Source organism: Psychromonas algarum (assembly GCF_004376845.1).
Classification (GTDB): Bacteria; Pseudomonadota; Gammaproteobacteria; order Enterobacterales; family Psychromonadaceae; genus Psychromonas.
The window spans coordinates 115343-173013 of the sequence record NZ_SNUW01000004.1 but is presented as its reverse complement, the minus strand read 5'-3'; the positions used below and the strand labels follow the sequence as shown (position 1 = coordinate 173013).

The window sequence follows — 57671 nt, the reverse complement described above, 5'->3', positions numbered from 1 at the left end:
CGTATTTCTGCCATTATTCAAAATGGTCATTCCAACTACGACATTGATTTATTTCAAGCACTAATCAAAAAAGTAGCTGACGTTACTGGTGCGAAAGACTTAGAAGATAAATCATTACGCGTAGTCGCGGATCATATTCGCTCATGTGGTTTCTTAATTTGTGATGGTGTAATGCCTTCAAATGAAGGCCGTGGTTATGTTTTACGTCGTATTATCCGTCGTGCTGTTCGTCATGGGCATAAATTAGGTGCTAAAGATGTTTTCTTTTATCGTATCTATGACGAGTTGGTTAAACAGATGGGTGAAGCTTACCCTGAACTTATTCAGCAACGTTCATTTGTTGAAAAAATATTACGTTTAGAAGAAGAGCAATTTGGTAAAACACTTGAACGTGGTTTACAGATCCTTGATAACGAGTTAGAAGTTTTAGAAGGCAATATCCTTCCTGGTGATGTGGTATTTAAGCTTTACGATACTTATGGTTTCCCTGCGGATTTAACTGCTGATGTTGCTCGTGAACGTGAACTTACTATTGACCAAGATGGTTTTGATAGTGCGATGGCAGAGCAACGTGCTCGTGCACAGCAAGCGAACAACTTTGGTCGAGATTATAACGACGTATTAAAAATTGAAGGTACAACTGAGTTTATTGGTTATGAAACGTTAACCGGTAGTGCAAATGTTACTAACTTGATTAAAGAAGGTAACTTTGTTGATACGTTAGTTGAAGGTGATAATGCACAGGTTATTTTAGATAAAACCCCGTTTTATGCAGAATCAGGTGGCCAAGTCGGCGATACCGGTATTCTTAAATTTAACCAAGGTATCTTTGTTGTAACGGATACTAAAAAAGCAGGTAATGCTTTTTTACACATTGGTTATGTTAGTTCAGGCTCACTTGCATTAAATGATCTTGTTGATGCAGAAGTAGAAGTTGATCAGCGTAAATCAATTGCTCTGCACCATTCAGCGACTCATTTGTTGCATGCGGCACTACGTCAGACTTTAGGTGAGCATGTTACCCAGAAAGGTTCATTATGTGATGCTGAAAAATTACGTTTTGATTTCTCTCATTTTGAAGCGTTATCTGCCGGTGCACTGAATCAAGTTACTTATTTAGTAAACCAAGCTATTCGTAATAACTTTGAAGTTGTGACTAAGTTGATGGATATCGAAGAAGCTAAAGCAAACGGTGCGATGGCTTTATTTGGTGAAAAATACGACGAAATGGTGCGTGTTGTACAAATGGGCGACTTTTCTGTTGAATTATGTGGTGGTACACATACTCAACGTACTGGTGATATGGGATTATTTCTCATTACATCAGAATCAGGGATCGCAGCAGGTGTGCGTCGTATCGAAGCGTCAGTAGGCGAAGCGGCTGGACGTGCATTACAAAGTTTACGTGAACAATTCATGAAAGCATGTGATTTAGTTAAAGGTGATACTTTCACATTAGGTGAAAAAGTATTGCAAACATTAGATCGTAACAAGGCATTAGAAAAAGAATTAGCACAGCTTAAAGCTAAAATCGCAAGTGAAGCGGGTTCAAACCTTACCGGTCAAGCTGTTGATATTAATGGTGTCAAAGTTGTTGTTGCTTACATTGAAGGGATCGATCCTAAAACACTGCGTGATAGTGTTGATGAAATGAAAAATAAGCTACAAACAGGTATCGTTGTATTAGCAACTACGGTTGGCGATGATAAAGTAAGTTTAATTGCTGGCGTCACTAAAGATTTAACAAAAAAAGTAAAAGCAGGCGAACTTGTTAATTTAGTAGCAATCCCTGTTGGTGGTAAAGGTGGCGGTCGTCCTGATATGGCGATGGCTGGAGGTAATAACCCTGCTGCATTAAAAGATGCATTAGCATTGGTAGAACCTTGGTTAGCGGAACGTTTGTAAGATTTAAGGGTCTATACAGAATCTGTATAGAGAGGAATGAAAATGGCACTAATAGTTCAAAAATACGGCGGCACTTCAGTAGGCAATGTTGAACGTATTAAAGCGGTTGCTGACAAAGTTAAAGCAACTAAAGAAGCTGGTAATGATGTTGTTGTCGTTTTGTCAGCAATGTCTGGCGAAACAAATCGATTAATCGCATTAGCAAAGGAGTTTAATAGTACTCCAAGTGCGCGTGAAATGGATGTTTTGTTAACAACAGGCGAACAAACAACAATTGCATTATTATCTATGGCATTACATCACTTGGATGTTGATGCTGTTTCAATGACGGGTGACCAAATCCAGCTTAAAACAGATGGTAGTCACTCTAAAGCACGTATTTTAGATGTAGAGACAGATAATCTTAAGAAGCATTTAAAAGCTGGACGTGTTGTTGTTGTTGCTGGTTTTCAAGGCCGCTGTGAAAATAACAATATTACCACGTTAGGTCGTGGAGGAAGTGATACTTCAGCCGTTGCTATTGCTGCAGCGTTGAAAGCCGATGAATGTCAAATCTACACGGATGTGGATGGTGTTTACACTACAGATCCTCGTGTTGAGCCTAATGCTCGTCGCCTTGATAGCATCACCTTTGAAGAGATGTTAGAAATGGCGAGTTTAGGTGCAAAAGTATTACAAATTCGTTCTGTAGAATTTGCAGGGAAATACAATGTGCCACTACGTGTACTTTCAAGCTTTAAAGATGGTGGTGGTACGTTAATTAGTTATGAGGAAAACAAAATGGAATCTCCTGTCATCTCTGGTATCGCGTTTAATCGTGACGAAGGTCGTTTAACTTTATCAGGTGTGCCTGACCAACCAACAGTTGCAGCACAAATTCTTTCTCCTATTGGTGCGGCAAATATCGATGTTGATATGATCGTACAAAATACATTAGGTGATGGTAAAACTGATTTTACATTTACTGTACATCGTGATGATTACGAAGAAGCGAGTAAATTACTAAATACTGTTTGTACTAAATTAAAAGCAGACTCAGTTCAAGGTAACAATGAAATTGCTAAAGTTTCAATCGTAGGTGTAGGGATGTGGAACCACCCTGGTGTTGCACAAAAAATGTTTGAAACGTTAGGTGAAGAAGGGATTAATATCCATCAGATCGCAACCTCTGAAATTAAAATTTCTGTGTTAGTTGATAGCAAGTATTTAGAGCTAGCTGTACGCGCTTTACACAAAGCATTTGATTTAGAGTCTGAACCTACACAAGAAAAATAAAATTTGTGATATAGCACTATAAATAAGTGATGAATTTATTGTGCATTAAGTCATACTGAAGTGAATAAAAATAAAATAATTTAGGAGCATAAAATGCTAATTTTAACTCGTCGTGTTGGCGAAACTTTAATGATTGGTGACAACGTCACTGTTACTGTTCTAGGTGTAAAGGGTAATCAAGTACGTGTAGGCGTAAATGCTCCAAAAGATGTGTCTGTACATCGCGAAGAGATCTACATGCGTATCCAAGCTGAAAAAAACGCAACTAGCTAATTTTAGTTGTAATAAAAAGAAGAGCTTAATTGCTCTTTTTTTATGTCTGAAATTCATTCAAATTAGATGAAAAGTAATCAGGTTGTTCGATTAGTAAGCATGCAGAAAGTTTTCTATTAAAAAGTGTTTGACTTGTTTTCATAAGACAGTAATATGTGCGCCACAAGACGACGGTGGGGTGGCCGAGTGGCCGAAGGCGCTCCCCTGCTAAGGGAGTAACGGGTTTATAGCCTGTTCGAGGGTTCGAATCCCTCCTCCACCGCCATTCTTGTAGATTCTTAAAGCGGGTGTAGCTCAGCTGGATAGAGTACCTGGCTACGAACCAGGCGGTCAGGGGTTCGAATCCCTTCACCCGCACCATCTTTCTATTTGCACGAAAAGATGGTGAGCTTAAGAATTGAATAAAAACAAAAGAATATCGCGGCGGGTGTAGCTCAGCTGGATAGAGTACCTGGCTACGAACCAGGCGGTCAGGGGTTCGAATCCCTTCACCCGCACCATTCTTTAGAACTTACGCAAGTAAGTTTTTTTGTTTTTAGAGCTTATTAATATTATTCCCAATAATATTAAACACCATGCGGGTGTAGCTCAGCTGGATAGAGTACCTGGCTACGAACCAGGCGGTCAGGGGTTCGAATCCCTTCACCCGCACCATTTCTATATTTCTTATCTCAATAAAATTAACTTCTCATTATTTTTTTAAGTTATTTGCATGTTTAATCAATTTAAATGATTAATAATTCATTTTTTCCACTTTTTAATTTTTTAATTACTCCATTATGCATAATTAATCATTTGTTTTGGATATTTTCATGATTAATTTAATTATCTTTTTAACTTATGCCGAAAAAATATAAGTTGAAATATGATACTCGTCGATAGAATCAACTTCCTTGCTTTCATTTCAAGGGGCAAAACAGTACAATCTTAACTCTCGAGAATGGCCTTTTTAAATAATTCTATGATTTAAATAGGTATTAAGTGAAATAACTTGCTGATTAATATTTATTATTAATATGGTTTCTAGTAGTGACACGTATTTAATCGTCATTGTTTACAACATATTAAAAATAAGTTTATTTGAATAAATATTCACTTTTGATCATGTGAAAACATTATCAACGGGTATATTTAGGGAAAAAGGATAGGATTTTATGGATATTACTGAGTCATTAGTTACCGCATTAACATTACTTGGTTTAGGGATGGCATTTGTTTACGTATTTTTAGGCTTATTATTTGTTTTTATTAGCCTAATGGCAAAATATGTACCAGCTGACCAACCAAGCACACCTAAACAAAAAAAATCTGTAACACCTAAATCAGAGCCTCAAGCACAAATGAGTCCTCAAGTTATTGCTGCAATTACTAGTGCAGTGAAACAATACCGTAAACAACCAGTAGCATAATGGATAAAGAATTAATCAAGGAGCCAGTGAATATGTCTAAGCCTCTAGCAATCACAGAAGTTGTTTTACGTGATGCACACCAATCATTATTTGCAACGCGCATGCGTCTTGACGATATGCTGCCTATCGCAGAGAAACTAGATAAAGTAGGGTACTGGTCTTTAGAGACTTGGGGTGGTGCTACTTTTGACTCATGTATTCGTTATTTGGGGGAAGATCCTTGGGATCGCATTCGAGCTTTAAAAGCTGCAATGCCTAATACCCCGCAACAAATGCTATTACGAGCACAAAATTTATTAGGTTACCGTCATTATGCTGACGATGTTGTACAAAAATTTATTGAACGAGCTCATACTAACGGTGTTGATGTGTTCCGTATTTTTGACGCAATGAATGATGTTCGTAACTTTGAAACCGCTATTAAAGCCGCTGTTGATGTAGGTGCGCATGCGCAAGGTACAATTTCTTATACAACTAGCCCTGTGCATACCATCGATGGTTGGGTTGATATGGCTAAGCGTATGGAAGACATGGGCTCACATTCTATTTGTATCAAAGATATGGCCGGCCTATTAAAACCCTATGTGGCTGAAGAATTAGTTACTAAAATTAAAGCCTGCACTAATATTCCATTAGCATTGCACTGCCATGCGACAACAGGACTAAGCGTTGCAACACAGCAAAAAGCCATTGATGCAGGTGTTGATATTATCGATACTGCTATTTCTTCAATGAGTATGACTTACGGTCATTCACCAACAGAAACTTTAGTGTCGATTGTTGAAGGAACACCACGTGACACTGGTTTAGATCTACATAAATTAGAAGAGATCTCTTCTTACTTCAGAGAAGTTCGCAAAAAATATGTAAAATTTGAAGGTGAATTAAAAGGTGTTGATCCGCGTATCTTGTTAGCACAAGTACCTGGTGGCATGTTAACGAATATGGAAAGCCAACTTAAACAGCAAGGTGCTGCAGATAAGATGGATGAAGTATTAAAAGAGATCCCTCGTGTTCGCGAAGATCTTGGTTTTATTCCTTTAGTTACGCCTACTTCGCAAATTGTTGGTACGCAAGCCGTCATCAATGTATTAATGGGCGAACGTTACAAAAATATCACTAAAGAAACTGCTGGTGTCTTAAAAGGTGAGTATGGTTCTGCCCCTGCTCCTGTAAATGCTGAGTTACAAGCTAAAGTGCTAGATGGTGCTGAAGCGATTACTTGTCGCCCTGCAGATAATATTGCACCTGAAATGGCTTCAATTGAAGCTGAATTTAAAAAATTAGCGTCAGAAAAAGGCATTAAAGTTGCTGAAAATGAAATCGATGATGCATTAATTTATGCATTATTCCCTGAAATTGGCCTTAAATTTTTAGAAAATCGCAATAATCCTGCTGCTTTTGAACCAGTACCAAGTGCCGATGATTTGGTTGTTACTGCTGCAAATCAAGATCCTGAAGCTTACTCTGTTTCTGTTGATGGACAGTTATTCCATGTTCAAGTAGGACCTGAAGGTAGCATTGATGGTATTACACCTGTTAAAACCAGTGGAGAACAAGTTGAAGCTACTGTTACAGCTAATAAAGCAGCTGCAGCAACAAGTGAAGGGGAAGATGTTCCAGCTCCTTTAGCGGGTAATATTTTTAAAATATTAGTTAACGTTAATGACCATGTAGATGAAGGCGATGTGTTAGTTATCATGGAAGCGATGAAAATGGAGACTGAAATTCGTGCTCCTAAATCGGGTACAGTACAAGCCATTAATATTAAAGAAGGTGATGCTGTTGCCGTTGCTGAATCTCTATTTGTAATAGGTTAAGGAAGATAACGTGGATGGATTAATTACACTCTGGGCTGATACCGGAATTGCAAATTTTCAGTGGTCTGAATTAGTGATGATGGCGGTTGGCGCTCTTTTATTATATCTAGCAATTGTACGTAAATTTGAGCCTTTATTATTATTACCCATTGGCTTTGGTGCTATTTTGGCTAATATTCCTAATGCTGGTTTTAATGATGAAGGAGGCATGCTTTATTATATCTACCATATTGGTATCGAAACGGGCATTTTCCCTTTGATCATCTTTATGGGAGTGGGGGCATTAACTGACTTTGGGGCTTTAATTGCTAATCCTAAAACCTTATTTTTAGGTGCTGCTGCTCAATTTGGTATTTTTGCTACATTATTTGGTGCAATCTTATTAAATCTAGTGCCAGGTTTTGATTTTAGTTTGGCGGATGCTTCTGCCATTGCGATTATTGGTGGAGCTGATGGTCCTACGGCTATTTTCTTAGCTTCAAAGTTAGCACCTGATCTTTTAGGAGCTATCGCAGTTGCTGCTTATTCTTACATGGCATTAGTTCCTATTATTCAACCGCCAATTATGCGAGCGTTAACAACGCAAGCTGAGCGTGAGATTAAAATGGAGCAATTGCGTCCAGTAAGCAAAAAAGAAAAGATTATCTTTCCGCTAGCTGTTTTATTTATGACAATCTTATTTTTACCTGCCGCAACGCCATTAGTTGGTATGTTTTGTTTAGGTAATTTAATGCGAGAGTCTGGGGTTGTTGATCGTTTAAGTTCAACGGCTCAAAATGAATTAATTAATATTGTTACTATTTTCTTAGGCTTAGGTGTTGGTTCTAAATTATCAGCAGACAAGTTCCTAAACTTAGAAACATTAGGTATTTTAGGGTTAGGTGCAATTGCCTTTTCTATTGGTACGGCTTCAGGTGTACTAATGGCTAAAGCAATGGGTAAATTCTCTAAAACACCTATTAATCCATTAATTGGTGCGGCAGGGGTATCGGCTGTACCGATGGCTGCTCGAGTGGCCAACAAAGTTGGATTAGAAGCGAATCCACATAACTTCTTATTAATGCATGCAATGGGCCCTAATGTTGCGGGTGTATTAGGAAGTGCAGTTGCTGCTGGTGTGCTATTAGCATTAGTCGGGTAATGTATTTAAATTAATCATATTCTGATTATCAAAAAGACCACTTTTGTGGTCTTTTTTTATTTTATGTAAAGCGTGAAATCAATGAATGATTATTGGCTATTGTTTACTAGTGGTTTTATCTCTTCGACCTTGTTTCCAGGTGGATCTGAGGTATTGTTTGTTTATTATTTAGCGCAAGAACCAACATTAAAATGGGGATTCTTCTTAGCGGTAACTCTTGGGAATAGTTTAGGGGCGATTGTGACTTATTTAATGGGTTATTATATTCAGTTTGGGCAACAAAAGGCTGCTGAAAAATATCCTAAAACACTTATATTTTGTAAGAAGTGGGGAAATACTGCATTGTTGTTAAGCTGGTTGCCCATTATTGGAGATGTTATTTGTTTATTTGCAGGCTGGCTTAAATTACCTAAATATACTGCTTTTATTAATATTGTAATCGGAAAAGGTCTGCGTTATTTATTGTTAATGTTGATCTTTTTTCTATAGTTTATAAGCATAAATTCATTACTTGTATCTAATTACTGCTTTCACTGGCTTCTTTCTACCAAATGCTTATTTAGTTCGATGAATTAAGGTGGTAAAGTTAGCGCACTCAAAAATCATCCTTAAGGGCTTACTTTTGGCTAAAAACTTTCAACAGCGTATTCATTTCCTTAGCGAACACCCACAGTGTTTTATTGCATTTGGCCGAGGTATCGAGCGTGAAACGTTACGTGTCCACGGAGATGGGCAATTATCACAGTCTGCCCACCCTAGTGCTTATGGCTGTGCTCTGACGCATAGTTCGATTACGACTGACTTTGCTGAAAGTTTACTGGAATTTATTACTCCTGTTGCAACTAATGTTGATGAACTATTCCATTACCTTAATGATATCCATCATCATGTTGTTTTAAATTTACCTAGTGATCAATATCTATGGCCTATGAGTATGCCGTGTTATGTGAAAAGCGAAGATAATGTTCAATTAGCTCAGTTTGGAACTTCCAATATTGGCACCATGAAAACAACTTATCGCCAAGGTTTAAAAAACCGTTATGGCAGCATGATGCAAATTATTTCAGGTGTGCATTATAACTTTTCTTTACCGGCGGCTTTTTGGGATCATTGGGGGGAATTACATAATTCACCATTAACTGGACAAGATGCTCAGTCTGCCGGTTATATGGGATTAGTTAGAAATTACTTACGTTATGGTTGGGTTATCCCTTATCTATTTGGTGCTTCACCTGCTATTTGTAAGTCATTTTTACAAGGTAAAGAAACAGATCTTCCTTTTGAATCAACTGGTAAAGGGACTATCTATCTACCTTATGCTACCTCATTACGTTTGAGTGATTTAGGTTATACCAATAGCTCTCAATCTGATTTGAATATTTGTTATAACAGTTTAGATTCGTATCTTGGTAGTGTACGCAAAGCTTTATATAAAAAAGTACCTGAATTCACTGAAATGGGCGTTGTTAAAGACGGACAATATGTTCAACTAAATGATAATGTTTTACAGATAGAAAATGAATTGTACGCATCAATTAGGGCTAAACGTGTTCAAAAAAGCAATGAAACACCTTCTCAAGCTTTAAAAGCTCGTGGCATTGAATATATTGAAATTCGCTCTCTTGATGTTAATCCATTTTGTAAATTAGGTATTACAGAAGAACAGGTTAACTTTTTAGATTTATTTTTAACTTGGTGTGCAAGTGTAGAGTCTCCATCCTTATCAAAGTCAGAGTATCAAGCATGTTCTGATAATTTTTCTGAGGTTGTGACTCGTGGGCGAGATCCTAAATTAATGCTGACTATTGCTGAACAGACGCTAAATGTAGCAGGTTGGGGAAAATGGTTAAATGAACAACTTTCTGACATGGCTATCTTATTAGATAAAGACAGGGTAGATAATCGTTACCAAAATGCGATGTTGCATATTAGCCCTCGATTTGAGTTTCCTGAGCAGACTAGCTCAGCTCGTATTTTAAAACGCATTAAAGATTCGCAAGGTGATAATGGTTCATTAGCTTTAGACTTAGCAAAGCAATATAAAATGCAGTTACAAGAGCAACCCTATTACCTTTGGTCAGATAATGATTTTGCACTACAAAAACAACAATCTATTGATAAGCAAAAGCAAATTGAAGCTGCAGATACATTATCTTTTCCTGATTTTTTAGATGATTACTTTAATAATGCAAAAAAAGAATAAGCTGATGAATGTATTTAAAAAAGTAATTTTTTTACTACTTCCTCTGATTTTAATTGGTTGTGCAACGCCACCACCTAAAAATCCAGATAATATTTGTGAAATATTTTTTGAAAATAGAGATTGGTATACAGCCTCTAAAGAAATGAATGAGCGCTGGGGAACACCTATTCATGTTCCGCTTGCAATGATGTATCAAGAAAGTAGTTTTAAACATGATGCTGCGCCACCAATGCAATACTTTTGGTTTATTCCTATTGGTCGAGCAAGTGATGCTTATGGGTATGCACAAGCAAAAACGATGACTTGGAGTGATTATCAACGCGAAACCGGCAATACTTGGTCTTCTCGTGATGATTTTGCCGATGCGGTTGATTTTATGGGGTGGTTTACTAGTAAAACACATAAAATAAACGGTGTTTCTAAATGGGATGCTTATAGCCAATACCTTAACTACCACGAAGGATGGGGTGGGTTTAGGAAGAAAAGTTATAATAAAAAACCGTGGTTAATAAAAGTTTCTCATCGTGTAGATAAGCGTGCGAAACAATATGCGCAACAATTAAAAGGCTGCCAAGAAAACCTAGATTCAAGCTGGTTATGGCGTCTATTTTTTACATAATAATTTGTTACTGATATCTTATTAAAAATAATGACTTGTTAGTACATGTCACCCATTTAGTTAAAAGGAATAAAAATGCCATTATTAGATAGTTTTACGGTTGATCATACAATTATGAAAGCTCCTGCAGTACGTATTGCTAAAACGATGCAAACGCCAAGTAAAGATACGATCACAGTATTTGATTTACGTTTTACTGCGCCTAATAAAGACATCTTATCTGAGAAAGGTATTCATACATTAGAGCATTTATATGCAGGTTTTATGCGTGATCATTTAAATGGTGAGAATGTAGAAATTATTGATATTTCACCAATGGGGTGCCGTACAGGTTTTTATATGAGTTTGATTGGCGCACCTACAGAACAAGAAGTAGGTCAAGCTTGGTTAGCTTCAATGCAAGATGTATTAAACGTTGAAAATCAAAATCAGATCCCTGAATTAAATGAATACCAATGTGGTACTTATGAAATGCATTCGTTAGGCGAAGCAAAACAAATTGCACAAGCTATTATTGATGCTGGTATCGGTGTTAATAAAAATGATGATATTTCATTATCAGAAACACAATTACAACAGTTATAAAAATTATTGTTTGTGGTTTAAACTATTATTGAATGAACATTAAGGCTGCCTTTGCAGCCTTTTTTATAAGCTTAAATAAATACTCTCTTATGTAATATCAATCACAATAAATAGCTTATCAATTTTACTGTTAAAACAGCTCACTGTCTGGTGGTTAATTTGCTAAAGGTAACTGCCATTTACGCCTTGAATTAAACTGTTTTTTAAGCGCAAAATTTAGATAATATATTTAATGCGATCAGTATAAAATTTTATAAAAGGGATCAATGGAAAACTATGAAGTACACACTTAAACAACTACTTGTCTTTAATGCTATTGCTAGCCATGAAAGTGTTAGCCGTGCGGCTGCTGAGTTATGTATGACTCAATCTGCTGTGAGTATGTCGTTAGCACAATTAGAAAATTTACTTGATAGACCTTTGTTTATCCGCCACGGTAATCGTCTAACACTAAGTTATTGGGGACGTTGGTTAAAACCACAGGCTCGCAAATTAATTAAAAGTGCAGAATTGATAGATCAAGGATTTAAGGATCAAAATTTGATAAGTGGCTCACTATCGGTTTGTGCGAGTCAAACCGCTGCAGAGCATCTTATCCCAAAATTAATCAGTCATATTGATAGTGATTACCCTGAATTACGTATTGATCTTAGTATCAGAAATAGTGATGAAGTTATTCGAGGTTTATTAAACCATGAGTTTGAATTGGGCATTATTGAAGGTCGTATCGATGATAGCCGTATCGTACAAGAAGATATTGTTGATGATCGCTTAGTTATCTTTACTAATACTCAGCATCTTTATGCCAATGAAGAAAACGTTAACTTAATACAGTTAGAGAAAGCTAAATGGATCTTGCGTGAACATGGTGCAGGAACTAGACGTATATTTGAAACGGCAGTTAAGGGGCTAATAAAAGATCTAGATGTCTGGAAAGAATATGAAAGCGTGGCGGTGATTAAAGAGTTAGTTAAAAATGGAAACTATTTAGGCTGTTTACCTTTGTTAGATATAAAGCAAGAGATGGAGCGTGGTGAATTGGTTTTATTAAATACACCTGAACTAAATATGGATCGTAGTTTGTCTTTTGTCTGGTTAAATGGACAAGGTCTTAATCCGTTAAAAGATTGTGTGATGGCTGAAACTAAGCGTTTAGTGGATAAAATGAAAAAAAATAAACCTAATCACTTTTATGAGTAGGTTTATTTAGTTTTAGTCTTTTAACGTTTCATTAAGCTGCGCTATCTTGATCTTCTTGAGAGGTTAACTGTAATAACAAACGTTCTGTAATATGTTGACGAGTGATAGTACCGACTACAATACCTTTATCTACTACAGGGTAAATTGATGGGTGTTTTGCCGCTGCTTTTTTAAGGCGTTGGTTATAACTTAAATGTTGATTTGATAAAAGAACACCTGAGTCACTTACAGGGAATAAAACACTTTTATCAACACTCATAAACTCAATTAATTCAGCAATGTTTTGAGTTGGAGTCACGCTTAATACTTCTGTTTGCATAACATCATTAACAGTTAATTCGTTATCTAATTCAAAGCTATTTGACCACCATGCACGTAGTAGATCTTGCTCTGAAATGAAACCAACCATTTTATGTTGTTCATCAATAACCACTGCACCAGCTACTTTTTGTGATGATAATTTTAAGAATGCTGATGTTGCACTTTGCTGCGCAGTTAGGGTGATAGCCTTTGTGTCCATCAATTGTGCTGCAGTTAATCCAGTTAAAGATGAATCATTCATGATTGAATCAATTCTTTGACCTAAAGTTGCCGCTTCTACTTGTGTATTACTGACAGCAGCTGTTTCTACTGTTTCATTTTTAACAGGTTGTTTAACTGTTGGTTTTGGACCTTCACGGTAAATAAACCAATATCCTAAACCTACAATCACACCACCACCAACAATGTTACCTAATGTTACTGGGATAAGATTATGGAAAATAAAATTATGAATTGTTAAGTCTGCAAAAGTATTTGCGTTATAACCAAATGAAGCAAGAGTCTCTGGTGAGATTGTATTTTGTGTAAGAATACCTAAAGGCACCATGAATAAGTTTGCAATACTATGCTCAAAACCATTACTTACAAACATTGAAACAGGTAGTATCAGTAAGATTGCTTTTGTTAATACGTCTTTTGTTGTGAATGTCATCCAAACACCTAAACATACTAATAAGTTACATAACACACCTAATGTAAAAGCTTGTATCCAAGTGTGGTGTAATTTATGTTGTGCCACTTTTAGTACATTGATGCCCCAACTTCCGCCATCTAATAGGTACATTTTTGCGCCATAAATAAGCAATACCATTATCATCGCACCAACAAAGTTACCGACATAAACACGTCCCCAGCAACTAAGTAATTGCTTTGTGCTAATTCTTTTTTGTGCCCAAGCAACACTTGTTAACACTGTACTTGTAAATAACTCTGCGCCACATATTACTACTAAGATAAGACCAAGGCTGAAGACTGTACCACCAACTAATTTTGAAAATCCCCAAGCGACGTCATCAGCACCAGTTGTTACTGTGATATAAAAAACAAAAGCAATTGATATGAAGATACCGGCAAAAATAGCTGAACCGAAAGACTGTAATACACTTTTTGTTGCTTTTTTAAGACCGTATTCGCTAACCACAACGATTGGTTCTAAAGTATCTGCGGGTTTGCTTGTATTCTTTTTAATATTGTTAATGACATTATTCATATTAAGTCACTAGCCTCTAAATTGAGTGAAGTAAGGTATCTCATCACTATGTTTAATAATGACTTGATATTATGCGTTATGAAAATAGTACGATGATTCTAAGCAAAATAATATTTGATAGTTTTTATAGTACATATCAATAAAGCTGATACTGATTTTTTTGATAGAGAAAAAGGAAGGATATTTAAAAGAAAATTATTTGAAATAATCGAATGTACAACACAAATTTAGTGTTTAATCTTTTTCTTTTCAAGTGCTTACTGCTGCCTTTTAATTAACTTTAAGTATGTAATTTAAAATTGTTATATTTTTGCAATTAATACATCTTCTTAACCGAATACCCAGATGGGGTACTTATTGAAATAAAGTTATTAAAGGAGTGATATGCATAAACATAAGGGTTTTACATTAATTGAATTGGTCATTGTTATTATTATATTGGGGGTTCTTGCTGCAGTTGCTCTACCTAAGTTTGTTAGCTTACAAAGTGATGCAAAATCAGCGTCATTAAAAGGGTTGAGTGGTGCGATTAATTCCGCCTCTAATATTGTTTATGCTAAATCTGCAATTCAAGGTGTCGAGAAAGCGGTAAGTGGTTCTGTCGAGAACATTGCTGTGACTTATGGCTACCCAAATGCAAGCTCTGCTAATTTATATCTATTTGTAGATGGGGTAGAAAGTGCCGTTGCAGATGGTACGTGGGAAGTTTATTTAGAATCTCCTCAATGTACTAATCCAGACTGTGTAGTTATTGGATATCCTGGAGAAGATATTTCATCTGAGGATGGTTTTCTTGCTTCGTGTTTCGTTGGATACTTTAGTGCTACAGAAGATTTGCCTGCTAAAAGTTATTTAATGGGTGAGTCTTGTGGTGGTCTTCATATTAATGATATTCCACATATTGGATCGTAGGTTTCTAATCATACAAGCTATATTTAAAGATCAATTAAGCTCCTAATTCATTGAAGGCGCTTAATTGATAACCCTTTTTCAGAATATAAGATTAATCTTCCTCTGTATATAACTGAGGAATAATCTTAACTAACTTAACCATATTATTTTCTACTTCTAATATCTCCATTGGATAACCACAAATACGTGTGCTTACCATAGAAGTTGGAATTGTTTCTAAATGCTCTAGAATCAAGCCATTTAAGGTTCGAGGACCATCGGTTGGTAAATTCCATCCCATTTCTTTGTTTAGGTCTCTGATCCCTAAGCTACCTTCGATGATATAGCTGTCGTCATGTTGTTTGTGTATCTCCTCTGAGCTGTGTGGTTCATGAGATGTTGTAAAGTCGCCGACGATCTCTTCTAATATATCTGCTAACGTCACTAACCCCTGAATATCTCCGTATTCATCAACAACCAACCCCATACGTTGTTTGTTTTGTTGGAATTTAATAAGTTGTGTATTAAGTGGAGTACCTTCAGGAATAAAATACAGCTCACGTACACTGCGTAATAACGTTGTTTTGCTAAAGTCTTCTTTTAATAAACTTAATAACGCATCACGGGCATGTAAAAAACCAATCGCATCATCAATCGTATCTCGATATAAAAGTGTCATAGTATGCGTACGGTGTTTTAATTGTTTTAAAATAGTATCCCAATCTTGATTGATGTCGATCGCCGCTATTTCATTTCGTGGCACCATGATTTCATCTACTGTTACTTTCTCTAACTCTAAGATACTTAATAACATTTGTTGATGGTGTTCAGGGATCATCGAGCCTGCTTCATTTACAACAGAGCGTAATTCATCACTTGATAATGCATCATCACTCTGTTCATTAACATTGATACCAAATATTTTTAAAAGTGTATTAGAAATACCATTAATACACCAAACGAGTGGGCTGAGTATTTTTTGCAAAGGAGTGAGTAATATAGAGCTTGGGAAAGCAATTTTTTCTGGGTATAAAACGGCTAATGTTTTAGGTGTTACTTCTGCAAAAATTAAAATAACCAGTGTAAGCGCACCCGTTGCAATAGCTATCCCTGCATCTCCAAATAAACGTTGCCCAATAATAGTTGCAATCGCTGAGGCAATAATATTAACCAGATTATTACCAATCAGAATTAAACCAATTAATTTATCTGGTTTATTTAATAATTTTTCAACGCGGATGGCTGCCTTATTTTTATCTGTCGCTAGGTGTCGTAAACGATAGCGGTTCAATGTCATCATGCTAGTTTCTGAGCTTGAAAAATAAGCAGAGATAAAAATCAAAATGACTAAAGTAATAAATAATGCACTAGTGGGTATGTCGCTCAAAAGTTCTCTCGATTGTTATGTTAAAAAATTAAATATTAATAAGTCGATACTAACGAAGAAAAACCAATTTAACAAAGTAGATCCGTTAAAAATTATTATAAATATTTTTTTTGAAAGGAATATAGGATCTTATTTCACCCAAATATAAAACAAGATATAAATCATGACACTTTTATTATATTAAAATTACTTGTTAGTTGCTTTATGAATAAAGGATAATATTTCTTTTTTATATTAGGCTAATCACTATTAAATCTTTCCTATCTCTACTGTTATTGTGCTTACCATTATTCTGTTATGCGAAAAATACACAGATACAATCATTTTCTAGTTCAAAGCATAAACTTGAGAAACAAGTTTATGCAGATCAAAAAGAGCGCTTAACAATCTATTGCCAAGCCCATTTTGATGCTAAAAAAAATATTATTCCAGAACCAGGTTTTGAAAGTAAAAAATTTGCAAAAAGGGCTAAACGCGTTGAATGGGAACACGTTGTTCCAGCAGAAAACTTTGGGCGTAATTTTAAAGAGTGGCGAAATGGTGCAAAGTCTTGTGTTAATAGTAAAGGCAAGCATTACAAAGGTCGCCGCTGTGCTAATAAAGCAAGTGAAGATTATCGTTATATGCAAGCTGATATGTATAACCTATATCCTTCAATAGGTTCAGTGAATGCAAGCCGTAGTAACTATAATTTTACTATGTTAGGTAATATTAAAAGTGATTTTGGTAGTTGCCCGATGAAAATAGAAAATCATAAAGTAGAGCCGCCTGCTGCTAGCCGAGGAATGATTGCTCGTTCTTATCTTTATATGGATAGTACATATTCAAGTTATAAAATGAGTAGTCAACAGCGTCAATTAATGAATGCGTGGAACAATAGTTATCCTATTACTCAATGGGAATGTGAGCGAGCAAAGCGGATCCAAAAAGTTCAAGGAAACGTTAATGAAGTAGTACAAAAAGCTTGCCAAATAGCAGGCTTTTAATAACAGGTATATTTTTAATATAGAATAATTTCTCGTACAAAGCGGCTACCAAAATAGGCTAAAGTTAAGAAGGATGCGCCGAAAATAGTAATATAAATAACTAAACGGCCACGCCATCCTTTTTTGTAGCGCCCCCATAATAAGACTGCATAGATAATCCAAGCAATAATAGATAGCACTGTTTTATGTGCAGAACCTTGAGCAAACATATCCTCTAAAAAAATAAATCCTGTTAATAAAGTACAACTTAATAATGCAAATCCAACCAAAATAAACTGGAATAATGTTTTTTCTAAAGTCATTAATGGAGGCAGCTTTAGTGTTGTAATAGGGGATTTGTGATTTTTTAATCGGTGATCTACATAAGCAAGTTGTAATGCAAACAAGCTTGCAATCACCATGACTGCATAAGCTAATAAAGCAAATAGAATATGTGAGCCTATTCCTGGATTATGTTCTAAATGTGTGACGTAATGGCTTGGCAAATAAACAACGGCAATAAAGTTAATTATGTTAAAGCCAAAGACTATCGGCAATAATACACCTGTATTGATGTTTTTGCTGATTGCTAACGATAATGCTGCAATTAAAAAGCTGACCAAAGAAAGTACGTTTAAAATGGGTAAGTTTTGGCCACTGATTAAAATAATATTTTGATATAACCAGATTGCATGCGTCAATAATGCAACACTTGCTAAAGCAATAATCGGGTAATCTGACTTTGCATTAGGTGAAAATAATAGTCGGCTCGCCAGTAAACCGCTTAATAAATAAAACACACTACTAATAAATGCTAAATAATCCATAAAACTTAATACCTATAATTGAGAAAGGCTCTTTATCCCCCATATTATCAGCTTTATTGGATGGATGAGAAGTTAATACTATTTTGAAAAAGCATAAATGCGTATAATGCACAAAATCCTAATTAATTAACGCGATGAGACTTAAGCATGTTTGAGAATTTAACGGACAGATTGTCGAAATCCCTGAAAAATATCAGTGGTAAAGGCCGAATAACAGAAGACAACATTAAAGGTACATTACGCGAAGTGCGTATGGCGCTACTAGAAGCCGATGTAGCATTACCTGTTGTTCGTGATTTTATTAAAGCGATCAAAAAACGTTCAATTGGCCAAGAAGTTGCTAAAAGCTTAAATCCAGGTCAAGCGTTCATTAAAGTTGTACAAAATGAACTTGAATTGGCAATGGGTGAAGTTAATGAAAATTTAAACTTAGCAACTCAACCGCCGGCTGTATTATTAATGGCAGGTTTGCAAGGTGCGGGTAAAACCACTTCCGTTGCTAAATTATCATTATTATTAAAAAACAAAGAAAAGAAATCAGTGCTTGTAGTGAGTGCCGATATTTATCGTCCTGCTGCGATCAAACAATTGGAAACATTAGCTGCTGAGGTTGATGTTGAGTTTTTCCCAAGTGATATTTCACAAAATCCAATTGATATTGCAAATGCCGCTATTGCACATGCGAAAAAGAAATTTATTGATGTTGTCATTGTCGATACAGCTGGTCGTTTACATGTAGACGGCGAAATGATGGATGAAATCAAAGATCTTCATCAAGCAATTAACCCCGTTGAGACATTATTTGTTGTTGATGCAATGACTGGTCAAGATGCGGCGAATACAGCACAAGCATTTAATGAAGCTTTACCTTTAACGGGTGTTATTTTAACAAAAGCGGATGGTGATGCGCGTGGTGGTGCTGCACTTTCAATTCGTCACATTACTGGTAAACCAATTAAATTTATCGGTATGGGGGAAAAGATTGATGCATTAGAACCTTTCTACCCAGATCGTATCGCTTCTCGTATTTTAGGTATGGGTGATGTTCTTTCATTAATTGAAGAACTTGAAAATAAAGTTGATAAAAAGAAAGCTGAAAAGTTAGCGAAAAAAGTACAGAAAGGTAAAGGGTTTGATTTAGAAGATTTTCGTGAGCAGTTAGTGCAAATGAAAAGCATGGGCGGCATGATGGGCATGATGGATAAATTACCTGGCATGACGAATGTACCTGATGCAATGAAAAATCAAGTTAATGATAAAGCAACCAACCAAATGGAAGCTATTATCAATTCGATGAATAAAAAAGAGCGTGCAAAACCTGAAATCATCAAAGGTGGACGTAAACGTCGTATTGCAGCGGGCTCTGGTACTCAAATTCAAGATGTAAATAGACTGCTTAAGCAATTTACGCAAATGCAAAAAATGATGAAAAAAATGTCTGGTAAAGGCGGCATGCGTAAAATGATGGGTGGAATGCAAGGTATGATGGGCGGCATGGGCGGTGGAATGCCTGGTGCTGGCGGTGCCGGATTACCTCCTGGTTTGGGCGGTTTCCGTAAAAAATAAAACTCAGTTAATTCGTATTATGAAATAACATTAAAGCCCTGTGAGATTATATCTTACGGGGTTTTTTGTTTTTTTATGGATTTCAATCGTGGTCAAACTGTGATTTTGATTGTTCTTTTCCCAAATAAGAGTATAATTTTGCGGCTTTCTACAGAAGCAGGTGGTCAGAATTCACTGACTTTCGACGTTTAATAATATATAGAGGACGATATGGTAACTATTCGTTTAGCTCGTGGTGGCGCTAAAAAACGCCCATTCTACCAAGTGGTAGTAACTGATAGCCGTAGCCCACGTGACGGTCGTTTCCTTGAAAAAGTTGGTTTCTTTAACCCAACTGCACAAGGTCAATCAGAAAAATTACGTTTAGATACAGATCGCATCAACCATTGGGTTGGTCTTGGCGCACAGCTAAGTGATCGTGTAGCTAAATTAGTAAAAGACAACGCTGTAGCTGCTTAATTGCAGTTAGGTGAAGGGGATAACTCGGTGAGCGATAAAGCACAACCAATAGAGATAGGCAAATTTGGTGCAGTATATGGCATCAAAGGCTGGTTAAAAGTCCACTCCTACACCGATGATCCAGAAAGTATTTTTAAATATAAGCCATTGTTAATGAAATCTAATGGGGCTCTTCTTGAAGTGAATATCACTGAATGGAAACGTCACAATAAAGGTTTTGTTGCAAAAGTAGCTGGTTATGATGTTCGCGAAGAAGTACAAGCCTTAGTAGGCATTGAGCTTCTTGTTGATCCTTCTACTCTTCCTGAATTGGAAGCAGACTACTACTGGCGAGATTTAGTCGGGTGTCAGGTTAATACTGACAAAGGTTATCATCTTGGTGTTGTCACTGATTTGATGGAAACAGGCTCAAAAGATGTGCTTGTTGTAAAAGCCAACTCGAATGATGCTTTCGGTCAAAAAGAACGATTAATTCCGTTCATCGAAGAGCAGGTAGTGTTGAATGTTGATACTGCGGGCCAAATAATTACAGTTAATTGGGAACCTGATTTCTAATTACCCTAGGAGAAAAGTTATGTGGTTAGGGGTTATTAGCCTCTTCCCGGACATGTTTCGGGCCATTAGCGAGAATGGGGTAACAGGTCGAGCGATTAAAAATAACTTGCTCTCTATCGAATGTTGGAATCCTCGTGATTTTACTTTAGATAAGCATAGAACGGTCGATGATCGTCCTTATGGTGGTGGGCCTGGGATGCTGATGATGGTGCAACCTTTACGGGATGCTATCAATGCAGCTAAACAGACCGCGCGAGAAGCAGGGCATGAGGCAAAGGTGATTTACCTTTCTCCTCAAGGTCGACGTTTAGACCATCAAGGCGCACAGTCTTTATCAAGCTCTAAAGCTTTGATATTAGTTGCTGGACGTTATGAAGGAATAGACGAACGCATAATCGAAAGCTTAATAGACGAAGAATGGTCTGTTGGTGATTATGTGTTAAGTGGTGGTGAGTTGCCGGCAATGATTTTAATGGATGCTGTGGTACGTTTTGTACCGGGTGTACTAGGTCATAGTCAGTCAGCAGAGCAAGATTCCTTTGCGGATGGTTTGCTTGATTGCCCTCACTATACAAGACCTGAGGTGTTAGATGGAAAGCAAGTGCCGAGTGTTTTATTAAGTGGTGATCATGAGAAAATTCGTCAATGGCGATTAACTCAATCATTACTGCGCACGAAACAAAGAAGACCCGATTTATTACAAAACCTAGCTCTGACTGACGAGCAAGCAAAATTGCTTGCTGCTCTGGAAAGTAGCTCCGACTAGACAGCGATGTTATTAGTTAACTAGGCATAATAAGGTATTAAAATGAGCAAGATTATAGAAGCAATTGAAAACGAACAACTTCGTACAGATATCCCTGAGTTCTCTCAAGGTGATACAGTTGTTGTACGTGTTCGCGTAAAAGAAGGTGAAAAAGAGCGTCTTCAAGCATTTGAAGGTGTTGTTATTGCTAAGCGTAACCGTGGTTTACATTCAGCATTCACAGTTCGTAAAATCTCGAGCGGTGAAGGTGTTGAGCGTGTATTCCAAACTCACAGCCCACTTGTAGGAAGCGTTGAAGTTAAACGTCGCGGTCTGGTTCGCCAAGCTAAACTTTACTACTTACGTGAACTTACTGGTAAAGCTGCTCGTATTAAAGAGAAGCTAGGTAAGTAATTGTTTTGTTATCCATTCACTTGGATAACAAAAATTGCTAAGTAGCTAATAGCTGCTAATAAAAAGGCTCACCTAGGTGAGCCTTTTTTGTTTGTATTCGTTTTTCATTTTAATCCAAATTTTATCTATTCGACTTTGCTAAAAGTGAAAGTTCCGATGGTTTTTGCTGTTGAATAATGTACGCCATCTTGAAAGTCTGTATCTGTTCGCGCACTTGATAATAAGCTTACTTTCTCTACAGGTGTTGTACTGGAATTTCCTGCAGTGAATGTTTTGCCGCTATCACTACCTGCATCATAAACCTTTAATTCAACAACTAATTTATCAACCCATGCTCCATTACTGTCTTGTAATGATTGGCTATCAACTCCAACAAACCAATCTGGGCTAGGTGCTACCATAGTGACTAAAGTGACGAGAGGAAATTCAGGTGAGACGTATAACGTAGCTTCAACGCTGTCAACACTCTCATTTAATTCAGGCCCGTTAATTAAAACTTCAGCATATCCAACATTTTGCATTAAGTTTATGTCTGCTGCTAATCTGCTGGTTGAGCCAGTTTCTGCCATCGAAACAATACCGCTAGATGCAGCTTCTCCTACTCTAAATAATTTATCTTTATCGTTATGATTAACACCAATTAAACGAGAAAAATGTCTATTATTTGGGAAGTTGGTAGGGAAATTAGTTGCATCCCAGTCAGTTGAGAATGTGAGGCGATAAGTGACTGATTCAGCTCCTGGAACGAATGATGATGAATCACTTCCACAGCCTATCAACATAAAGCTTAATAAAGTGGGTAGGGTATAACGTTTAAATCCTTTCATGTGTATCTCCTAATTGTGGTTAATCCTCATATCTAAAAGACCTGATAAATTAACTATAAATTTCTTTATTTGTTTTTTATTTAACAGTTTGTGAGTGAAGATATTAAAGCCTACTCTATAAAGTTTGCTAAAATAGCAAGCTTAGTGAATTAATCTTAGACGATATATTAGGGATCACATGCGTAATTTTTTTTATAGATACCTACTTATCTTTATGGGATGTATTTTAGTTGTATTAGGGATTGTGGGTCTTATTTTACCTATTATGCCAACCACGCCTTTTTTGATTTTAGCATTGGCTTGTTTTTCTCGTAGCTCACCAAAATTTCATCAATGGTTACTTCAAGCACCTTATGTTGGAGATGTTTTACAGGACTGGGAAAAAGAGAAAAAAATTGATAAGAAGAAAAAGAAGCAGATTTATTTAATTATTATTGCCACTTTTTCCATCTCTATTTTACTGTTATATGGACAGTTAATACTGCAGTTAATGTTACTTGCTTTGTTAGCTATTTTATTATTTTTCATCTATAGAATTGATGAAAAATAAATACAGTCTATAACCAAGCATTTTTATTTCTTTGTTACTATTTTATTAAAGTTTACGTTCAGTAACAGAATTCTTAATTGGCAAAGTAATGATAAATTTAGCACCACCTTGGCTACCATCTTTAATTGTTATGTTACCTCTATGACGTTTAATAATTTGCGAGCTAATATTTAAACCTATGCCTAAGCCAAAGTTGCCTTCTCGCTTGGTGGTATAATTCAACTCAAATACTTTTGCTTTAATGCTGTCTGGGATCCCTGGACCATTATCTTCAATAGAAATTTCTATGTATGGAAAGTCTTGTTCAGTAAAGTGGGTGGTAGATAAAGTTAATGCCCCGAATTCTCCCATCGCATCAATTGCGTTAGCAATAATATTTGTCCATACCTGCTCTAGTGCAATAGGATGACACTCAATATGAGGAAGCTCTTGGTAGTTTTTAACTATATTGTAATTTTTTAAGCGGCTTTCAAAAATAACGAGTGTTTCTTCTAAGCCTTCGTGTACATCAATCATTGAGACTTCTTTACTATCGTGCCCTGCATAATGCTTTAAGCTTTTGACCAAGCTAGCTATGCGGTTTGCACAAGCATTGCTATTGCGTAAGATTGTGCCTGCCTGATGGAATTTGTCTAATAGTTGAATACTTTCATTTAAATCACGACCATTTTCTAAAGGTATTTGTTGTTGATCTAATTGCATATTGACTAATTTCTTTGCTAAATTTTTATCGTTGACTTGATCTTGTATTGCACGTGTACGCTTTCTCACTTCTGCTGTTGATAATGCACTAATTGAAAGACCGTTGTGTAGTGTATCTTGAGCAAGGTCTAAAAATGGGCTGCTTTTATTATCTGATTGTAAATTATCTGAAAATAGGTGAGGCATTAGTGAAATTAATGTTTCTGAGCCTCTTAAAATAGCTGCTACAGGATTATTTAATTCATGTGCGACACCTGAGACTAATTCACCCAAGACCACCATTTTTTCGCTATCAAGTAATTGCTGATAGGCGATATCCAGAGACTTTAAAGATTCTTGTAGAGCTAATTCGGTTGAAATGCTGTGTTGTAGTCGACGATTAAAGTTACGAAGCAATAAATTGGTAAAAGGAGAGAGCAAATCAGAATTCGATTGTAGAATTTTAGAGAATAAATGATTATCTACTTTAATCACTTCGGTATTTGTTAATGTGATTGCAGTACTGAATGCGGTTTCTGTTGTTAAAAATGACATTCCACCTACGATAGAGCCAGCTTCCATAGTGGTCATGCTTTGTGTTATTCCATGTGCATTACGTTTTTTTAATAAAACTTTGCCTTTGGTAATAAACCATAAAAAATAATTTCGTTCTCCTTCACGAGTCAATACATGATCAGCACTATAGTGTAATTTTACTCCGAGTAAGTGTTTTTCTTCGAGTATTTTATTAAGTGAATTAATGACAAGTTGCGATAATTTTTGATCTGAATAAAGTGAAAAATCTAATAGAGTATCTTGGGAGGTTACAGGTGAATTAGGTGATTGAGTTACTTTGTTGTCTGGTATCGAAGCTTGTAATTTTTGTTGTAATCGAGCCTGCGTTATATATTCATGGATTTGTTGTTTAATCGTGCTAATGAGTTGTGATTTTTCATAAGGAGAAGTGAGTACATAATCAATATCACCTTGATTAATACAGGTAATTAGTTGTTCTACATTAGGTATTTTCCCGTAAATTATTTTGCGTATTAAATCGGGATCTGAATGAGAAAATAATGTACTGGCATTTCCGTCATTTAATATTTGTGCTGAAATAATAATCGCTATTTCATTACTTGTATTTGCTAATAGGGCAAGTGCTTGTTGTTGCGATGTTGCTTGCAGAATAGTAATACGATGATTTAATTCAGCTAAATCTTGGGTTAATTTATCAAGCTGATCAGTATCGCTATCAACACATAACATGGCTAACATTTACTTTCTCCTATAGTGAGTACTGTACTCGTTATGCATCATATATATAATAAATCAGTTACGTAAACCCCTGTTATTTAGGCTTATGATCTTTATCAAACGGATAAAAGAATAGCTATTGAAAATGTGATTTTGCGACGTCTGTGATAACCTTAGATCATCAACTGTCTAGAGAGATATAAAATGAAAATAACCTTACCTGAATATGAACAAGCAAATGTGTTAGTTGTAGGTGATGTCATGTTAGATAGATATTGGCATGGACCGGCTGCACGTATCTCTCCTGAAGCTCCGGTTCCCGTTGTTAATGTTAAACAAGTTGAAGAACGCCCTGGTGGCGCAGCTAATGTAGCATTAAATATTGCAGCTTTAGGCGCAAAATCTACCATTGTAGGATTGGTTGGAGATGATGAAGCTGCACAAGCTATTAGTGATAGTTTACATTCAGTGCGCATTGATACTGACTTTGTGACTGTGCCTGGTGCGCCAACGATTACTAAATTACGTGTACTAAGTCGTCATCAACAATTGATCCGTCTTGATTTTGAAGAATCATTTTTTGAAGTCGATAGTAGTGCAATGATGCAGAATATGGATAAAGCATTGAATCATTCTGCTAATGTGGTGGTGTTATCTGATTACAATAAAGGCTCGTTGGCAGATGTACAAAAAATGATCCAACTTGCTAAACAGCATGGTGCAAAAGTTTTAGTAGATCCTAAAGGATCTGATTTTGAAAAATATCGAGGAGCAACACTGTTAACACCTAATTTATCTGAATTTGAAGGTGTTGTTGGTCATTGTAAAAATGATAAAGAGTTATTTGAACGTGCTACACAACTTGTCAAAGACCTACATTTAGAAGCATTATTAGTAACTCGAAGTGAGCATGGTATGACCTTGATCCGTGAGCATGCTGAACCATTCCATTTACCTACACAAGCACAAGAAGTGTTTGATGTAACGGGTGCGGGAGATACGGTTATTGCTGTCTTAGCTGCTTCTATAGCTGCAGGTAGCAGTTTTGAAGATGCATGTGCTTTAGCTAATGCTGGTGCTGGAGTGGTTGTTGGTAAAATAGGTACTTCTACTGTGAATACCATTGAGTTAGCAAATGCAGTCTATAGTCAGCAAGAAATTGGTTTTGGTGTACTAACTGAAGCACAGTTACAACTGGCTGTTAAATTAGCACAACATCGTGGTGAGAAAGTGGTAATGACCAATGGTTGCTTTGATATTCTACATGCAGGACATGTTTCTTATCTTAATACAGCAAGAGAGCAAGGCGATCGTTTGATTGTTGCAGTTAACAGCGATCAATCTGTAAGAGGATTAAAGGGAGAAGGTCGTCCTGTTAATCCAGTTGATCGCAGAATGGCGGTATTAGCAGCTCTTGGTGCTGTAGATTGGGTTATTGAGTTTAGTGAAGATACTCCACAACGTTTAATTTCAGAAATTCTGCCTGATTTATTAGTGAAAGGTGGAGATTATAAACCTGAGCAGATAGCCGGTGGTAAAGAAGTGATTGCTAATGGTGGTGAAGTTCGAGTGTTGCAATTTAAGGATGGCTGCTCTACATCTGAAATAATTAAAACCATTCGTAATGAAAAGTAATCTTTTAGCAAAAAACTTAACTAAACATATTTAATTTAACCGTTATAAAAAAGGGAAGCATTAGCTTCCCTTTCTGATGTTTTGCATTTAAATATTATTAATGCAAATTAATTAAGATTGTTCATCATTAACTTTCTTCTTCGCATCTTCAATTTCTTTATCAGCAGAAGCATCTGATACTTCAGTTAAACTTGCTGATATATCAAAGATATCTTGCTCAGTTAATGTACCTGCAGAGAATTTTAATTGGATCATATTCATAATGTAATCATAGCGAGCATTAGCTAACTGATTTTGAGATGCATATAAACTACGTGTTGCATCTAATACATCAACAATAGTACGAGTACCAACTTCAAAACTTGCTTCAGCCGCATCTAATGCACTTTGCGATGAAACTACTGTTTGTTCATAAGCTTTAATTGAGCTTAAAGAAGCCTGTACGTTATTATAACCACTATTAACTTGTGCTTCAGTTGTACGGAAGTCCTGTACTAAATCTTCACTTGCCATGATGTAACTGTATTGTGCTTGTTTTACACGAGAGGTAATAGAGCCACCTGAATATATCGGAACATGCAAGTTAACACCAAACGTTGCCGATGTTGCATCACCTTGATTAGAGTTTGGTGCAATATCATAGTCGTAATTACGGTAACCTAGACCAGCAGTAAAATCGATAGTTGGACCATGACCTGTTTTTGCAAGTTCGATATTCATTTGTGCAAGTTCTTTAGCAATACGTTTACTATGTAAGCTTAAGTTATGCTCTAAAGCTTTATTACGCCAATAAGTTATATCGCCTTCAAGTGGTTGTGGCGCAAATGTTTCTGTATCTAAGTAAGATACTTCTTTTACGTCTTCCCCTGTTAGCTCTCTCAGTGAGTAATAGTTATTTGCTAATGTGTTTTTTGCCACAATTAAATCTGCAACACTTCTATCGTATGCTGCTTGTGCTTCATGTACATCAGTGATGGCAATTAAACCTACATCAAAACGTTGTTTAGTTTGTTCTAATTGACGTTCTACTGCGCGCTTATTTGCTTCAATTGATTTAACTTCTTCGTTTGCACGTAAAATATCAAAATAAGCAGTGGCAACTCGTACTAATAAATCTTGTGCTGCATAACCATAAATAGCGGCATATTCAGTTGCTTGTTTCTCGGAGATATCTGCTTGCTGCCAGTACGAACCATTATAAATAGATTGTGTTAAACCAAGACTCGCACCGTAATTGGTATTATCTGCAGGAGCTCGACTTGAGTCGACTCTGTTGGCGTCTAAATCAAAACCAATTTGAGGTAATAGAGCTGCTCTTGATTCACTGATTTTTTCAGCAAATACGTTGTATTGCGCTTTACTTTTTAAGATGACTGGATCTTTGTACTTAGCAGTTTCATAAACTTGCTGCAGCGTATCAGCATTAACGCTAATACTTGAAAGCCCTAAAAAAGTAACAATGTAAAGGCGTTTTAAAGTCATGATAAAGAGATCCTATTAAAGAGTGTTTTTACTTATATATAGTGAGGCTAACACAGATTAATATCATAGTATTATAAAAATAATGAATATTCATTCTTGTTTGGTATGTAAAGTACAATAAAAATAAATAAATTCAATTATAAGTTAGGGAAAATACGATGTATGACAAAAATGATGTTGAAGTATTAGCTTGCGAGCCTCTCTATAAAGGTTTTTTTAAATGTAATAAGTATACCTTAAAGCATAGGTTGTTTTCAGGTGAATGGAGTGTGCCCATTCAACGTGAATTTTTTGAAAGAGGTAAGGCTGCTGCATTATTAGCTTACGATAAAACCTTAGATAAAGTTGTGTTAGTTGAACAGTTTAGGTTTGGTGCAATGGCTGGGGAACAATCTCCTTGGTTGTTAGAGCTTATCGCTGGAATGATTGAAGAAGGTGAAGATGCTCAAGATGTTGTAAAACGAGAAGCTTTTGAAGAAGCAGGGCTCGTCATAGGACAATGTCAGTTTATGTTAAGTTATTTAGTGAGTCCTGGTGGAACAACTGAAACCATTGATTTATTTATTGCCAATGTAGATAGCCGTAATGCAGAGGGGATTTTTGGGTTAGCTGAAGAAGGGGAGGATATTCGGGCGCATGTTATTTCTCGGGAGCAAGCTTATCAATGGGTGAAAACTGGAAAAATTAATAATGCAGCGACAATCATAGGCTTACAATGGTTAGAGTTAAACCGTGAACAAGGTTTAAGGATATAAATTTGTTGATGAATTAGGCATTTCCCCAATAGAAATGAGGCACTGCCGACATTTTTAATCATTAATTCATTTTCATTATTTTGAGAATGATAAAATCGAATTACTAATATTTAAATAAAAAATGCCTCTTATAATAGGTATTTTGGTCTAGAACAAGAGATATAAATAGTCGATGAATGGTGTAAGTCAGACAAGTACAACAATAACTGCTGATCTCAATGGTGATATTAAACTATTACAAATTACTGATACGCATCTTTTTGCCGATCCTGAAAAAGATTTATTAGGCATTAAAACAGTTAAAAGTTATGACGCTGTAGTAAAGCATGCTCATCAATATGCAGGACGTTGCGAAGCTGTTTTATGCACTGGCGATTTATCTCAAGATCACTCTATTCAATCTTATACCTACTTTAGTGAGCGTATTAAAAGCCTCAAAATGCCTTGTTATTGGTTACCAGGTAACCATGATATGCAATCAGTAATGTTACCTTCTTTATTACAAGAAGGGTTAGCTCAGAGCAAGCAAATTGTGAGTGAACATTGGCAAATTATTTTGTTAGATTCGCAGGTAGAAGGCGTACCACATGGTTTATTAAGTGAATCTCAATTAATTTTTTTGACTGAGAAGTTACAAGAGTATCCTAATAAACATGCGTTAATATCAGTACACCATCATGTTTTGCCTGTTGGGGCCGCATGGTTAGATCAGCATATTCTTAAAAATAATAAGCAGCTAAGAGCTTTGATAAAACCTTTTACAAATGTGAAAGCAGTATTATCAGGGCATGTTCACCAAGCGTTTGATATGACAAAAGAAGGGGTGCGTTATTTAACAAGCCCATCTACGTGCGTGCAATTTAAACCTAAAAGCTATGATTTTGCTGTAGACACTCAAGCCCCTGGCTATCGCTATTTAGTATTAACTAAAGAAGGCGATATTATCACTCAGGTTGAACGTATTAATGCGAATGAATTTACTACTGATGAGAATGCAACTGGATATTAAAAAGAGATAATATGACTGAAGTAAAACCAACTAAAGTATTACTTTCATTACATGGTTTTCATAGCTCCCCTGCATCGTTAAAAGCACAGCAAATGCGTGATTATTTGTTGTCAAAACATCCTGAAATACATTTTATTTGTCCTCAATTACCTGTTATGCCTGCTGATATGTGGTCACTGATTGTATCTATATTTGAACAATATAAAGAGTCTGAAATTGCAGTTATAGGAAGCTCATTAGGTGGTTTTTTGGCAACCAATGTTGCGCAGCAATATGCCGTAAAAGCGGTATTAATTAACCCAGCTGTTACTCCCTATGTTTTATTGACTGATTATCAAGGTATGCAAACACATCCTTATTTACAACAACAATATAATATTGACCAAGAATATCTGCGCCAGTTAATCGCGTTAAATGTAGAGAGCATTAATAACATTGATAATTTATGGGTGTTATTACAAAAGCAAGACGAAGTCTTAGACTATCGTGATGCATTAAAAAAATATCAAGCTTGTAAAATAACCTGCGAAGAGGGGGGGGATCATAGTTTTATTGGTTTTGAACGATATCTTTCAAAAATAATTCAGTTTCTTTATTAATTGATATAATCAACTGAATTGTTCTGTGTTAACTTACTTGCAGAATCAACTCCCCCTTTAATCGCGTAATAAGTAATAAATAGGTACATACATGAGTGAACAATATAATTCAGATTCCATTGAAGTATTAAACGGACTCGATCCCGTTCGCCATCGACCGGGTATGTATACTGAAACCAATCGTCCTAATCATTTAGCGCAAGAAGTTATTGATAACTCTGTTGATGAAGCTTTAGCAGGACATGCGAGTTCAATTCAAGTTATTTTGCATGAAGACCAATCTTTAGAAGTCATTGATGATGGGCGTGGTATGCCAATTGATATGCATCCAGAAGAAAAAATATCAGGGGTTGAACTGATTTTTTGTAAGTTACATGCTGGTGGTAAATTCTCAGGCAAAAACTATGAAATATCAGGTGGTTTACATGGTGTTGGTATTTCTGTTGTAAATGCTCTTTCAACTCGTATTGATGTACAAATTCGACGTGATGCCAAAATATTTCATATTGCCTTTGAAAATGGGAATAAAGTTGAAGAATTAAGTGAGGTAGGTGCTTGTGGTAAACGCAACACAGGTACAAGTGTCCATTTTAGGCCTGATCCTAAATATTTTGATAGTTATAAATTTTCAGTATCTCGCTTATTACACCTACTGAAAGCTAAAGCCGTTTTATGCCCTGGCTTGAGCATTAAATTTAAAGATAAAGTAAATAAAAATAATTATGAATGGTGTTATCAAGATGGCCTAAATGATTATTTATTAGAAACAGTTTCAGAAAATGAATTATTACCATCAGTTCCTTTTGTAGGGCAGTTTTCTGCTAATAGAGAAATGGCAGATTGGGCTGTTGTTTGGTTACCTGAAGGTGGTGACACTATTACCGAGAGTTACGTTAATTTAATACCAACCGCGCAAGGTGGTACACATGTTAATGGCTTCCGTCAGGGACTATTAGATGCAATGCGTGAATTTTGTGATATTCGTAATATTCTGCCTCGAGGTTTGAAATTAAGTCCTGAAGATATTTGGGATAAATGTAGTTATGTTCTATCTGTTAAAATTAAAGAGCCTCAATTTGCAGGACAAACAAAAGAACGTTTATCTTCTCGTCAATGTGCCGTATTTGTCTCAGGCGTTGTAAAAGATGCATTTAGCTTATGGTTAAATGCAAATGTGAATGAAGCGGAAGCATTGGCTGAATTTTGTATTAATAATGCGCAAACCAGAACTCGTAAAAGCAAAAAAGTTGCACGCAAAAAAATTACACAAGGTCCTGCATTACCTGGTAAATTAACAGACTGTTCAACACAAGATCCTGAACGTGGAGAATTGTTCTTAGTAGAGGGAGACTCTGCTGGTGGGAGTGCGAAACAAGCTCGAGACCGTGAATTTCAAGCGATCATGCCACTACGCGGAAAAATTAAAAATACCTGGGAAGATGAGTCAGACATAATTTTAAGCTCTGAAGAAATTCATAATATATCAATAGCAATTGGTATTGACCCAGGCTCCACTGATTTATCTGGTTTACGCTATGGTAAAATTTGTATTTTAGCGGATGCGGATTCAGATGGGTTACATATCGCGACATTAATTTGTGCGTTGTTTGTACGTCATTTTAGAGCGGTTGTTGATGCAGGTAACTTTTATGTTGCTATGCCTCCTTTGTATCGTATCGATATTGGGAAAGATGTTTATTATGCTTTAGATGAGTCTGAAAAAGACGGTATTCTTGACCGCATTCAAGCAGAAAAAAAACGTGGTAAAGTAAATGTACAGCGATTCAAAGGACTAGGCGAAATGAACCCATTACAACTACGTGAAACTACCATGGATCCTAATACGCGTCGTTTAGTGCAATTGACGATTGATGATGCAGATAAAATGATTGAAATGATGGATATGTTGCTTGCTAAAAAACGCGCCGGAGATCGTAAAGTTTGGTTAGAAGCTAGCGGGGATATGGCGGCAATAGACTAATGTTGTTTAAAGCATAAGTTGCTTTAAACAACAACTAAGTTTATTTGAACATTAACGATCACAAAATACACCTGTTATTATTTCAAATATTGCTTCAAGAAAACCAGTTATTAGTATATCTAATAACTGGTTTTTCTTATTTAAGCATCAATTCAAAGCCTGTAATAAAAACTGTGGGATTGAAATTATTCGGATTTAGATCCTGATTTAAATTGATAAGAAAATAATTGTTCACTTGTTACTTTTTCTTCACCCTCTAAAGAAGGCATGAATAATTCTCTATTTATAAATTCTAAAACTTCATTATCTAATACAGCATGACCACTTGATTGTATTATTTCAGCGCCTTGTGTTTTTCCATCTACCATTACTATCATTTTTGCGATGACCTTACCTTCTAGCTTGTTTTGTTGTGCCATTTGAGGGTAATCGGGTTTATTACCAGAGACTGCAACGGCACTTTGTAAATTGCCTTCTGTATTAGGAATATTATTTACTGCAACCGCCTGGGGTTTAAAGGTACGCTTTGCTTTTTCTTTAGGTGTTGAATTTGTTTCTACTGCTTTTGTTGCTATGGCCTTTGATTGTGCTTGTCTCACTTTAGCTGTTGTTTCTGGAATAGTCTTTTGTTCTGTTTTACTTGTTGTATTTATATTCGCTGACGTAGCTGTGATAGGTGTAGATACAGTACTCACTGCTGCTGTTGATTGAATATTTACGTGATTAGCATTTAGTTTTTTAGTTTCAGGTTGCGATGATTCTTTAGGCAATAATTTAGGTTTTATTGTTATTCTAGGTTTAATCGCTTGAGGCTCTTCTTTGGCAACTACTTTTTTAATCGTGATCCTTGCTGATGATTTATTTGTTTCTGGTACAGGTGCAGAGATTGGTAAAATAGATGCAATAGAGTCATTTTGTTCTGCTTTTTTAGCTTGTGCTAGCTTTTGTTGTGTTTTTAGGAATTTTTCTCTTTCTATTCTAGCAGTCGCCTGTGCTTGCTTAATTGCTTCTAATTCATCATTAAAAACTTGGCCTTTTAATAAAGCATCGTTAGTTGCCTTATTATTTTTAATGCTTTCTAGGTGCTTCTGTTTTGCAATTTTAATTTGCTCTTCTCGTTGAATTTCAAGTTTACTTTTTTCTAGTGAAACTGCTTTATTAACTAATGCTTCTTCAGATTCTTCTTTTGACAAGGTGATAGCTGCACTTGATTCCGAGCTGATTAAATCAGCATCTTCTATGACGTTTACTGATGTTTTAGTTGTTTGCTGAATACTATTTAAAGGCATGTTCTTTTCACTGCTCGTATTTTTATTAAAGTAAAAAAACAAGCCGTATAGCAGTAAACTAAGAATGACAAATGGGAAGTAATTACCTGAATATTTCATAGGGTTATTGTGTACTCTGTGTGTTTTTTTCAGTTGTTTTGGTAACGATATTAGTCGCATCAGATCCTGTTTGAATATGATGAGGTGATTTTTCATTATACATCTGAGCTATTGATGCTGATGTTGTGCGTTTAATGTCTTCACTATGCGTATGAAGATTAACATTTATTTCTCCAGTTTCTTCTGAAAATTCATAATGATATGGCATTTGTTGCTCTGATATTGAAAGCCTTTGTGCGTGCTTCTGTATTTTTTCTTCGGTATTTATTTGTATCATGATCAAGTTTTTTTGTTGGCAGATATGATGAAATTCATTTGCAATATTTTCTAAGTGTAATCGTAATTTTTGAATTAAAGCGGCAAATACCTTATAAGGTAATAACGCCATTAATCCTATGCTAAGTCCGGTTGCAATAGGAATTAAAGATTGTGATATCGCCCCGATGACGGCTTCAGCAGTTGATCCTTCAATACCTTGTGAACTGAGTAGGTTAAATGAATTAATAAGACCTAATATTGTTCCTAAAATACCTAATATTGGTGCCGTTTTTATAATGATTTCTAATAACGATTGCCCTCGAGAGAGTAAACTTATTTGTGTTTCTGCATAAGATTGCATTTTCTCTTTTACTGAGAAAGGCAGGGCTTTAATACCATGCTCAAGCATATTTAAAGCGGGGGTTTCGACTTTTTTACAGGCTAATAAAGCCTCTGTTTTTTCTTGTTTGTTTAAAGCGGCAAAACATTCTTGCAATGCAAAATGTTCTTTTTGCAAAGAATAAATAATCCAAACAGATAAACGCTCCATGGTCACAATGGTTGCAAGAAAAGAAGCTGCCAATAATAACCACATTATTAAACCACCTTGCTGAAACCAAAGCGGCATACTATGCGTTATCGTATCCAATATTGATGGTTGAGTGATTACGTTTTCAATACTCATGTTTAATTGCGTCCTAGCGGGGGTAACTCAAAATAAAAATTTGCTATGTTAACGATTAATATTCATTGCAGCAAAGCTGTTGCAGTAATTGCGTGCGCTTTACCATAAAAGTGGTAAATATAAGTTTGTAATTGGTGGGGGAGTTCTAAATTTATTATTTCTTAGGTTCAAATAATAAGTGCTTAAAGTGAGGCCTATTACTTTCTTTTTAATAGTTTGATATTTACCACTTGAACTTGGCCATTCAGTGGAATGATATCTGCTTCAATATTAAAACAATCCTTTAAATTTTCTATGCTTCGCGCTACCTGAGTTGGTACGGACAAAACCTGGCTAGTTTTCTGCAATTAATTGCTCTAATGATTTATTTACATTACCACTATAAGTTTGTGTGGTTGCATTAGGTGCGCTGTAACCTTTGGTAATTAAGATATTTTTTATTTGCTAATCTTGGGGCCATTAGCAAATGATGGCGAGTTGCATAAACTAAGCAGGGCAATCGTTGTAGGAGTATGACGAAATGTAAGCATGAACTTTCCTTGTATATTAACTGTAATGGAGAAAGCAGGCTAAACGATTCAAATAAGGGGGAGTTAGAATAAATCCACACGTAATCATCATTGAGCCATAAAAGCTATCTTAAGCTCGTCATCATTACGTTTATCTATTTCTATAGGTGAGTTTTTCGTTTCATCATAGCCGACCCGCGATATGAACAGTGACGTTATTATGCTGGTATCTGGCTGGTTCTTATTGAATATAATAAGAACTTCACTGTTGCGGGGCTGCGCATGAATCATTCAACTAGTATCAGAGTTGAACATGCTTCCCATTTAAGTTTATTCGATAAATAAATACATAATAATGAGGCGCAATTATAGGTAAAAAATAGGCTCTGCCAAATGAGGTAAATAGGTGTTGTCAGGGTAACTTTTTTAAATACTTATAAGTATTTAAAAAAGTTTCATGAATATGCTTTGAAATCACTGCTCGCCTAATCTAAATCAAGCTTTGTATGCTTTTCTTTTTATTATTTTAAGTTAAAGTGAGCACCTATTGCATAATTTAAATACGAGTTTGTAAATGAAAAATGTTTTTGTATTACTGATTGTTTATTGTATTTCATTTGGCGCTAATGCATCGCTTGATATTGCTGATCCTGCTTCTTCTTCTGTTACCACTGAAGCTGCAACACTAAATCAAGAAGTCAATGAGTTACCTGATGTGCATTTTTTGAATAAGAGTGAACAGCACCATATTGATTTATTATTATCAGAAACATTAGATGCTCAAGCGACTCACATAGCAGATTTTTCTGCAGCTCTAGCTAAATACCATAAGAATAAATACAGTGATAAAAACTGGGAAGAGGTTGATTTATTTTATGAATCAGCAGTAAGCCTTAGTAAAAATAAAGAAAAATTATTGGAATTGAGCAGCCGTAATGTACGTGACTTAGTTGTAGGGTTTGGTCCAGAAGGGGTATTACAATTTAAATCTGAGTTAGCTTTAACGCGTTTAAACATCCAATATTTCATTTATCATCAAGTACGTGCTTTTAAACTTTTTATATCAGACTTCTTTATTTCCCCTATCCCTGTTTTTAGCGTTTTATTTAAAATACTCTTGGTTTTATTAGTATTAAAATGGTGGCTTAGTAACAGTAAAAGATTAATAGATAAATTACGTGAGCAAATAAACTCTGGTGCAAAACGAAGAAGCATGACAGCACATTTTTTTTGGTATGTAAGTCGTGCTCAGCGTGCAATTGCTTGCTTAATAGCAATCACTTTATCTTTACGTATTTTGGCCACATTACCAAGTTTGCAACATCTTATTTTCTTAGAGATCTTTACTTGGTGGATATTAGGTGGTGCTATCGCTGTAAGTTTTATTGTGGAATTTACTTATCGCCATAGTAGAAAACTATCACCTGAATTAGTGACGTTACGATTAAGTACCATCCGTTTTTATGTTTGGGGGTTTATTACTACCGGATTAATTTCACAAATATCGGCAATGACTTTAGGTAAAGGAACTATCTACGAATGGATTGCTAGCTTACTTTTCCTATTTTATGTTTTATTAACTATTTATAGTTTACATAAATGGAAAAATTTTATTTTTAGTATGTTAAAAGACAGCATGGTATTACCTTTGACTGTTCGTTGGGCCATTCATAATAAAGATAGATTATTATTAAGTACTATTTGCACAGCTATTACTGGTGCTTGGTTATTATTTCATACTATCCAACACTCTATTCTTATGGTGTTATCTCAATATCAAATTGTTAGTCATATGCTCGCTTATCTATTTCGTATTGAAGTTGCAAAACAAACTGATATCAATGATCAAAAATCCAATTTAAAACAAGTCTGCGGTGAGCGCACTTTTAACTATGTCCAGCCGGGTAGTGAAAATAGTATTTTGATTCCAGAATATGCCGCGCAGGAAATGGGGGAGTTAGCTCATTTTGTGCATAGTGATAAACCTGCTATGTGTGTTTTATCAGGAGAACGTGGTATTGGCACAACAACCATGTTGAGGCGTCTTTTGCATGACGTTAAAAATGCGACTCCTATTTTTGTTGATTGTCCAAGTGAAGGGTATGAATCATTATTAGAAGGCATTGCAACCCAATTAGGTTTAGATAATGCAGATGAGCAAACTATCTTGAGTTTTCTGCAAGAGAGCGATGAATGTTATCTTATGGCCATTGATAATGTACAACGTTTAGTGAAACCACAAGTGGGTGGTTTAGCTTCGTTAATGCGTTTAACTAATTTAATGCGATTAACACGCAAGAGCCATCGCATTATATTAGCGATTGAAAAATCGAGTTGGCGGTTTGTTGATAGGGCTCGTGGAGAACGTTTATTATTTGATTTAGTCACTTTCATGCCTCGCTGGAAAGAAAAAGAAGTTAATCAACTACTACAGTCTCGTGTATCAGAACAAGGTGAATTTTCTATATCATTTGAAGGATTAGCTTTACCAAGACAATGGGATAAAGATGATTTAAGTGAAGAAGAACATGCTCGAAATGGATTTTATCGTATTTTATGGGACTACTCAGACGGAAACCCAACGGTTTCGTTAAGCTTTTTTAGACGTTCTTTATTTGAAGATAAAGAGGGGATTGTCAAAGTACGTTTATTTGTGATCCCTTCTTCCGATGGTTTAGAAAAAATGCCAAAACCGATGTTAGCTATATTACGTTCTATTGTACAACTTGAAACTGCATCACCAGAAGAATTAAGAGATTGCACGCAATTAAGTATTGTTGAGGTGATCAGCACATTACGTTATTTTCAAAGTCGAGGTTATATCGAGTGGGCTGAAGGGCAAACACGTATTTCAGATCTTTGGTTTAGAAATATTACTGACATTTTGCATCGTCAACATTTATTGGTGAAATAGTATGATTCGTATTTTAATTGGTCTTTTATTTTTATGCCTTACCCCATTCGTATCTGCAGCTGATGCGGTTCCTACTGCTTCATTAGATGGAATACAAAACTTTGCAGGTTTAATTCGATGGAGTGGTGTTATTGCTTCGTTGGTACTGATTGCAGGCGCATGGTTATTATTACGATTTGTTGATTCAGTTGTAACGACGATTAGTGGGCAATTTGTACAACGACGAATGTTGTTACAAAAATTACAGTCCTTCTTTCAGTTCTTTGTTTATATGTCTGCTGCATTGACCGTCTTTATGCTTAGCTTTCGTGTAGATGATAGGGTTTTAGCGTTAATTGGCGGTACTATTGCTGTATCGGTTGGTTTTGCTTTAAAAGACTTAACGGCATCCTTTGTTGCTGGTTTAACCATTATGATTGATAGACCATTCCAAGTTGGTGACCGTGTTACTTTTGAAGGGCATTATGGTGATATTATTGCCATAGGTTTACGCTCTGTTCGTATGAATACTTTGAATGATGATGTTATTACTATCCCTAATAATAAATTTTTAAATGAAGCTGTGAGTAGCGGTAACTATGGTGCATTAGATATGCAGGTTAATATTCCCTTTCATGTGGGGTTAGATCAAGACATTACATTAGCTCGTGAACTTATCCAAGAGTGTGCATCATCAAGTCGTTATGTACATTTACCTAAACCTGTTGTTGTGATTGTTCAGCAAACTATTACTGATAATTATTTAGCAATCAAATTAACCTGTAAAGCTTATGTGGTTGATACTAAATTTGAAAAATTATTTGAAACAGATATTACATTGCGAGTAATGCAAGAATTTAGAAATAACAATATTCTACCGCCTGCTATTGCGGTACAAAGCGCTTCTTTACGGAATGTGCGAGAAGTTGATTAATTCCAATTACAACAAATAGTTTCTCTATTTTACTGACTAAAACAGCCCATTTCTTTGTTGTGAATTTGCTAAAGGGGATCACCGTTTACGTCAGTTTATGCCTTGAACTGAATTGTTTTTCCAGCGTAAAATTTAGATAACATGTTTAACCTAATCGGTATAATTAGTTGAATTTTTTACTCAAAATGAAAACCACCCATGTAACAGGCTCGGTGGTTTTTTAATGTGCTAAACAATATCATTTAGTCTGCTTTGTGGCATTATATGTCTCACTTTGTTAGTCTTTGTTGCTATGTCGTGAGGATAATGGGCATAAGCAATGATTGGTCAGTAATGATTCACCTCAGTATGAAATATAAAATAAAAGAATCAAAGGAAGTAACATGCAAGATAATATGAACAGCTCACCTGATAACTCATTAAAAAGTGCCACAGCACCTGAATTTTATGTGGTTTCTTTAAATAAGTTCTTAATCTTGTTTTTAGGGACTGCTGGGTTATATATGACTTATTGGTTTTATCAACAATGGGTGTTTTATAAACAGGCGCATAAAGGGGATGAATGGCCTGTTATTCGAGCGACTTTTCCAGTGTTCTTTGTCCCATCATTATTCAAAAAATTAACAGATATATATGAACGTAAAAGCGGTAATAAAAGTGATGTATTAAAGAAATCAACTCTGCTATTTATCATAGTAACTGTGATCAGTTTTCTTTGTGATAATGTGCCTGTCTCAGCTGAATTAAGACCTTATATCTCATTACTGAGTATTGCCACTATTCCTTTATTTTGTTGGCTTTGTTATCAAGCTCAGTGGTTTGTGAATTATGCTTGTGATGATATCAATGGAGCGAGTAATGCAAATTATACGGTGGCTAATTATATTTGGTTAGCTATTGGAGCAATGGTGTGGTGTATCTATATTTATTATGTGTTTACGCCTATTCCCGTGCCAGATTTAAGTTAAATTATTGATAGCATTTAAATTGAATAAAGAGCCTATGAGGTTATTTCAGGTAAAGGCTCTTTAATTTTTACGCTTGTTTAATATTTTTCCAATCAATATCAGTGACATCCATACGCTCATTAGCGATATAGTGTAAATAATAATGGCTTTGTATATTCACATCACTTGCAGGATTCAGGCGTATATCATCACCATTTTTACTTTTGCTAAAGCCTAATAAAATCATGTCGTAACGTTGTTTTAAGGTATCAAACAACTCTCCAAAAGCAATTTCTTGTTCTAATTCTGGTACTAAAAAACTATATAAAGTTGCTCCATTCAATGTTGAAAGTAATTGTTCTGTTACTTTACTTGAACCGGGATCTTGCATACTGCGCACCATCATCTGTGCACTATTATCAATACTACATTCGATATGAGGGCAGTGCATTTTTAAGAGGTTAGCTTTAGTCTCATCAAAAAAATGTGCTGTAATGTTGGCACTTTTATCGGCAAAGGTTGCAATACTAAGTGCGATCGAAAGTGTTTCATCATCAGATTTTCCATCGATAATTATTCGTCTTGCTTTTTGTAATGCAATTCTATCTAACTCTTCTGTATCTGAAAAAGTGCGTAATTTTGCAAATGAAACTTCATCATTATCTGGAAAAGGGTTTTTCATTTCATCAGTTACACATAATAAAATACGTCTTTTTTTACGTTTTTTGTCACCCAAAATTAACTGTACTACTTGCTCAGTAGAATATTTATCCCAGCATAATAAAAGAATGTGATCATTTAAGTGTGAGAAGTCATTACTACCGTTCATATTTTTTCTCGCTATATCAATAAATAATTGGGTGGATTTACCAATAAATGAAGCAAACACGATTAAACCCGATGGGATCTGCCAAAAAGCGACAATGCCTTTTCCGATATGTGTAACTGGGCTTAAATCTCCAAACCCCACCGTTGAGACAACAACCATATTGTAATAAAAGAACTCAATAGGATCGTGTGTTAACTGTATTTCTCCTGCCATTGCTAACAATATGTATGTCACTAACGCCTGTAATAACATCAGCATAAACATAATAGGCCAAGTTAAGCGGCGACTTAATTTTTGTACTATTTTTTGAAATTGCTTTGAAGTTAGTAACATAGAATATTCTTAACAATTATTCGCATGAGATAAAAAGAAACGATAAGCCTGATTAAAAGTCTCATCTTTATAGCTATAACCTAATGCATTTAAGTGTTGGCTAAATTCATCGACTTGCGCTTCATTTATTTCAAAACCAGCTAATACTTGAGCGTAAGCAGCTCCGTGATTGCGGTAATGAAATAACGTAATATTGGCATGTATGCCTAATAGATTTAAAAATTTTATTAGTGCATTGGGATGCTCTGGAAATTCAAAACTATATAAACGCTCTGTTAATTGATGGGAAGGCACACCTCCAACCATATAACGTACGTGTAATTTAGCAGTTTCATTATGACTTAAATCTGCGACAGAATAACCTGCAAGTGTTAGGTTTTCGGTTAATGTTGATAACTCATCAAATCCTTGTGGGGTTCTTACGCCGACAAAAATATTCGCTTCTTTATTGTCACTGTAACGATAATTAAACTCAGTAATGGCTCTGCCATCTAGTTCATTACAGAACGCTAAAAATGCACCTTGCTCTTCAGGAATAGTCACGGCAAGAATACTTTCATTTTGTTCGCCTAACTCACATCTCTCTGATACATATCTTAGGCTATGAAAGTTTACATTAGCGCCACTTAAAATAGCTGCAAGACGTTGATCTTGTAATTGATGTAGTTGGCTATACTTTTTTAATCCTGCAAGTGAGAGGGCGCCAGCAGGTTCTGCAATTGCTCTTGTATCATCAAAAATATCTTTTACAGCCGCACAAATTTCATCACTACTGACGGTAATTACTTCATCAATGTATTGCTGACATAATCGGAACGTTTCTTTGCCAATGGTTTTTACTGCTACGCCATCTGCAAATAGTCCAACTTTTGCTAATGTGGTTGGTTTCCCTTCTACTAATGCGGCTTGTAAACAAGCGGCATCTTCAGGCTCAACCGCAATAATTTTAATATGTGGTAAAAGTTGTTTGATGTAAACAGCAATCCCCGCAGCTAATCCGCCACCTCCAACAGGTACAAAAATAGCGTTTAAATGTGCATCTTGCTGTATTAATTCTTTGCCAACAGTACCTTGTCCAGCGATCACATCTGGATCATCAAAAGGATGAATAATTGTATAACCATGCTGTTGCGCTAAAGCGATTGAATGCTCATTAGCTGCATCAAAGCTTTCACCATGTAAAACTACTGTCGCACCAAATGATCGAACTGAGTTTACTTTAATGTCTGGTGTTGTTTTAGGCATGACAATGGTCGCTTTTAATCCCATTCTCTGAGCTGATAAGGCTAAACCCTGAGCATGGTTTCCTGCTGATGCAGCAATAACACCATTATGTTTTTGTTGTTCACTAAGATTCGCAAGTTTGTTATATGCACCTCTTAGTTTAAAAGAATGAACGGGTTGTAAGTCTTCTCGTTTTAGGAGTACACGGTTTCCTAAGCGATTTGATAATTTATTTAAAGGCTGTAGTTTAGTCTCAATTGCGGCTTCATAAATAGGCGCTAATAGAATTTTTTTTAAATACTGCTCACTAGAAATTACTGACATTACAACCCTTTTTCTTATTTAATATAAATCTATAAATTAACAGTTTTAGTTAAGAGTTAATTGTTGCAAACAATTCACCTAAACGAGTTACGCTTGAAGGCGCTAAATTTTCATTAAATTCGATACTATTTTTAGGGAATAGCGCAACAATCGTACTACCTAATTTGAAGCGTCCTAATTCAGCACCTTTTTCTAATATGATCTCTTGATCTTTATAATCCCAATATTGCAGCTCTTTATTTTTTTGTGCCTTTAATGTGCCTTCCCAAACTGTTTCAATACTACCTACAATCGTAGCCCCAACTAAGACCATTGCCATTGGACCAACGGCTGTTGAAAAAATAGCAACAGCGCGTTCATTGCGAGCAAATAAGTTAGGAACATTTTGTGCGGTTAGTGGGTTAACTGAAAATAGATCGCCTGGTATGAAGATCATTTGCTCTAATTTACCTGTCATTGGCATATGAATACGATGGTAATCTTTAGGTGCAAGATAAATGGTAGAAAATATGCCATCATCAAAAGGTGCTGCGACATCATCTCGTCCACCTAGTAGTTCACGTAAACTAAAGTCATGTCCTTTAGCTTGAAAAACTCGACCTTGTTTAATATCACCTTGTTGACTAACGCAGCCGTCTACTGGTGTTGCTAAGTTATTTTCACCTTCTACTATTGGGCGTAAACCTGGCTTTAATTCACGAGTAAAAAAATCATTGAAAGTATCAAAATGAGCTGGATCTGAATGTTTTGCTTCGCTCATATCTATTTTGAATTTTTTAATAAAGTGGGTGATTAAAAAAGTAGTAAATTTGCCCATTTTTGCATTTGCTAATTTACCTGCGATAAATGTCACAAGGTGTTTAGGTAAAATGTATTGGCCAATAATTTTTAGTTGGTCGATCATATTAAACTCTCTGTTTTTAAATGTTAATAAATACGTGTACTTAAATAAGTTTTTTTAATAAGTATTAGGATCTCGATGGCGCGCATTTTTGGCATCATCCATTGTTTCTAAAATACGTAAAAAACTATTGAAACGAGCACTATCAATGTGCCCATCTTCAACGGCTGCTACAAGGGCACAACCGGGATCTGCTTGGTGCTTACAGTCACGAAAACGACAACTACCGAGGTAATTTCTAAATTCTATAAATCCACTTGCTATGCGTTCAGCTTCTAAATGCCATAATGAAAATTCACGGATCCCAGGGCTATCAATTAAGTCTCCACCATCGCTAAAGTGATATAAACGCGCTGTTGTTGTGGTATGTTTCCCAAGTCCTGAACCTTCAGAAATCTCACCTGTAACGGCTTCAACTTCTGGTAATAACATATTTAATAATGATGTTTTACCTACACCTGATTGGCCAACAAAAATATTGATTTTGTCTTTCATTACCGATTTTAAACTATCTAAACCATCACCGTGCATAGAGCTGTAAAGTACCTGATAACCAATGTCACGATAGCTTTGTAGTTCTTCATCAATGATTTTGGCAGACTCTTCATCAAGTAAATCGATTTTATTTAATACGATAATAGGAGTGATGCCAATGTCTTCACAAGCGACTAAATAGCGATCAATAATATTACGCGAAAACTCAGGAGCAATTGAACTAACAATGATGATATGGTCAATGTTAGCGGCAATAGGTTTAATGCCATCATAATAATCAGGACGAGTAAGTACTGTTTTACGAGGATGAACTGCTTCAATCACTCCGCTAATACCTTGATGGGATTCTTTGCCTGCACGCCATACGACGCGATCTCCTGTGACCAATGAACGAATAGATCGACGTAGAGTACAACGTTCAACTTTACCGTCATTGTCTTCAATATCGGCATGTTGTCCAAATCGGCTTACTACTAGGCCTTCTAGCTGTGGACCTAGTTCAGATTCATCCCATTGTTTATCGTTTTTAGGTGTTAAGCGTTTATTATGATTGCTCTGAACACGACGAACTTGGTTTTTACTGAGTTTTTTCTTCTTAGCCACAGGCTTCCTTTGCTACCACTGGTGATTTGAATGACGTATCATACTATATTTTTCACATAATTAAGCTATTCATCAAGAGAAAAGGGTGGTTATCAAAATGAACAAAAATAATCTGGTATGGATTGATCTAGAAATGACAGGTTTAAATCCTGATAGCGATAAAATTATTGAAATTGCAACCATAGTGACAGACAGTGATTTGAATATATTAGCTGAAGGACCACAGTTGGTTATCCACCAAAGCGATGCTGCATTAGATGCGATGGATGAGTGGTGTACTGAGCATCATGGCAACTCAGGACTAACGGCCAGAGTGAAAGAGAGCAAAATTAGTTGCGAACAAGCAGAGCAAGCAACATTAGAGTTTTTGAAACAATGGGTTCCCGCTGGAGTTGCCCCATTATGTGGGAATAGTATCGGTCAAGATCGTCGTTTTATGGTTAAACATATGCCAACTTTAGAAGCTTTTTTTCATTATCGTAATATTGATGTGAGTACAGTAAAAGAGTTAGGCCGTCGTTGGGCACCAGAAATGGTTGAAGCGCATAAAAAAACAGGTACACATTTAGCATTGCAGGATATTAAAGAATCTATTTCTGAATTACAGCATTACCAAAAACATTTTTTCACTTTTTAGGTCGCTTTTTGAGCAGGTGTTTTTGTTTTTGTTTAAAAAGTCAACATGCAAACTTTGTTCTGCCTAAAATAGCTAAAAAAAGCTTGCAATCATTAACGCCATCTCTATAATTCGCACCTCGTAACTAACAGGTATTACCAAGTACCTTATTTCTTTATAAGAAGTTAGTTATAGGAAAATGTGATGCGGTACTAGCTCAGTTGGTAGAGCACAACCTTGCCAAGGTTGGGGTCACGAGTTCGAGTCTCGTGTACCGCTCCAAATTTTATAATACTTTTTATAAATTATTTTCCGAGTAGTTTTAGATAAAGCGGTACTAGCTCAGTTGGTAGAGCACAACCTTGCCAAGGTTGGGGTCACGAGTTCGAGTCTCGTGTACCGCTCCAAACTACTATCTAAAATCAAATTATGAAGCGGTACTAGCTCAGTTGGTAGAGCACAACCTTGCCAAGGTTGGGGTCACGAGTTCGAGTCTCGTGTACCGCTCCAAATTTTGCACTTTCCTATCTATTATTAAATGATCTAATTAAATTACCTATTACACACAATAATTTATATTTTGAAACATAAATTTTTAGGTATTAATCATGACCTTCAATTTTTATTTTCCGCTAATAAACTAAATGTAACCAACTGTGGACTATGATCGGAAGCTATTGTTGAAATGCTTTGTGCTTTTATTACTTTTAATCCCCGATAAAAAACATGATCCAACGGAAGTCCAAATGCCGTAATACGGTTATCATCTGAAAACTTTGTCTCATCAAATCCTGTCGAAGCTAAAAAATTTTTAATTTGAGATGTTCTTGCATCGCTCCAAGTATTTAAGTCCCCAGTGAATATTACTGGCCCTTTATGTTGTCTAATAAGCTCTAAATATGGTGTGACTTGTTCTTTTAAAGGTTCTGCCGTAAAGGTGAAATTAACTCCGTGTAAATTAATTAATAATAATGTTTGAGATGAATCTTGAATTTGATAAGTGCTTGCTAGCCCTGTTTTAGGTATTAGGATCCAAGGCTCTAAATAACGAGTGCCACAAACCTGTTGTGCTTGAGTTCTACTGAAAGTATCTACGCCATAGTTATTACCATGATGAATAAATGCAACATTTTGAAAATAATATAAATTTTGTTGTTCACTAAAATTAATTAAAGCGGGGCTATGTTTTGCTTCTTGCAGTGTGATGAGATCTGCTTGTCCTACCCATTCATTTAATTTCTCTGACCATTGTTCATTTTGCTGTTTATAAATATTCCAATTTAATAGAGAAAAAGTAGGCTTTAATGCTTTGCTTGATTGTTTTTGTTCAGTGTTTACTAATGTAGGACAGGTCGAGAAATAAGAGATTTGTTGCTGATCAATTACTGTTAATTTATTGGGCGTATTTGGAAATAATATCCATGCGATGAAAATCAATAATGACAATATTGGTGCGATAGATTGTTTTTTAAAAAAGGATTTAGAGAAATAAGTGCTAATGGGATGTCTCCGATTAATAAGAGTCCGATGAAATATACAATATAGAAATATAAGATGATTTCAAAATTTATTTGGAGCAAATCTCGTTTTGAATCAGATTATATTCTTAAATTCTCATTTAAGAAATCTTGAGTGAAATGTGACGTTGAGATCCCTATAGGGACGTTGTTATTGATGATAGCTATCTATACGGGTTATATTGCGCATCCAATTAACTTGATTTAAGAGGCTATTATGCCATTAGAAAGAACACTTTCAATAATTAAACCAGATGCTGTCGGTAAACAATTAATTGGCACCATTTTACAACGTTTTGAACGTGCCGAATTTACGATTGTTGCTGCAAAAATGTTACATATGACATCAGAGCAAGCAGAAGGGTTTTATGCAGAACATGAAGGTAAAGAATTTTATCTACCTTTAGTTGAGTTCATGACATCAGGTCCGATCATGGTATTGGTTTTACAAGGAGAAAATATTATTTCTGCTTATCGAGAACTTATTGGTAAAACAGATCCCACGCAAGCTGAACCTGGTACTATTCGTGCTGATTTTGCTGAATCAACGCGTTATAACGCAGTGCATGGATCAGATAGTCCTGTTTCAGCCTCAAAAGAAATTGCTTATTTTTTTGCAGACAATGAGATCTGCCCCCCTAGCATTAGCTAGTCATTTTACTTTCTGTAAAATAAATTATTTAAACACTGTTAAGGACAATTATGAACGACGTGATCACGATGATGGAACAAGTACCATCGTTTTATTTTGGTACTATTTTAATCTTAGGGTTACTGGTTGGTTCATTTTTGAATGTTGTTATTTATCGTTTACCTGTGATGATGGAGCGTGCTTGGAAAGCTGATTGTGCAGAATCATTTCCTGATGCCAACATTAAAGTTGATGAAACTCCTTTTAACTTAGTGTTACCTCGCTCTCGTTGTCCTAAGTGTAATCATCTTATTGGCTCGACTGAAAATATACCGCTTGTTAGTTGGTTAATACAAAAAGGTCGTTGTAAGCATTGTGATTGTAAGATACCTGCTCGTTATCCAAGTATTGAAATGCTTACAGGACTCATGTCCTTGGCGGTTGCGCTAGTTATCCCGTTTGGTTGGCCTGTTTTATTTGCACTTGTTTTTACTTGGGTGTTGATCAGTTTAACTTTCATTGATTTTGATACCATGCTGCTCCCCGACCAACTGACTTTGCCACTCATTTGGTTAGGTTTATTGGTTAATATGTCAGGTGTGTTTATTGGACTGCAAGATGCGGTATTAGGGGCAGTATTTGGTTATTTGAGTTTATGGTCTATTTATTGGGGCTTTAAATTAATAACGGGTAAAGAGGGAATGGGATACGGTGATTTCAAATTATTAGCCGCATTAGGGGCATGGTTTGGGTGGCAGGCATTACCATTGATTATTCTATTATCTTCACTTGCAGGTGCAATTATTGGTGTTGCTGTGATTGCCACATCAAAAGATAAACAAAGTCGTCCTTTACCCTTTGGTCCTTATTTAGCTATCGCGGGCTGGGTATATTTAGTTTACGGTACGGAATTAACAACATTATATTATTCATTAGTACTTTAATTTCTTATTGTAAACCTAAAGAGAATACGACTTGAACACTGAAAGTTACACTGACCAAGATTGGATGTTATATGCATTATCATTAGCAGATAAAGCAGAAACACTTGGTGAAATACCCGTTGGAGCGGTATTAGTTAAAGATAATAAAGTTGTGGGTGAGGGCTGGAATCTTTCGATTGTTGAGCATAATGCCTGTGCCCATGCTGAAATAATGGCAATTAGTGCGGCAGGGCAAGCCTTACAAAACTATCGTCTAATTGATTGCACACTATATGTAACACTCGAACCTTGTCCAATGTGTGCTGGTGCATTAGTACATGCGAGAATTAAACGTCTGGTTTATGGGGCAGGGGATTATAAAACGGGGGCTGCTGGTAGCGTATTTGATTTAGTACGTAATGAGCAATTAAATCACCAAATAGAAGTCACACAAGGTATTCATGCGGAACTTTGTGCGACTAAAATAAGTGAGTTTTTTAGGCGTCGCCGTAAAGAAAAAAAAGCCTTAAAAAAGGCCAGTCAAAAGGAAAATGAAAATGAGTAATAAAGTTGTTAATTTTACGATTGAAAAAGAAACAAAAAATAGCGTGCGTTATAAAGAAGTACCAGCAGAAGGAGAGGCGCCAATAGTGGGGACCTTATATATGCAAAAATGGTTTGCTGGTAATAGTAAAAATATTCAAGTAACCATTGAAAAGAAAGATTAATTGTTTAAGTTTTATTCATTAAGTCTAAGGCTTATTCAAGATTAACTCTTAGATTTGATTATTTATTTTCTTAAAATTACTTATTCCACCATTACTTATCCCTGATCAAATCACCCTAGACTAATAACAATTTAACCCCTTAACGATTGATTAAATAGGCTCAGCCGTATATCCTTCATACCGAAAATATACATCCAACAATACACATTAATATTCAGGAGTTAGAAATGACTAAACCAGTAATCGGTTTCATCGGTCTTGGCCTTATGGGCGGCAACATGGTAGAAAACCTACAAACACGTGGTTACCAAGTAAATGTTATGGATCTTAGCCAAGATGCAGTTGATGCTGTTCTTGCTCGTGGTAACGCAACTCAATTCACTTCAGCTAAAGAATTAGCTGCTGCATCTGACGTTGTTGAGTTTTGTCTTACAACTTCAGCTGTTGTTGAAAAAATCGTTTACGGTGAAGACGGTGTTTTAGCTGGTCTTAAAGAAGGTTCTACTTTAATCGACTTCGGTACTTCTATCCCTGCTTCTACTCAAAAAATTGGCGCAGCACTTGCTGAAAAAGGTTGTGGCATGATCGACGCACCTTTAGGTCGTACTCCTGCACACGCTAAAGATGGTTTATTAAACATCATGGCTGCTGGCGATATTGAAACTTTCAATAAAGTTAAACCTCTTCTAGAAGAGCAAGGCGAAAACGTATTCCACCTAGGTGCTTTAGGTGCTGGTCACACAACTAAGTTAATCAATAACTTTATCGGTATGACTACTGTTACCGCTATGTCACAAGCATTTGCTGTTGCAAAAGCAGCTGGTGTTGACGGTCAGCAATTATTTGACATCATGTCTGCTGGTCCATCTAACTCACCATTCATGCAGTTTACTAAATTCTACGCAGTAGACGGCGAAGAAAAATTAGGTTTCTCTGTTGCGAATGCTAACAAAGATTTAGGTTACTTCTTACAAATGGTTTCTGACCTAGGTACTGAGTCTCCAATCGCTGAAGGTACTTCTAAAGCTCTACAAGCTGGTGTTGACGCTGGTCTTGGTCAAAATGACGTACCTGTAATCTTTGACTACTTCACTAAATTAGAGAAGTAATTCGAAGTTAATCGATAATGTTATGACACTGTAAACGGTGAACTATCATTATATAAAAAGACGCTTTTGAGCGTCTTTTTTTATGTCTTTGTTTTAAGTTTTTACCAGAGGAATGATTTTTACTTTCTGTATTTGATATAAAGATTAATACATGGGGCAACTAATGAGGTTGTTATCATTAGCACCATTAATAGATATTGATAAGGAGAGAATGTTTCACCTACTAGCAATAACCCCATCAAAATACCTGCAATAGGATTAGTGACACCTGCAAAAGTAAATTCAACAACAGTCATTCTACTGAGTAGCCAAACATATAAAGAGTAGGCAATCATAGTATTGAATAAGATTAACCAGATTAATCCAATTCCATTTAATAAATTAAAATTTTCAAATGCATGAAGGTAGGGTTCTGGTGTAATTAAAGCATGAATAAAAGAAAAAATAACAAGAATGCCCCCACCAATAATAAGTTGCCAGCATAATACTGGCCACCAATGTAGCTTAACACCCAATGTTTTAGTGATGTTGCTACCTACAATGACACAACTGATAGCGGCGAACATCGCCATTAAACCAATTGGGTTCAAGGTTAAATTAAGTGGGTCAAATAAAAACCATGCAAATGAAATTAATAGTCCACCGGTTAATAATTGAATTTTAGTAGGGGATTTTTTGTAAACTAACCAGTAATACAACATAGCAAAAACAGGGAGAGAAACCATACCGACGGCAGAGATTGCAGAGGGAAGGGTTTGTGCCATAACAAACAATAAACTAAAGAAGATGGCAATATTAATAGCACCTAAGCGAAATAAAACTGGCCATTCTTCGCGTTTAGGTAAATTAGGTTTAATAACAAATAAGAGTAAACCTGCAGGTAGTGCTCTGAGTGCACCGAGTAATAATGGTGGCCACCCTGATAATGTATATTGTGTTACTGCATAAGTGGTTCCCCAGAGAAAGGCAACTAACATAGCAAGCAAGATGTTTTTCATTTATGTATTTATCTTTATATCAAAATATCTACTGTGCCTTTATTTGATTTTTTTGTAAAGTATCTTTATTTAAAGATATTTTTTGAAATAATAAAAGCTGCTATTGAAATAGGAGGAATGCATGGTTTTGGATAGAGTAGATGTTGTCATTCAGCAATGGAAAATTGAAAAGCCATTACTTGATACTGAACCGATGGCACTAATTGGTCGTCTATTACGTGTTAATAAACATTTAGAGACTAGTATGGCTAAGTGCCATCAAAAATTTGGATTAACACTGGGTGAATTTGATGTGTTAGCCACCTTAAAGCGAAGTGCAAATCATGATGGTTTAACACCCTCTGAATTATTAGAGGCTTTATTATTAACTTCTGGTGCTATGACCAACCGTTTAGCTAAATTAGAGTCTAAAAAATTAATTGTTCGTGTACAAAGTGAGCATGATAAAAGAAGTGTTTTTGTTGCTTTAACCGCACAAGGACATGCTCTTATTGATCGTATCATTGAAGAGCATGTCCAATTGCAGCAAACACTCGTTGCTTCATTAACTCAGACAGAGAAACAAGTACTCAATAACTCATTAAAAACATGGCTAGCTGATTTTGAGCAAGCAGATTAAGTTACTTTGTTATGTTTATCTCTATTTTTCTATTCTGTGTTAAGCACGTGAACAAAGTGATAAGTTATTTTGTAAATGTACTAATAGATCAACTCGTTTCATTACTGCAATCAATTTACCGTTATTCACGACTGGAAAAACATTTTCAGATTGTTTTTGCGTTTTAATTGCCACTTCTGATAACTCCTCATCAGTAGTTAAAAAAGTAAATTCTTTTGCCATAATGTCGTTCACTTTGACTGGTTTATCACAGTGGTAACCACTGATTAATAGTGCTTTCTGACAGTTGATAAGTGACACCATACCAAGTAATTTATTGTTACTGTTAATCACTGGTAGTTGTGATTGTTGGCTAGTGACTAACGTTTGAATAATTTCATTTAACGGTGTTTGGCACTGTACTGTGATCGGTTGTTTACGCATGATTTGTTGAACGGTTTGTTGAGTCATATTAACTCCCTATCTGTGTTGGTGTTTGATAGAAAAGATAATATTAGAATTACATTGAAAGGTATAATCGATTGTTTTTATTGTTTTGATAGGTTTTTGTGTTGGTTAGACGCCCGTTAAAAAATGGGCTTTAATTGATAAAGCCCACCTATGCCAATAATGAATTTTATTCACTCTCTATTGTTGTATCATTTGTTTCTAATGCAGCACTAGTTGCTATCGCTTGGCTTTGTTCTTTCAAAATTTCGAGCGCTGCTAATCTCGCCGCTTCTGCTTCTTCAATCGCGATTAGTCTTTCTCGTTCAGCTTGCTCTTCTGCTGCTTTCTTTTGCTTTTGAACATACCACGAGAGTGTTTTTAAATATTGACGAATATTATTCACATAATGTTGTGCTTCGCGCCCTCGAGCGTAACCATAGCGGGTTTGTCTATACCATTTACGTTGATGTAATAATGGTAAATTATCTTTTACATCTCCCCATGAATTAGGGTTTTGTTTTCTGATTTTTGTAATGCGTCGAGCATCAAGTAGGTGCCCTAAACCAATATTATAGGATGCCAGTGCAAACCATATTCTTTCATCTTCAGGGATACTTTCAGGTAACCTTTTGGTTAGTTGTGTTAAGTATTTAGCGCCACCTTTAATGCTTTCTTCTGCATTTAAGCGATTTTTTATCCCTACAAATTTAGCGGTGTCCAGCGTGAGCATCATCATACCTCTCACTCCGGTAGGAGAACGTGCTCTTGGGTTCCAGTGTGATTCCTGATAACTCACTGCAGCAAGAAGTTCCCATGGTACCTCTGGTGTTTCATATTTTTTAAATAAAGCTTCATATGTAGGTAGTCGACTAGCAATTCGCTTTAAGAAAATACGAGTATCAACATAATCAAAGTGCCCCACGTGTCCAAAATATTTTTCTTCAATTTTAGCTATCGTACCTAATTGATATTGATTCCCCATAAATTCAATCATGCCTGAATAGAGGGTGTCGTCTTGGGCTTTACGGATCAACCAAGCCACAGGCTTCTTTTTGTCGATTGTAAAGGCTTCTGCTAATGCAGGGTAATAGCGCTGTTTTTGTGCTAGCGTTGTACTATCAACAATGGCAAATGGGATCTCTTTTTCAGCTATTTTTTGTAATAAAGACTCTTGATCCTCATTTGCTAATACATTAACCACAAGATCAGGGTATTCTTTTAGCGCTTCCTGAATACTTTCTGCATGGCTACTACCTTTTAATACGCTAATTGGGGCGTTCACATCAGCCATCTTACGAGGTCGGTAAGTGCCTTTGTAATAAACTAATTTTTGAGTTAAATAATAATAAGGAGGAGAGCTTCGATATTTTTCAGCACGCTTAGGTGTTAACGTTAAACCAGCCCCTGCAAAATCAATATTGTTATTTTCTAATGATTCAAAAAGCTCATCTAAATTGTCGAACTCTTTAACAATTAATTTTACTTTAAGGTAAGCAGCAAATTTTTTACCTAATTCATAATCTAATCCAGAGTAAACTTCCCCATCATAACTGTAGGTTAATGAACCGTTAATGGTACCCATTACTAATGTGCCGCGTTTTTGTATCTTTTCCAAATCAGTTGTTTGAATAAATGGGTTACAAGCACTTAGTGCTAACAGTGAAACAATCGATAAAAAAAGTCTAAATGGCATGAATATAGAAACAAAAGAGACAGGTTTATTCATAAAGAGTTGGTTAATCCGATTAGTAGAGGAAGTACATTATCTAATAAACAATTTAAATTTCTATATATTTGTCAATTAATAGTTTATTTACCCCTGACTATAGAGTGTTTCTATTTAATAAAAAATGCTTTTCTTTTATAATATAGAACTAAACCCAAGTTCATTTATTTATTCAACGAGAGTAATAACCTATGGAAATTTTGCGAGGGGCGCCTGCCTTATCGACATTTCGTGTTAATCAGTTGCTGAAAAACTGTGAAGCATTAGATTTACCTGTAACAGAAATATATGCTGAATTTATGCATGTTGCAGATTTGTCTGAAGCTTTAAATGACCAAGAGTTAGCTGTATTACAAAAGCTATTAACTTACGGACCGAAAATAGCAGAGCATGATCCAATCGGAACACTTCTGTTCGTCACTCCACGTCCTGGCACCATTTCGCCATGGTCTTCAAAAGCAACAGATATCGCTAAAAACTGTGGTTTAAGCAAAGTAAAACGTTTAGAGCGTGGTATTGCTTATTATGTTGAAACGTCAGCTGAATTAAATGCAGAACAGGTTAAAACATTAACGGGGTTACTACATGACCGTATGATGGAAGTGGTATTAACTTCACTTGAAGATGCGACAACATTATTTGTTCAGGGTAAACCTGGTGAAATGACTAGTGTTGATGTGTTAGCAGAAGGGCGTTCAGCTTTAGAAGTTGCAAACGTTAACTTAGGTTTAGCACTCGCTGATGATGAAATAGATTACTTAGTTGAAAACTTTATTAAGTTAGGTCGTAACCCTAACGATATTGAATTAATGATGTTTGCACAGGCAAACTCAGAGCATTGTCGTCATAAAATCTTTAATGCAGATTGGACAATTGATGGTCAAAAACAACCAAAATCATTATTTAAAATGATCCGTAACACACATGAATTAAATTCTGATCATGTGTTGTCTGCGTATAAAGATAACGCCGCTGTAATGGAAGGTTATCAAGCTGGTCGTTTCTTCCCAAGCACTGATAGTCGTGAATTTGGCTATCACCATGAAGATATTGATATCTTGATGAAAGTAGAAACACACAACCATCCTACTGCGATATCTCCATTCCCAGGTGCTGCAACAGGTTCTGGTGGTGAAATTCGAGATGAAGGCGCTACAGGTATCGGCTCTAAACCTAAAGCGGGATTAGTAGGCTTCTCTGTATCTAACCTACGTATTCCTCATTTTGAACAACCATGGGAAACGGATTTTGGTAAACCGAGTCGTATTGTTTCTGCATTAGATATTATGCTTGAAGCTCCATTAGGTGGCGCTGCATTTAACAATGAGTTTGGTCGTCCAAATATTCTTGGTTACTTCCGTACTTACGAAGAGCAAGTAGAAAGCCATAACGGTAATGAAATCCGTGGTTATCACAAACCAATTATGTTGGCTGGTGGTTTGGGCAATATCCGCCGTGAACACGTTCAGAAAAAAGATATTCCTGTTGGCGCTAAATTAATTGTTTTAGGTGGCCCAGCAATGAACATCGGTCTAGGTGGTGGTGCTGCATCATCAATGGATTCAGGTGCTTCTTCAGAAGATTTAGATTTTGCTTCAGTACAACGTGAAAACCCTGAAATGGAACGTCGTTGTCAGGAAGTGATCGACCGTTGTTGGCAGATGGGTGATGATAACCCAATCCAATTTATTCATGATGTAGGTGCGGGTGGTTTATCAAACGCAATGCCTGAACTTGTGAATGATGGCGGCCGTGGTGGAATCTTTGATTTACGTGCTATTCCTAATGATGAAAAAAGCATGGCACCCCATGAAATTTGGTGTAATGAATCTCAAGAACGTTATGTAATGGCTGTTAAGCCTGAAAACTTAGCTACTTTTGAAGCTATCTGTAAACGTGAACGTGCTTTATACGCTGTCATTGGTGAAGCAACGGAAGAGATGCACTTAACGCTTAACGATCCTGAGTTTGATAATAAACCGATTGATATGCCGCTTGAAGTATTATTAGGTAAAGCGCCTAAAATGCATCGTGAAGTGTCAACACAAACGGCACAAGGTAAAGTATTAGATCTTTCAGGAGCAACAGTTAAAGATGCAGCTGAACGTTTATTACGTTTACCTTCTATTGCAGAAAAAACCTTCTTAATCACTATTGGTGACCGTACAGTAACGGGTTTAGTTGCTCGTGACCAAATGGTTGGTCCTTGGCAGGTGCCAGTTGCCGATTGTGCAGTAACTGCTGCAAGTTATGACACTTACTTTGGTGAGTCGATGGCATTAGGAGAGCGTACTCCTGTTGCATTACTTAATTTTGGTGCATCGGCACGTTTAGCAGTGGCTGAATCAATTACTAATATTGCTTGTTCTGATATCGGTGATTTCAAACGCATTAAATTATCTGCAAACTGGATGTCTGCAACTGGCCATCCAGGTGAAGACGCTGGTTTATATGAAGCAGTGAAAGCCGTTGGTGAAGAGTTATGTCCTGAATTAGAGCTAACTGTTCCAGTGGGTAAAGATTCAATGTCAATGAAAACACGTTGGCAGGAAGAAGATGGTACGGATAAAGAAGTTATCTCTCCATTATCTTTAATCATTACAGCATTTGGTGCGGTTCGTGATATTCGTAATACAGTAACGCCTCAGTTACGTACTGATCAAGGTGATACTGCTTTAATCTTAGTTGATTTAGGTAACGGTAAAAATCGTCTAGGTGGTTCGTCACTTGCACAGGTATATAAACAGTTAGGTGATAAAACACCTGATTTAGATAGTCCTGAATTGCTAAAAGGTTTCTTCAATGCAATGCAGACTTTAGTCGCTGATAAGAAGTTATTAGCTTACCACGATAGAAGTGACGGTGGTCTATTCTCAACTATCACTGAGATGGCTTTTGCTGGGCATTGCGGTGTGACTGTTAAACTTGATCAAGTGGGCAATGATGATTTTGCTGCATTATATTCAGAAGAGTTAGGTGCTGTTATTCAGGTTAAACGTGACGATAAAGAAGCGGTATTAAATACGCTTGCTGGACACGGTTTATCATCTAATTCATTAGTGATTGGTACTTTAAATAACAATGACCAAATTGAATTTGTTCGTGATGGTGAAGAAGTATTAACAGCTAAACGTTCTGAATTCCGTGGTATCTGGGCAGAAACAACACTGAAAATGCAATCGTTACGTGATAACTCAGAATGTGCACAGCAAGAGTTTGATCTTAAATTAGATGATAAAGATCCTGGTCTATCAACTAAATTAACATTTGATATCAACCAAGATGTTGCTGCTCCTTATATCGCAACGGGTGTGCAACCTCGTATGGCAATTTTACGTGAGCAAGGTGTTAACTCTCAACAAGAGATGGCCGCTGCCTTTAATCGTGCAGGTTTCTCTGCGATTGACGTACACATGAGTGATGTTTTATCTGGTGATGTTCAACTAGCTGATTTTGCTGGTTTAGTCGCTTGTGGTGGTTTCTCATACGGTGATGTATTGGGTGCGGGC

General features: G+C 36.1%; 51 protein-coding genes, 7 tRNA genes and 1 riboswitch (2 of these 59 running past the window's edge). Of the genes, 42 read left to right on the top strand and 16 right to left on the bottom strand.

What is annotated here, in order from left to right:
- From alaS to E2R68_RS04465, 15 genes are all read left to right on the top strand, one after another.
- Nucleotides 1-1905 carry the 3' portion of an alanine--tRNA ligase gene (gene alaS, locus E2R68_RS04535; RefSeq protein ID WP_134276320.1) on the top strand. The gene continues 723 nt to the left of window position 1, outside the view, so only the last 1905 of its 2628 coding nucleotides appear in the window; its start codon lies beyond the left edge, outside the window; its stop codon occupies nucleotides 1903-1905.
- Nucleotides 1906-1947: 42 nt separating this feature from the next.
- Entirely contained in the window at nucleotides 1948-3180 is a 1233-nt protein-coding gene (locus tag E2R68_RS04530) for an aspartate kinase (protein WP_134276319.1), read from the top strand.
- Nucleotides 3181-3273: 93 nt separating this feature from the next.
- Nucleotides 3274-3453, top strand: coding sequence for a carbon storage regulator CsrA (gene csrA / locus E2R68_RS04525; protein ID WP_134276318.1), 180 nt, complete (start codon nucleotides 3274-3276; stop codon nucleotides 3451-3453).
- Between the two features lie 172 nt (nucleotides 3454-3625).
- Nucleotides 3626-3718 (top strand) — tRNA-Ser (locus E2R68_RS04520).
- A gap of 18 nt (nucleotides 3719-3736) precedes the next feature.
- Nucleotides 3737-3813: transfer RNA gene (locus E2R68_RS04515), tRNA-Arg, on the top strand.
- A 63-nt stretch (nucleotides 3814-3876) separates the two neighbouring features.
- A tRNA-Arg gene (locus tag E2R68_RS04510) sits at nucleotides 3877-3953 on the top strand.
- Nucleotides 3954-4030: 77 nt separating this feature from the next.
- Nucleotides 4031-4107, top strand: a tRNA-Arg gene (locus E2R68_RS04505).
- A 500-nt stretch (nucleotides 4108-4607) separates the two neighbouring features.
- The gene (locus tag E2R68_RS04500) at nucleotides 4608-4862 is read left to right on the top strand and encodes an oxaloacetate decarboxylase subunit gamma (protein ID WP_134276317.1); all 255 of its coding nucleotides are present in this window, start codon (nucleotides 4608-4610) and stop codon (nucleotides 4860-4862) included.
- Between the two features lie 32 nt (nucleotides 4863-4894).
- Nucleotides 4895-6682 carry a sodium-extruding oxaloacetate decarboxylase subunit alpha gene (gene oadA, locus E2R68_RS04495; protein WP_134276316.1) on the top strand — a complete coding sequence of 596 codons (1788 nt, stop codon included), beginning with the start codon at nucleotides 4895-4897 and terminating at the stop codon, nucleotides 6680-6682.
- Between the two features lie 10 nt (nucleotides 6683-6692).
- Entirely contained in the window at nucleotides 6693-7823 is a 1131-nt protein-coding gene (locus tag E2R68_RS04490; protein ID WP_134276315.1) for a sodium ion-translocating decarboxylase subunit beta, read from the top strand.
- 81 nt (nucleotides 7824-7904) lie between these two features.
- Nucleotides 7905-8312 (top strand): YqaA family protein, encoded by a 408-nt coding sequence (locus E2R68_RS04485; protein ID WP_134276314.1) that lies wholly within the window; start codon nucleotides 7905-7907, stop codon nucleotides 8310-8312.
- A 133-nt stretch (nucleotides 8313-8445) separates the two neighbouring features.
- Nucleotides 8446-10026, top strand: a complete 1581-nt coding sequence (gene gshA, locus E2R68_RS04480) for a glutamate--cysteine ligase (protein ID WP_134276313.1) — start codon at nucleotides 8446-8448, stop codon at nucleotides 10024-10026.
- Between the two features lie 4 nt (nucleotides 10027-10030).
- Nucleotides 10031-10645 carry a transglycosylase SLT domain-containing protein gene (locus E2R68_RS04475; protein ID WP_134276312.1) on the top strand — a complete coding sequence of 205 codons (615 nt, stop codon included), beginning with the start codon at nucleotides 10031-10033 and terminating at the stop codon, nucleotides 10643-10645.
- A gap of 75 nt (nucleotides 10646-10720) precedes the next feature.
- Nucleotides 10721-11230 carry an S-ribosylhomocysteine lyase gene (gene luxS / locus E2R68_RS04470; RefSeq protein WP_134276311.1) on the top strand — a complete coding sequence of 170 codons (510 nt, stop codon included), beginning with the start codon at nucleotides 10721-10723 and terminating at the stop codon, nucleotides 11228-11230.
- Between the two features lie 276 nt (nucleotides 11231-11506).
- Nucleotides 11507-12430 (top strand): LysR family transcriptional regulator, encoded by a 924-nt coding sequence (locus E2R68_RS04465; protein WP_134276310.1) that lies wholly within the window; start codon nucleotides 11507-11509, stop codon nucleotides 12428-12430.
- Between the two features lie 31 nt (nucleotides 12431-12461).
- Here the strand turns inward: E2R68_RS04465 and focA are convergent, their stop codons facing one another.
- Nucleotides 12462-13961, bottom strand: coding sequence for a formate transporter FocA (gene focA, locus E2R68_RS04460; RefSeq protein ID WP_134276309.1), 1500 nt, complete (start codon nucleotides 13959-13961; stop codon nucleotides 12462-12464).
- Nucleotides 13962-14345: 384 nt separating this feature from the next.
- Between focA and E2R68_RS04455 the strand changes: the two genes are divergently transcribed.
- On the top strand, nucleotides 14346-14873 hold the full coding sequence (locus E2R68_RS04455; protein WP_134276308.1) for a prepilin-type N-terminal cleavage/methylation domain-containing protein: 528 nt from the start codon (nucleotides 14346-14348) through the stop codon (nucleotides 14871-14873).
- A 91-nt stretch (nucleotides 14874-14964) separates the two neighbouring features.
- Here the strand turns inward: E2R68_RS04455 and E2R68_RS04450 are convergent, their stop codons facing one another.
- Nucleotides 14965-16239: an HlyC/CorC family transporter gene (locus tag E2R68_RS04450; protein ID WP_134276307.1), complete on the bottom strand. Its 1275-nt coding sequence runs from the start codon at nucleotides 16237-16239 to the stop codon at nucleotides 14965-14967.
- A gap of 269 nt (nucleotides 16240-16508) precedes the next feature.
- Here E2R68_RS04450 and E2R68_RS04445 point away from each other — a divergent pair, with 269 nt between their 5' ends.
- Nucleotides 16509-17225: an endonuclease gene (locus E2R68_RS04445; protein ID WP_445177079.1), complete on the top strand. Its 717-nt coding sequence runs from the start codon at nucleotides 16509-16511 to the stop codon at nucleotides 17223-17225.
- Nucleotides 17226-17239: 14 nt separating this feature from the next.
- Here E2R68_RS04445 and E2R68_RS04440 read toward each other — a convergent pair whose 3' ends face one another.
- Nucleotides 17240-18031 carry a cytochrome C assembly family protein gene (locus E2R68_RS04440; protein WP_134276305.1) on the bottom strand — a complete coding sequence of 264 codons (792 nt, stop codon included), beginning with the start codon at nucleotides 18029-18031 and terminating at the stop codon, nucleotides 17240-17242.
- Between the two features lie 147 nt (nucleotides 18032-18178).
- On the opposite strand from E2R68_RS04440, the gene ffh reads away from it, so the two are divergent.
- The 5 genes from ffh to rplS all read left to right on the top strand — a co-directional run bounded on the left by ffh (nucleotide 18179) and on the right by rplS (nucleotide 21770).
- Nucleotides 18179-19597: a signal recognition particle protein gene (gene ffh / locus E2R68_RS04435; protein ID WP_134276304.1), complete on the top strand. Its 1419-nt coding sequence runs from the start codon at nucleotides 18179-18181 to the stop codon at nucleotides 19595-19597.
- Nucleotides 19598-19807: 210 nt separating this feature from the next.
- Nucleotides 19808-20056 carry a 30S ribosomal protein S16 gene (rpsP, locus tag E2R68_RS04430; RefSeq protein WP_028869134.1) on the top strand — a complete coding sequence of 83 codons (249 nt, stop codon included), beginning with the start codon at nucleotides 19808-19810 and terminating at the stop codon, nucleotides 20054-20056.
- Nucleotides 20057-20083: 27 nt separating this feature from the next.
- On the top strand, nucleotides 20084-20611 hold the full coding sequence (gene rimM, locus E2R68_RS04425) for a ribosome maturation factor RimM (protein WP_134276303.1): 528 nt from the start codon (nucleotides 20084-20086) through the stop codon (nucleotides 20609-20611).
- Between the two features lie 19 nt (nucleotides 20612-20630).
- Entirely contained in the window at nucleotides 20631-21377 is a 747-nt protein-coding gene (gene trmD, locus E2R68_RS04420) for a tRNA (guanosine(37)-N1)-methyltransferase TrmD (protein ID WP_134276302.1), read from the top strand.
- 42 nt (nucleotides 21378-21419) lie between these two features.
- Nucleotides 21420-21770 carry a 50S ribosomal protein L19 gene (rplS, locus tag E2R68_RS04415; RefSeq protein ID WP_113818297.1) on the top strand — a complete coding sequence of 117 codons (351 nt, stop codon included), beginning with the start codon at nucleotides 21420-21422 and terminating at the stop codon, nucleotides 21768-21770.
- Between the two features lie 125 nt (nucleotides 21771-21895).
- On the opposite strand, the gene E2R68_RS04410 is transcribed toward rplS, so the two are convergent.
- Nucleotides 21896-22597: a spondin domain-containing protein gene (locus E2R68_RS04410; protein WP_208380110.1), complete on the bottom strand. Its 702-nt coding sequence runs from the start codon at nucleotides 22595-22597 to the stop codon at nucleotides 21896-21898.
- 178 nt (nucleotides 22598-22775) lie between these two features.
- On the opposite strand from E2R68_RS04410, the gene E2R68_RS04405 reads away from it, so the two are divergent.
- On the top strand, nucleotides 22776-23147 hold the full coding sequence (locus E2R68_RS04405; RefSeq protein ID WP_134276301.1) for a YbaN family protein: 372 nt from the start codon (nucleotides 22776-22778) through the stop codon (nucleotides 23145-23147).
- Between the two features lie 45 nt (nucleotides 23148-23192).
- Here E2R68_RS04405 and E2R68_RS04400 read toward each other — a convergent pair whose 3' ends face one another.
- Complete coding sequence (locus E2R68_RS04400) at nucleotides 23193-25103, bottom strand: ATP-binding protein (RefSeq protein ID WP_134276300.1); 1911 nt, start codon at nucleotides 25101-25103, stop codon at nucleotides 23193-23195.
- A 183-nt stretch (nucleotides 25104-25286) separates the two neighbouring features.
- Here E2R68_RS04400 and hldE point away from each other — a divergent pair, with 183 nt between their 5' ends.
- On the top strand, nucleotides 25287-26717 hold the full coding sequence (gene hldE, locus E2R68_RS04395) for a bifunctional D-glycero-beta-D-manno-heptose-7-phosphate kinase/D-glycero-beta-D-manno-heptose 1-phosphate adenylyltransferase HldE (protein ID WP_134276299.1): 1431 nt from the start codon (nucleotides 25287-25289) through the stop codon (nucleotides 26715-26717).
- Between the two features lie 111 nt (nucleotides 26718-26828).
- Here hldE and E2R68_RS04390 read toward each other — a convergent pair whose 3' ends face one another.
- Entirely contained in the window at nucleotides 26829-28199 is a 1371-nt protein-coding gene (locus tag E2R68_RS04390; protein WP_134276298.1) for a TolC family outer membrane protein, read from the bottom strand.
- Between the two features lie 158 nt (nucleotides 28200-28357).
- Between E2R68_RS04390 and nudF the strand changes: the two genes are divergently transcribed.
- The 4 genes from nudF (at nucleotide 28358) to parE (ending at nucleotide 32543) form a co-directional block, all read left to right on the top strand.
- Entirely contained in the window at nucleotides 28358-28954 is a 597-nt protein-coding gene (gene nudF / locus E2R68_RS04385; RefSeq protein WP_134276297.1) for an ADP-ribose diphosphatase, read from the top strand.
- Nucleotides 28955-29126: 172 nt separating this feature from the next.
- Nucleotides 29127-29963, top strand: coding sequence for a 3',5'-cyclic-AMP phosphodiesterase (cpdA, locus tag E2R68_RS04380; RefSeq protein WP_134276296.1), 837 nt, complete (start codon nucleotides 29127-29129; stop codon nucleotides 29961-29963).
- 11 nt (nucleotides 29964-29974) lie between these two features.
- Nucleotides 29975-30562, top strand: a complete 588-nt coding sequence (locus tag E2R68_RS04375; RefSeq protein WP_134276295.1) for a YqiA/YcfP family alpha/beta fold hydrolase — start codon at nucleotides 29975-29977, stop codon at nucleotides 30560-30562.
- A gap of 91 nt (nucleotides 30563-30653) precedes the next feature.
- Nucleotides 30654-32543, top strand: coding sequence for a DNA topoisomerase IV subunit B (gene parE / locus E2R68_RS04370; RefSeq protein ID WP_134276294.1), 1890 nt, complete (start codon nucleotides 30654-30656; stop codon nucleotides 32541-32543).
- A gap of 185 nt (nucleotides 32544-32728) precedes the next feature.
- Here parE and E2R68_RS04365 read toward each other — a convergent pair whose 3' ends face one another.
- Complete coding sequence (locus E2R68_RS04365; protein WP_166738800.1) at nucleotides 32729-33832, bottom strand: energy transducer TonB; 1104 nt, start codon at nucleotides 33830-33832, stop codon at nucleotides 32729-32731.
- 103 nt (nucleotides 33833-33935) lie between these two features.
- Complete coding sequence (locus E2R68_RS04360) at nucleotides 33936-34874, bottom strand: MotA/TolQ/ExbB proton channel family protein (protein ID WP_134276292.1); 939 nt, start codon at nucleotides 34872-34874, stop codon at nucleotides 33936-33938.
- 713 nt (nucleotides 34875-35587) lie between these two features.
- Nucleotides 35588-35751, bottom strand: a riboswitch (cobalamin riboswitch).
- Between the two features lie 206 nt (nucleotides 35752-35957).
- On the opposite strand from E2R68_RS04360, the gene E2R68_RS04355 reads away from it, so the two are divergent.
- From E2R68_RS04355 to E2R68_RS04345, 3 genes are all read left to right on the top strand, one after another.
- Nucleotides 35958-38297, top strand: coding sequence for an AAA family ATPase (locus E2R68_RS04355; RefSeq protein ID WP_134276291.1), 2340 nt, complete (start codon nucleotides 35958-35960; stop codon nucleotides 38295-38297).
- Nucleotide 38298: 1 nt separating this feature from the next.
- Nucleotides 38299-39210 (top strand): mechanosensitive ion channel family protein, encoded by a 912-nt coding sequence (locus tag E2R68_RS04350; RefSeq protein WP_134276290.1) that lies wholly within the window; start codon nucleotides 38299-38301, stop codon nucleotides 39208-39210.
- A gap of 383 nt (nucleotides 39211-39593) precedes the next feature.
- Nucleotides 39594-40178 (top strand): hypothetical protein, encoded by a 585-nt coding sequence (locus E2R68_RS04345; protein WP_134276289.1) that lies wholly within the window; start codon nucleotides 39594-39596, stop codon nucleotides 40176-40178.
- A gap of 67 nt (nucleotides 40179-40245) precedes the next feature.
- Here E2R68_RS04345 and E2R68_RS04340 read toward each other — a convergent pair whose 3' ends face one another.
- The 4 genes from E2R68_RS04340 to rsgA are packed head-to-tail and all read right to left on the bottom strand — an operon-like array spanning nucleotide 40246 to nucleotide 44866.
- The gene (locus tag E2R68_RS04340) at nucleotides 40246-41319 is read right to left on the bottom strand and encodes a potassium channel family protein (RefSeq protein ID WP_134276288.1); all 1074 of its coding nucleotides are present in this window, start codon (nucleotides 41317-41319) and stop codon (nucleotides 40246-40248) included.
- Between the two features lie 9 nt (nucleotides 41320-41328).
- Complete coding sequence (gene ilvA / locus E2R68_RS04335) at nucleotides 41329-42867, bottom strand: threonine ammonia-lyase, biosynthetic (protein ID WP_134276287.1); 1539 nt, start codon at nucleotides 42865-42867, stop codon at nucleotides 41329-41331.
- 49 nt (nucleotides 42868-42916) lie between these two features.
- On the bottom strand, nucleotides 42917-43771 hold the full coding sequence (gene asd, locus E2R68_RS04330) for an archaetidylserine decarboxylase (RefSeq protein ID WP_134276286.1): 855 nt from the start codon (nucleotides 43769-43771) through the stop codon (nucleotides 42917-42919).
- Between the two features lie 54 nt (nucleotides 43772-43825).
- Nucleotides 43826-44866 (bottom strand): small ribosomal subunit biogenesis GTPase RsgA, encoded by a 1041-nt coding sequence (gene rsgA / locus E2R68_RS04325; protein ID WP_134276285.1) that lies wholly within the window; start codon nucleotides 44864-44866, stop codon nucleotides 43826-43828.
- 91 nt (nucleotides 44867-44957) lie between these two features.
- Here rsgA and orn point away from each other — a divergent pair, with 91 nt between their 5' ends.
- The 4 genes from orn to E2R68_RS04305 all read left to right on the top strand — a co-directional run bounded on the left by orn (nucleotide 44958) and on the right by E2R68_RS04305 (nucleotide 45992).
- A complete protein-coding gene (gene orn, locus E2R68_RS04320) occupies nucleotides 44958-45503 on the top strand; it encodes an oligoribonuclease (protein WP_243834604.1) in 546 nt (181 codons plus the stop codon).
- Between the two features lie 185 nt (nucleotides 45504-45688).
- Nucleotides 45689-45764: transfer RNA gene (locus E2R68_RS04315), tRNA-Gly, on the top strand.
- A gap of 49 nt (nucleotides 45765-45813) precedes the next feature.
- Nucleotides 45814-45889, top strand: a tRNA-Gly gene (locus tag E2R68_RS04310).
- A 27-nt stretch (nucleotides 45890-45916) separates the two neighbouring features.
- A tRNA-Gly gene (locus E2R68_RS04305) sits at nucleotides 45917-45992 on the top strand.
- Nucleotides 45993-46097: 105 nt separating this feature from the next.
- Here the strand turns inward: E2R68_RS04305 and E2R68_RS04300 are convergent.
- On the bottom strand, nucleotides 46098-46928 hold the full coding sequence (locus tag E2R68_RS04300; RefSeq protein ID WP_243834594.1) for an endonuclease/exonuclease/phosphatase family protein: 831 nt from the start codon (nucleotides 46926-46928) through the stop codon (nucleotides 46098-46100).
- A 288-nt stretch (nucleotides 46929-47216) separates the two neighbouring features.
- On the opposite strand from E2R68_RS04300, the gene ndk reads away from it, so the two are divergent.
- The 5 genes from ndk to E2R68_RS04280 all read left to right on the top strand — a co-directional run bounded on the left by ndk (nucleotide 47217) and on the right by E2R68_RS04280 (nucleotide 50390).
- Complete coding sequence (ndk, locus tag E2R68_RS04295) at nucleotides 47217-47651, top strand: nucleoside-diphosphate kinase (protein ID WP_134276282.1); 435 nt, start codon at nucleotides 47217-47219, stop codon at nucleotides 47649-47651.
- 50 nt (nucleotides 47652-47701) lie between these two features.
- Entirely contained in the window at nucleotides 47702-48574 is an 873-nt protein-coding gene (locus E2R68_RS04290) for a prepilin peptidase (protein ID WP_134276281.1), read from the top strand.
- 31 nt (nucleotides 48575-48605) lie between these two features.
- A complete protein-coding gene (tadA, locus tag E2R68_RS04285; protein WP_279587470.1) occupies nucleotides 48606-49118 on the top strand; it encodes a tRNA adenosine(34) deaminase TadA in 513 nt (170 codons plus the stop codon).
- Complete coding sequence (locus E2R68_RS13870) at nucleotides 49111-49281, top strand: hypothetical protein (RefSeq protein ID WP_166738799.1); 171 nt, start codon at nucleotides 49111-49113, stop codon at nucleotides 49279-49281. The genes tadA and E2R68_RS13870 overlap by 8 nt, the downstream gene beginning before the upstream one ends.
- A gap of 227 nt (nucleotides 49282-49508) precedes the next feature.
- Nucleotides 49509-50390 (top strand): NAD(P)-dependent oxidoreductase, encoded by an 882-nt coding sequence (locus E2R68_RS04280; RefSeq protein ID WP_134276280.1) that lies wholly within the window; start codon nucleotides 49509-49511, stop codon nucleotides 50388-50390.
- Nucleotides 50391-50509: 119 nt separating this feature from the next.
- On the opposite strand, the gene E2R68_RS04275 is transcribed toward E2R68_RS04280, so the two are convergent.
- A complete protein-coding gene (locus E2R68_RS04275) occupies nucleotides 50510-51388 on the bottom strand; it encodes a DMT family transporter (RefSeq protein WP_134276279.1) in 879 nt (292 codons plus the stop codon).
- A gap of 121 nt (nucleotides 51389-51509) precedes the next feature.
- Here E2R68_RS04275 and E2R68_RS04270 point away from each other — a divergent pair, with 121 nt between their 5' ends.
- On the top strand, nucleotides 51510-52007 hold the full coding sequence (locus tag E2R68_RS04270; protein WP_347876575.1) for a MarR family winged helix-turn-helix transcriptional regulator: 498 nt from the start codon (nucleotides 51510-51512) through the stop codon (nucleotides 52005-52007).
- Between the two features lie 39 nt (nucleotides 52008-52046).
- On the opposite strand, the gene E2R68_RS04265 is transcribed toward E2R68_RS04270, so the two are convergent.
- Together E2R68_RS04265 and mltF are read right to left on the bottom strand one after the other, a co-directional pair.
- On the bottom strand, nucleotides 52047-52457 hold the full coding sequence (locus E2R68_RS04265) for a CBS domain-containing protein (protein WP_134276278.1): 411 nt from the start codon (nucleotides 52455-52457) through the stop codon (nucleotides 52047-52049).
- A 166-nt stretch (nucleotides 52458-52623) separates the two neighbouring features.
- Nucleotides 52624-54162, bottom strand: a complete 1539-nt coding sequence (mltF, locus tag E2R68_RS04260; RefSeq protein ID WP_243834593.1) for a membrane-bound lytic murein transglycosylase MltF — start codon at nucleotides 54160-54162, stop codon at nucleotides 52624-52626.
- A gap of 191 nt (nucleotides 54163-54353) precedes the next feature.
- Here mltF and purL point away from each other — a divergent pair, with 191 nt between their 5' ends.
- A protein-coding gene (gene purL, locus E2R68_RS04255) for a phosphoribosylformylglycinamidine synthase (protein WP_134276277.1) crosses the window boundary here: on the top strand, nucleotides 54354-57671 show its 5' portion. Its footprint extends 579 nt past the window's final position; the window shows 3318 of its 3897 coding nt (coding positions 1-3318); the start codon lies at nucleotides 54354-54356; the stop codon falls past the right edge of the window.

What these genes read in the sequence shown, in the direction of transcription:
- E2R68_RS04405 (WP_134276301.1), top strand. Translation starts at nt 22,776, where the DNA reads ATGCGTAATTTTTTTTATAGATACCTACTTATCTTTATGGGATGTATT.
- E2R68_RS04350 (WP_134276290.1), top strand. Translation starts at nt 38,299, where the DNA reads ATGATTCGTATTTTAATTGGTCTTTTATTTTTATGCCTTACCCCATTC.
- E2R68_RS04485 (WP_134276314.1), top strand. Translation starts at nt 7,905, where the DNA reads ATGAATGATTATTGGCTATTGTTTACTAGTGGTTTTATCTCTTCGACC.
- E2R68_RS04345 (WP_134276289.1), top strand. Translation starts at nt 39,594, where the DNA reads ATGCAAGATAATATGAACAGCTCACCTGATAACTCATTAAAAAGTGCC.
- E2R68_RS04340 (WP_134276288.1), bottom strand. Translation starts at nt 41,319, where the DNA reads ATGTTACTAACTTCAAAGCAATTTCAAAAAATAGTACAAAAATTAAGT.
- E2R68_RS04375 (WP_134276295.1), top strand. Translation starts at nt 29,975, where the DNA reads ATGACTGAAGTAAAACCAACTAAAGTATTACTTTCATTACATGGTTTT.
- ffh (WP_134276304.1), top strand. Translation starts at nt 18,179, where the DNA reads ATGTTTGAGAATTTAACGGACAGATTGTCGAAATCCCTGAAAAATATC.
- E2R68_RS04275 (WP_134276279.1), bottom strand. Translation starts at nt 51,388, where the DNA reads ATGAAAAACATCTTGCTTGCTATGTTAGTTGCCTTTCTCTGGGGAACC.
- E2R68_RS04455 (WP_134276308.1), top strand. Translation starts at nt 14,346, where the DNA reads ATGCATAAACATAAGGGTTTTACATTAATTGAATTGGTCATTGTTATT.
- rpsP (WP_028869134.1), top strand. Translation starts at nt 19,808, where the DNA reads ATGGTAACTATTCGTTTAGCTCGTGGTGGCGCTAAAAAACGCCCATTC.
- luxS (WP_134276311.1), top strand. Translation starts at nt 10,721, where the DNA reads ATGCCATTATTAGATAGTTTTACGGTTGATCATACAATTATGAAAGCT.
- parE (WP_134276294.1), top strand. Translation starts at nt 30,654, where the DNA reads ATGAGTGAACAATATAATTCAGATTCCATTGAAGTATTAAACGGACTC.
- E2R68_RS04475 (WP_134276312.1), top strand. Translation starts at nt 10,031, where the DNA reads ATGAATGTATTTAAAAAAGTAATTTTTTTACTACTTCCTCTGATTTTA.
- ilvA (WP_134276287.1), bottom strand. Translation starts at nt 42,867, where the DNA reads ATGTCAGTAATTTCTAGTGAGCAGTATTTAAAAAAAATTCTATTAGCG.
- trmD (WP_134276302.1), top strand. Translation starts at nt 20,631, where the DNA reads ATGTGGTTAGGGGTTATTAGCCTCTTCCCGGACATGTTTCGGGCCATT.
- E2R68_RS04500 (WP_134276317.1), top strand. Translation starts at nt 4,608, where the DNA reads ATGGATATTACTGAGTCATTAGTTACCGCATTAACATTACTTGGTTTA.
- mltF (WP_243834593.1), bottom strand. Translation starts at nt 54,162, where the DNA reads ATGAATAAACCTGTCTCTTTTGTTTCTATATTCATGCCATTTAGACTT.
- ndk (WP_134276282.1), top strand. Translation starts at nt 47,217, where the DNA reads ATGCCATTAGAAAGAACACTTTCAATAATTAAACCAGATGCTGTCGGT.
- E2R68_RS04270 (WP_347876575.1), top strand. Translation starts at nt 51,510, where the DNA reads ATGGTTTTGGATAGAGTAGATGTTGTCATTCAGCAATGGAAAATTGAA.
- oadA (WP_134276316.1), top strand. Translation starts at nt 4,895, where the DNA reads ATGTCTAAGCCTCTAGCAATCACAGAAGTTGTTTTACGTGATGCACAC.
- E2R68_RS04265 (WP_134276278.1), bottom strand. Translation starts at nt 52,457, where the DNA reads ATGACTCAACAAACCGTTCAACAAATCATGCGTAAACAACCGATCACA.
- asd (WP_134276286.1), bottom strand. Translation starts at nt 43,771, where the DNA reads ATGATCGACCAACTAAAAATTATTGGCCAATACATTTTACCTAAACAC.
- hldE (WP_134276299.1), top strand. Translation starts at nt 25,287, where the DNA reads ATGAAAATAACCTTACCTGAATATGAACAAGCAAATGTGTTAGTTGTA.
- E2R68_RS04530 (WP_134276319.1), top strand. Translation starts at nt 1,948, where the DNA reads ATGGCACTAATAGTTCAAAAATACGGCGGCACTTCAGTAGGCAATGTT.
- E2R68_RS04400 (WP_134276300.1), bottom strand. Translation starts at nt 25,103, where the DNA reads ATGTTAGCCATGTTATGTGTTGATAGCGATACTGATCAGCTTGATAAA.
- E2R68_RS13870 (WP_166738799.1), top strand. Translation starts at nt 49,111, where the DNA reads ATGAGTAATAAAGTTGTTAATTTTACGATTGAAAAAGAAACAAAAAAT.
- rplS (WP_113818297.1), top strand. Translation starts at nt 21,420, where the DNA reads ATGAGCAAGATTATAGAAGCAATTGAAAACGAACAACTTCGTACAGAT.
- E2R68_RS04290 (WP_134276281.1), top strand. Translation starts at nt 47,702, where the DNA reads ATGAACGACGTGATCACGATGATGGAACAAGTACCATCGTTTTATTTT.
- E2R68_RS04390 (WP_134276298.1), bottom strand. Translation starts at nt 28,199, where the DNA reads ATGACTTTAAAACGCCTTTACATTGTTACTTTTTTAGGGCTTTCAAGT.
- csrA (WP_134276318.1), top strand. Translation starts at nt 3,274, where the DNA reads ATGCTAATTTTAACTCGTCGTGTTGGCGAAACTTTAATGATTGGTGAC.
- E2R68_RS04280 (WP_134276280.1), top strand. Translation starts at nt 49,509, where the DNA reads ATGACTAAACCAGTAATCGGTTTCATCGGTCTTGGCCTTATGGGCGGC.
- nudF (WP_134276297.1), top strand. Translation starts at nt 28,358, where the DNA reads ATGTATGACAAAAATGATGTTGAAGTATTAGCTTGCGAGCCTCTCTAT.
- E2R68_RS04440 (WP_134276305.1), bottom strand. Translation starts at nt 18,031, where the DNA reads ATGGATTATTTAGCATTTATTAGTAGTGTGTTTTATTTATTAAGCGGT.
- E2R68_RS04410 (WP_208380110.1), bottom strand. Translation starts at nt 22,597, where the DNA reads ATGAAAGGATTTAAACGTTATACCCTACCCACTTTATTAAGCTTTATG.
- cpdA (WP_134276296.1), top strand. Translation starts at nt 29,127, where the DNA reads ATGAATGGTGTAAGTCAGACAAGTACAACAATAACTGCTGATCTCAAT.
- focA (WP_134276309.1), bottom strand. Translation starts at nt 13,961, where the DNA reads ATGAATAATGTCATTAACAATATTAAAAAGAATACAAGCAAACCCGCA.
- E2R68_RS04360 (WP_134276292.1), bottom strand. Translation starts at nt 34,874, where the DNA reads ATGAGTATTGAAAACGTAATCACTCAACCATCAATATTGGATACGATA.
- E2R68_RS04465 (WP_134276310.1), top strand. Translation starts at nt 11,507, where the DNA reads ATGAAGTACACACTTAAACAACTACTTGTCTTTAATGCTATTGCTAGC.
- E2R68_RS04355 (WP_134276291.1), top strand. Translation starts at nt 35,958, where the DNA reads ATGAAAAATGTTTTTGTATTACTGATTGTTTATTGTATTTCATTTGGC.
- E2R68_RS04365 (WP_166738800.1), bottom strand. Translation starts at nt 33,832, where the DNA reads ATGCCTTTAAATAGTATTCAGCAAACAACTAAAACATCAGTAAACGTC.